56 protein-coding genes (1 of these 56 only partly in view) are annotated in these 56248 nt (G+C 67.2%); 41 read left to right on the top strand and 15 right to left on the bottom strand.

What is annotated here, in order from left to right:
* The first annotated feature begins 724 nt into the window (after positions 1-724).
* Entirely contained in the window at positions 725-3079 is a 2355-nt protein-coding gene (locus KTC28_RS15190) for a putative bifunctional diguanylate cyclase/phosphodiesterase (protein ID WP_216707974.1), read from the top strand.
* 7 nt (positions 3080-3086) lie between these two features.
* Here the strand turns inward: KTC28_RS15190 and nudC are convergent, their stop codons facing one another.
* Positions 3087-4001 (bottom strand): NAD(+) diphosphatase, encoded by a 915-nt coding sequence (gene nudC, locus KTC28_RS15185; RefSeq protein ID WP_216707973.1) that lies wholly within the window; start codon positions 3999-4001, stop codon positions 3087-3089.
* A complete protein-coding gene (locus tag KTC28_RS15180; protein WP_216707972.1) occupies positions 3998-5176 on the bottom strand; it encodes an A/G-specific adenine glycosylase in 1179 nt (392 codons plus the stop codon). Before KTC28_RS15180 ends, nudC begins: the two co-directional genes overlap by 4 nt.
* A 25-nt stretch (positions 5177-5201) precedes the next feature.
* Here KTC28_RS15180 and KTC28_RS15175 point away from each other — a divergent pair, with 25 nt between their 5' ends.
* Positions 5202-5702 carry a DUF721 domain-containing protein gene (locus tag KTC28_RS15175; RefSeq protein WP_216707971.1) on the top strand — a complete coding sequence of 167 codons (501 nt, stop codon included), beginning with the start codon at positions 5202-5204 and terminating at the stop codon, positions 5700-5702.
* Here KTC28_RS15175 and KTC28_RS15170 read toward each other — a convergent pair.
* A complete protein-coding gene (locus tag KTC28_RS15170) occupies positions 5699-6850 on the bottom strand; it encodes a TDT family transporter (protein WP_216707970.1) in 1152 nt (383 codons plus the stop codon). The two genes, KTC28_RS15175 and KTC28_RS15170, sit on opposite strands and share 4 nt — an antisense overlap.
* 197 nt (positions 6851-7047) lie before the next feature.
* On the opposite strand from KTC28_RS15170, the gene KTC28_RS15165 reads away from it, so the two are divergent.
* The 8 genes from KTC28_RS15165 (at position 7048) to KTC28_RS15130 (ending at position 14522) form a co-directional block, all read left to right on the top strand.
* Positions 7048-7719: a thioredoxin domain-containing protein gene (locus KTC28_RS15165; RefSeq protein WP_216707969.1), complete on the top strand. Its 672-nt coding sequence runs from the start codon at positions 7048-7050 to the stop codon at positions 7717-7719.
* Positions 7720-7811: 92 nt separating this feature from the next.
* The gene (locus KTC28_RS15160) at positions 7812-8567 is read left to right on the top strand and encodes a thioredoxin domain-containing protein (RefSeq protein WP_216707968.1); all 756 of its coding nucleotides are present in this window, start codon (positions 7812-7814) and stop codon (positions 8565-8567) included.
* Between the two features lie 24 nt (positions 8568-8591).
* Entirely contained in the window at positions 8592-11984 is a 3393-nt protein-coding gene (locus tag KTC28_RS15155) for a chromosome segregation SMC family protein (protein ID WP_216707967.1), read from the top strand.
* 127 nt (positions 11985-12111) lie between these two features.
* Positions 12112-12453, top strand: coding sequence for an AtpZ/AtpI family protein (locus KTC28_RS15150; protein ID WP_216707966.1), 342 nt, complete (start codon positions 12112-12114; stop codon positions 12451-12453).
* A complete protein-coding gene (locus KTC28_RS15145) occupies positions 12450-13205 on the top strand; it encodes a F0F1 ATP synthase subunit A (RefSeq protein ID WP_255602066.1) in 756 nt (251 codons plus the stop codon). The genes KTC28_RS15150 and KTC28_RS15145 overlap by 4 nt, the downstream gene beginning before the upstream one ends.
* A gap of 10 nt (positions 13206-13215) precedes the next feature.
* Positions 13216-13443, top strand: coding sequence for a F0F1 ATP synthase subunit C (locus tag KTC28_RS15140; protein WP_174272942.1), 228 nt, complete (start codon positions 13216-13218; stop codon positions 13441-13443).
* Positions 13444-13470: 27 nt separating this feature from the next.
* Positions 13471-13950: a F0F1 ATP synthase subunit B family protein gene (locus KTC28_RS15135; RefSeq protein ID WP_216707965.1), complete on the top strand. Its 480-nt coding sequence runs from the start codon at positions 13471-13473 to the stop codon at positions 13948-13950.
* An 11-nt stretch (positions 13951-13961) separates the two neighbouring features.
* Positions 13962-14522 (top strand): F0F1 ATP synthase subunit B family protein, encoded by a 561-nt coding sequence (locus KTC28_RS15130; RefSeq protein WP_216707964.1) that lies wholly within the window; start codon positions 13962-13964, stop codon positions 14520-14522.
* 568 nt (positions 14523-15090) lie between these two features.
* On the opposite strand, the gene KTC28_RS22895 is transcribed toward KTC28_RS15130, so the two are convergent.
* Positions 15091-15924, bottom strand: coding sequence for a PEPxxWA-CTERM sorting domain-containing protein (locus KTC28_RS22895; protein ID WP_255602065.1), 834 nt, complete (start codon positions 15922-15924; stop codon positions 15091-15093).
* Positions 15925-16040: 116 nt separating this feature from the next.
* Positions 16041-16679, bottom strand: coding sequence for a helix-turn-helix transcriptional regulator (locus KTC28_RS15120; RefSeq protein ID WP_216707963.1), 639 nt, complete (start codon positions 16677-16679; stop codon positions 16041-16043).
* A 320-nt stretch (positions 16680-16999) separates the two neighbouring features.
* On the opposite strand from KTC28_RS15120, the gene rpiB reads away from it, so the two are divergent.
* The 4 genes from rpiB to KTC28_RS15100 are packed head-to-tail and all read left to right on the top strand — an operon-like array spanning position 17000 to position 20054.
* Positions 17000-17461 carry a ribose 5-phosphate isomerase B gene (rpiB, locus tag KTC28_RS15115; RefSeq protein WP_216707962.1) on the top strand — a complete coding sequence of 154 codons (462 nt, stop codon included), beginning with the start codon at positions 17000-17002 and terminating at the stop codon, positions 17459-17461.
* Positions 17458-18780 (top strand): serine hydroxymethyltransferase, encoded by a 1323-nt coding sequence (gene glyA / locus KTC28_RS15110; RefSeq protein WP_216707961.1) that lies wholly within the window; start codon positions 17458-17460, stop codon positions 18778-18780. The genes rpiB and glyA overlap by 4 nt, the downstream gene beginning before the upstream one ends.
* Positions 18781-18786: 6 nt before the next feature.
* Positions 18787-19311, top strand: a complete 525-nt coding sequence (gene nrdR / locus KTC28_RS15105) for a transcriptional regulator NrdR (RefSeq protein ID WP_216707960.1) — start codon at positions 18787-18789, stop codon at positions 19309-19311.
* Positions 19308-20054: an RNA methyltransferase gene (locus KTC28_RS15100; RefSeq protein ID WP_216707959.1), complete on the top strand. Its 747-nt coding sequence runs from the start codon at positions 19308-19310 to the stop codon at positions 20052-20054. Before nrdR ends, KTC28_RS15100 begins: the two co-directional genes overlap by 4 nt.
* Positions 20055-20060: 6 nt before the next feature.
* Here KTC28_RS15100 and KTC28_RS15095 read toward each other — a convergent pair whose 3' ends face one another.
* The gene (locus KTC28_RS15095; RefSeq protein ID WP_216707958.1) at positions 20061-20771 is read right to left on the bottom strand and encodes a response regulator transcription factor; all 711 of its coding nucleotides are present in this window, start codon (positions 20769-20771) and stop codon (positions 20061-20063) included.
* Positions 20772-20932: 161 nt separating this feature from the next.
* Entirely contained in the window at positions 20933-21154 is a 222-nt protein-coding gene (locus KTC28_RS15090; protein ID WP_255602456.1) for a DUF1153 domain-containing protein, read from the bottom strand.
* A 159-nt stretch (positions 21155-21313) separates the two neighbouring features.
* Between KTC28_RS15090 and mnmA the strand changes: the two genes are divergently transcribed.
* The 17 genes from mnmA (at position 21314) to KTC28_RS15005 (ending at position 35192) form a co-directional block, all read left to right on the top strand.
* Complete coding sequence (gene mnmA, locus KTC28_RS15085) at positions 21314-22453, top strand: tRNA 2-thiouridine(34) synthase MnmA (RefSeq protein WP_216708172.1); 1140 nt, start codon at positions 21314-21316, stop codon at positions 22451-22453.
* A gap of 129 nt (positions 22454-22582) precedes the next feature.
* A complete protein-coding gene (locus KTC28_RS15080) occupies positions 22583-23806 on the top strand; it encodes a sigma-54 interaction domain-containing protein (protein WP_255602064.1) in 1224 nt (407 codons plus the stop codon).
* A gap of 8 nt (positions 23807-23814) precedes the next feature.
* The gene (gene fliE / locus KTC28_RS15075; protein ID WP_216708170.1) at positions 23815-24129 is read left to right on the top strand and encodes a flagellar hook-basal body complex protein FliE; all 315 of its coding nucleotides are present in this window, start codon (positions 23815-23817) and stop codon (positions 24127-24129) included.
* Positions 24126-25697 carry a flagellar basal-body MS-ring/collar protein FliF gene (fliF, locus tag KTC28_RS15070; protein WP_216707956.1) on the top strand — a complete coding sequence of 524 codons (1572 nt, stop codon included), beginning with the start codon at positions 24126-24128 and terminating at the stop codon, positions 25695-25697. The genes fliE and fliF overlap by 4 nt, the downstream gene beginning before the upstream one ends.
* Positions 25694-26689 (top strand): flagellar motor switch protein FliG, encoded by a 996-nt coding sequence (gene fliG / locus KTC28_RS15065; protein WP_216707955.1) that lies wholly within the window; start codon positions 25694-25696, stop codon positions 26687-26689. Before fliF ends, fliG begins: the two co-directional genes overlap by 4 nt.
* Complete coding sequence (locus KTC28_RS15060) at positions 26682-27227, top strand: FliH/SctL family protein (protein ID WP_216707954.1); 546 nt, start codon at positions 26682-26684, stop codon at positions 27225-27227. The genes fliG and KTC28_RS15060 overlap by 8 nt, the downstream gene beginning before the upstream one ends.
* A complete protein-coding gene (locus KTC28_RS15055) occupies positions 27224-28537 on the top strand; it encodes a FliI/YscN family ATPase (RefSeq protein WP_216707953.1) in 1314 nt (437 codons plus the stop codon). The genes KTC28_RS15060 and KTC28_RS15055 overlap by 4 nt, the downstream gene beginning before the upstream one ends.
* The gene (locus KTC28_RS15050) at positions 28534-28905 is read left to right on the top strand and encodes a hypothetical protein (protein ID WP_216707952.1); all 372 of its coding nucleotides are present in this window, start codon (positions 28534-28536) and stop codon (positions 28903-28905) included. The genes KTC28_RS15055 and KTC28_RS15050 overlap by 4 nt, the downstream gene beginning before the upstream one ends.
* A 1163-nt stretch (positions 28906-30068) precedes the next feature.
* Entirely contained in the window at positions 30069-30518 is a 450-nt protein-coding gene (locus tag KTC28_RS15045) for a hypothetical protein (protein ID WP_216707951.1), read from the top strand.
* 9 nt (positions 30519-30527) lie between these two features.
* Positions 30528-31028, top strand: coding sequence for a flagellar basal body-associated FliL family protein (locus tag KTC28_RS15040; RefSeq protein WP_223132253.1), 501 nt, complete (start codon positions 30528-30530; stop codon positions 31026-31028).
* Positions 31025-31828: a FliM/FliN family flagellar motor switch protein gene (locus tag KTC28_RS15035; RefSeq protein ID WP_216707949.1), complete on the top strand. Its 804-nt coding sequence runs from the start codon at positions 31025-31027 to the stop codon at positions 31826-31828. Before KTC28_RS15040 ends, KTC28_RS15035 begins: the two co-directional genes overlap by 4 nt.
* Positions 31825-32109 carry a FliM/FliN family flagellar motor switch protein gene (locus tag KTC28_RS15030; RefSeq protein ID WP_216707948.1) on the top strand — a complete coding sequence of 95 codons (285 nt, stop codon included), beginning with the start codon at positions 31825-31827 and terminating at the stop codon, positions 32107-32109. Before KTC28_RS15035 ends, KTC28_RS15030 begins: the two co-directional genes overlap by 4 nt.
* The gene (locus tag KTC28_RS15025; protein WP_216707947.1) at positions 32106-32363 is read left to right on the top strand and encodes a flagellar biosynthetic protein FliO; all 258 of its coding nucleotides are present in this window, start codon (positions 32106-32108) and stop codon (positions 32361-32363) included. The genes KTC28_RS15030 and KTC28_RS15025 overlap by 4 nt, the downstream gene beginning before the upstream one ends.
* The gene (gene fliP / locus KTC28_RS15020) at positions 32291-33040 is read left to right on the top strand and encodes a flagellar type III secretion system pore protein FliP (protein WP_439650126.1); all 750 of its coding nucleotides are present in this window, start codon (positions 32291-32293) and stop codon (positions 33038-33040) included. The genes KTC28_RS15025 and fliP overlap by 73 nt, the downstream gene beginning before the upstream one ends.
* A 1-nt stretch (position 33041) precedes the next feature.
* Complete coding sequence (gene fliQ / locus KTC28_RS15015) at positions 33042-33311, top strand: flagellar biosynthesis protein FliQ (RefSeq protein ID WP_216707945.1); 270 nt, start codon at positions 33042-33044, stop codon at positions 33309-33311.
* Positions 33308-34075 (top strand): flagellar biosynthetic protein FliR, encoded by a 768-nt coding sequence (locus tag KTC28_RS15010; protein ID WP_216707944.1) that lies wholly within the window; start codon positions 33308-33310, stop codon positions 34073-34075. Before fliQ ends, KTC28_RS15010 begins: the two co-directional genes overlap by 4 nt.
* A complete protein-coding gene (locus KTC28_RS15005) occupies positions 34068-35192 on the top strand; it encodes an EscU/YscU/HrcU family type III secretion system export apparatus switch protein (protein WP_216707943.1) in 1125 nt (374 codons plus the stop codon). Before KTC28_RS15010 ends, KTC28_RS15005 begins: the two co-directional genes overlap by 8 nt.
* On the opposite strand, the gene KTC28_RS15000 is transcribed toward KTC28_RS15005, so the two are convergent.
* Complete coding sequence (locus tag KTC28_RS15000; protein ID WP_216707942.1) at positions 35189-35365, bottom strand: hypothetical protein; 177 nt, start codon at positions 35363-35365, stop codon at positions 35189-35191. The genes KTC28_RS15005 and KTC28_RS15000 overlap by 4 nt on opposite strands.
* A 207-nt stretch (positions 35366-35572) precedes the next feature.
* Here KTC28_RS15000 and ettA point away from each other — a divergent pair, with 207 nt between their 5' ends.
* The gene (ettA, locus tag KTC28_RS14995) at positions 35573-37252 is read left to right on the top strand and encodes an energy-dependent translational throttle protein EttA (protein WP_216707941.1); all 1680 of its coding nucleotides are present in this window, start codon (positions 35573-35575) and stop codon (positions 37250-37252) included.
* A 43-nt stretch (positions 37253-37295) separates the two neighbouring features.
* Here ettA and KTC28_RS14990 read toward each other — a convergent pair whose 3' ends face one another.
* Positions 37296-38552, bottom strand: coding sequence for an MFS transporter (locus KTC28_RS14990; protein ID WP_216707940.1), 1257 nt, complete (start codon positions 38550-38552; stop codon positions 37296-37298).
* 139 nt (positions 38553-38691) lie between these two features.
* Here KTC28_RS14990 and KTC28_RS14985 point away from each other — a divergent pair, with 139 nt between their 5' ends.
* Both KTC28_RS14985 and KTC28_RS14980 read left to right on the top strand, forming a co-directional pair.
* The gene (locus KTC28_RS14985) at positions 38692-39390 is read left to right on the top strand and encodes a squalene/phytoene synthase family protein (RefSeq protein ID WP_216707939.1); all 699 of its coding nucleotides are present in this window, start codon (positions 38692-38694) and stop codon (positions 39388-39390) included.
* Positions 39391-39440: 50 nt separating this feature from the next.
* Positions 39441-39947, top strand: a complete 507-nt coding sequence (locus tag KTC28_RS14980; protein ID WP_255602062.1) for an EF-hand domain-containing protein — start codon at positions 39441-39443, stop codon at positions 39945-39947.
* Positions 39948-39950: 3 nt separating this feature from the next.
* On the opposite strand, the gene trmFO is transcribed toward KTC28_RS14980, so the two are convergent.
* The gene (trmFO, locus tag KTC28_RS14975; RefSeq protein WP_255602061.1) at positions 39951-41333 is read right to left on the bottom strand and encodes a methylenetetrahydrofolate--tRNA-(uracil(54)-C(5))-methyltransferase (FADH(2)-oxidizing) TrmFO; all 1383 of its coding nucleotides are present in this window, start codon (positions 41331-41333) and stop codon (positions 39951-39953) included.
* 885 nt (positions 41334-42218) lie between these two features.
* Between trmFO and KTC28_RS14970 the strand changes: the two genes are divergently transcribed.
* Positions 42219-42764 carry a hypothetical protein gene (locus tag KTC28_RS14970; RefSeq protein WP_216707937.1) on the top strand — a complete coding sequence of 182 codons (546 nt, stop codon included), beginning with the start codon at positions 42219-42221 and terminating at the stop codon, positions 42762-42764.
* On the top strand, positions 42761-43354 hold the full coding sequence (locus KTC28_RS14965; RefSeq protein WP_216707936.1) for a hypothetical protein: 594 nt from the start codon (positions 42761-42763) through the stop codon (positions 43352-43354). Before KTC28_RS14970 ends, KTC28_RS14965 begins: the two co-directional genes overlap by 4 nt.
* A gap of 3 nt (positions 43355-43357) precedes the next feature.
* Here the strand turns inward: KTC28_RS14965 and KTC28_RS14960 are convergent, their stop codons facing one another.
* Both KTC28_RS14960 and KTC28_RS14955 read right to left on the bottom strand, forming a co-directional pair.
* Positions 43358-44383, bottom strand: coding sequence for an SDR family oxidoreductase (locus KTC28_RS14960; protein WP_216707935.1), 1026 nt, complete (start codon positions 44381-44383; stop codon positions 43358-43360).
* A gap of 136 nt (positions 44384-44519) precedes the next feature.
* Positions 44520-45602, bottom strand: coding sequence for a hypothetical protein (locus tag KTC28_RS14955; protein WP_216707934.1), 1083 nt, complete (start codon positions 45600-45602; stop codon positions 44520-44522).
* A 301-nt stretch (positions 45603-45903) separates the two neighbouring features.
* Between KTC28_RS14955 and gyrA the strand changes: the two genes are divergently transcribed.
* Positions 45904-48588, top strand: coding sequence for a DNA gyrase subunit A (gyrA, locus tag KTC28_RS14950; protein ID WP_216707933.1), 2685 nt, complete (start codon positions 45904-45906; stop codon positions 48586-48588).
* Positions 48589-48757: 169 nt separating this feature from the next.
* On the opposite strand, the gene KTC28_RS14945 is transcribed toward gyrA, so the two are convergent.
* Positions 48758-49762, bottom strand: coding sequence for a CorA family divalent cation transporter (locus KTC28_RS14945; RefSeq protein ID WP_255602059.1), 1005 nt, complete (start codon positions 49760-49762; stop codon positions 48758-48760).
* A gap of 85 nt (positions 49763-49847) precedes the next feature.
* A complete protein-coding gene (locus KTC28_RS14940; protein WP_216707932.1) occupies positions 49848-51182 on the bottom strand; it encodes a chloride channel protein in 1335 nt (444 codons plus the stop codon).
* A gap of 123 nt (positions 51183-51305) precedes the next feature.
* On the opposite strand from KTC28_RS14940, the gene KTC28_RS14935 reads away from it, so the two are divergent.
* The 3 genes from KTC28_RS14935 to KTC28_RS14925 are packed head-to-tail and all read left to right on the top strand — an operon-like array spanning position 51306 to position 53649.
* Positions 51306-51761, top strand: coding sequence for a DcrB-related protein (locus KTC28_RS14935; protein WP_216707931.1), 456 nt, complete (start codon positions 51306-51308; stop codon positions 51759-51761).
* Entirely contained in the window at positions 51762-53039 is a 1278-nt protein-coding gene (locus tag KTC28_RS23175; protein ID WP_216707930.1) for a PAAR domain-containing protein, read from the top strand.
* A gap of 16 nt (positions 53040-53055) precedes the next feature.
* Positions 53056-53649, top strand: coding sequence for a hypothetical protein (locus tag KTC28_RS14925; RefSeq protein ID WP_216707929.1), 594 nt, complete (start codon positions 53056-53058; stop codon positions 53647-53649).
* Between the two features lie 15 nt (positions 53650-53664).
* On the opposite strand, the gene uvrB is transcribed toward KTC28_RS14925, so the two are convergent.
* The gene (gene uvrB, locus KTC28_RS14920; RefSeq protein ID WP_216707928.1) at positions 53665-55872 is read right to left on the bottom strand and encodes an excinuclease ABC subunit UvrB; all 2208 of its coding nucleotides are present in this window, start codon (positions 55870-55872) and stop codon (positions 53665-53667) included.
* A 148-nt stretch (positions 55873-56020) separates the two neighbouring features.
* Between uvrB and KTC28_RS14915 the strand changes: the two genes are divergently transcribed.
* Positions 56021-56248 carry the 5' end (the start) of an MBL fold metallo-hydrolase gene (locus tag KTC28_RS14915; RefSeq protein WP_216707927.1) on the top strand. The gene runs 846 nt beyond the window's last position, so the window shows 228 of its 1074 coding nt (coding positions 1-228); its start codon is at positions 56021-56023; its stop codon lies off the right edge, out of view.

Genomic DNA, 56248 nt, shown 5'->3' with positions numbered 1-56248 from the left:
AAGGGGGACGGCTGCTTCCGCCCTTAGTTGCGGTCGCTACGATCCCGTTCACTGTGCCTCTGTCTGCGTCCGTGCCTTCGCGGTCTGGTCATCAATGATGCCGACGATCTGCGACATGGGAATCGTGAAGACTCCACCGTCTGCCCTTCGCCATTCTGCAATACCTTCTCCAGAGCGATCGTCGGAAATTCCGGCTTCGCCGCAGATAGCTTGGTTACGCTCGCATCGAGCGTCTCGTCTGACACTGGAATATGCGGCAACACGCCAGCTATTCCAGGTGTGGAGAAATGAACGCCGATAACGCTGATGTGGTAAACCTTTGTCGATCCCAGCAATTCGACGCGCTGCACCTTGAGAAGCGATCCCGCGTCTTGCGGACGGGTGCGGTATTCCCACACCTGACCTGCTACGTATCTTGGGGGCAGCACTTGACCCGATAATCCAGCGGTTGCGAATAGAATGCCTACGAGACGAAAGCGCGACATAAACCCCCCTTTGCGTGACGTTACGGTGTCCGCGCTCTACGACCGGCCTCTGATGAAAGCAGACAGACAGCTCTCCAACCCATAGCAGACGCTCGCCTATGGTCCGCCAACGATCCAATGCGCTCTCCGCTTGTGGTCTTGACGCTCGGGTAGATCGCAAGCGCCATCCGTTCCGGCACTAAACCTTGACCCCACCCCGCCGTTTGAACCTGCAACGAAGATGCAAGGGGCGGTCCACCATGTCGGCGATGTTCCGGCCACCGACGGCGGTGGTCAAGGCGATCGGCTGGGCCGAGGTATTCGGTTTCGGTCACGGCAGCGACCCGTTCTGGGCGAGCGTCCGCGCGGCGCAGCTCGCGCTGGTCGGGCGCTATGTGCCGTTCAACGTTGCCTGCGTCGCGGTCAACCTCGCCGCGCTTGGTATCGTCCTGCGCCGGACCGGCGACCCGGCGGTGCTGGCATGCTTTGCGGCGGCGCTGATCGGGCTGATGGCGGTGTGGCTGGCGGGCTGGATCGAACAGCGCGAAGGCCCGGTGCCGATTGCCGCCAGTCGCGCCGACGTTGCCGCGTTCTGCGCGAAGATCCTCGCGTTCGGCGCGCTGTGGGCGTTGTTCATGGTCTATATCGTCCCGCGCGCGGCACCTCCCGAGCAGGTCTACCTGTCGTTGCTGTCGGTTGCAGTGATGGGCATGTGCGGCTTCGCGACCTCGGTGCTGCCGCTGCCGAGCGCGCTGCTGGTGACGCTGGTCGCGGGCAGCGCGATCTTCGGCGTCCCCGGCGGCACTGCGGCGTGGCCGGTCCAGCTCGGCATCGCGACCTTCGCCGTCGCGATCGTCCGCGGGGTGATGGTGACGAGCTTTTCGATGATGGCGCGGATGCGGACCGAGGCCGAGCACGCCGAGCAGGAGGCGGTGATCGGCATGCTGCTCAGCGAGTTCGAGGCGAACGGCAGCGACTGGCTGTTCGAGCTCGACGGCGACTTGCGGCTGACCCACGTCTCGCCCCGCTTCGCCCTCGTCGCGCAGCGCCCGCGCGAGGCGATGCTCGGGCAGGACCTGCTGCCGATGCTCGGCTGCAGCCGGCGCGGGGCCGAGGCGCGGCAGGCGATCCGGCTGCTCGGCGAGCATTTCGCGCATGCCCGGCCGTTTCGCGATATCGTCGCGCCGGTCAAGGTCGGCGGCGAGACGCGGTGGTGGCAGTTGTCGGGCACGCCGAAGCACGATGCGCGCGGGCGTTTCGCCGGTTATCGCGGGGTCGGGTCGGACATCACCGACATTCGGCTGAGCCACGACCGGATCGCGCATCTCGCACGGTTCGATCCGCTGACGGGCCTCGCCAACCGCTCGCTCCTCCGCGAGCGGCTCGACGAGGCTTTGATCCGCTCGACCCGGACGCGGACCGGTTGCGCGTTGCTGTTCGTCGACCTCGACCGGTTCAAGTCGGTCAACGACACGCTCGGGCATCTTGCCGGCGACCGGATGCTGCGCGAGGTCGCGGCGCGGCTGCGGCAGGCAATGGGGGCGGAGGCGCACATCGGACGGCTCGGCGGCGACGAATTCGCGGTCGTCCTGCCCGAAAGCTCGACCACGAGTGCCGAAGCCGCATCGCGCGCGATCGTCGCGGTGTTGTCGCAGCCATTCGATGTCGACGGCGTGCCCGTTACGATCGGCGCGAGTGTCGGCTTCGCTATTGGACCCGCCGACGGCGCGACGGTCGACGTGTTGCTGCGCTCGGCCGATCTCGCGCTGTACGAGGTCAAGGGGTCGGGCAGGGGGGCCGCGTGCCGGTTCGTCCCCGCGATCAAGGACAAGGCCGACGAGCGCCGCGCGATCGAGGCCGACCTGCGCGGCGCGCTCGCAGGCGGACAATTCCAGCTCGCCTACCAGCCCGTCGTCGATGCCGCCGACGAGGGCATCGTCGGCTTCGAGGCGCTGCTCCGCTGGCACCATCCGACGCTCGGGTTGATCCCCCCGGCGAAATTCATTCCGATCGCCGAGGAGACCGGGCTGATCGTCGAGATCGGCGCATGGGTCCTGCGCGAGGCGTGCGCGCAGGCGCGCGAATGGCCCGGACATGTCCGCGTCGCGGTCAACCTGTCGCCGGTCCAGTTCGACGATCCGCGCCTCGTCGAGCGCGTCGCCGCCGCGCTCGTCGACTTCGGCATCGCCCCCGACCGGCTCGAACTCGAGATCACCGAGAGCCTGTTCATGAACGAACGCGCGGCGACGGTGGCGATGCTCGCGGCGTTGAAAGCGCTCGGCATTCGCTTCGCGCTCGACGATTTCGGCACCGGCTATTCGTCGCTCGGCTACCTCCAGAAGGTCGCGTTCAGCCGCATCAAGATCGACCGCAGCTTCGTCATGCACGCGACCGAACCGGCGAGCGAGGCGGTCGCGATCATCCAGGCGATCGTCGCGCTGGCGACCAGCCTCGGGATGGAGACGACGGCGGAAGGGGCGGAGACGCGCGCGGAATTCGACGTCTGCCGTGAGCTAGGGTGCCTGCAGGTCCAGGGGTATCTGACGGGGCGGCCGATGGGGGCGGCGGAGGCGACCGCGCTGGTCGCGCCGGTGTTGTTGAGGGCGGTGGCGTAGGGAAGGGCTATTCGTCCACCCATGTTCGCAAAAGCGTATGCGCGATCGCCAGCGGGGGCGGCGCGAGCCACGGCCCAACCCCGTCGAGCGCGGCGCGGACTTCGCCTTTCGTCACCCACTTCGCTTCCTCGATCTCGTCGTCGTCGAGGTTGAGTTCGCGGGTCGTGGCCTCGGCGAAGGCTCCGACCATCAGGTTCGACGGGAATGGCCACGGCTGGCTGGCGATGTAGCGGACGCGGGCGACGCCGATCCCGGCCTCCTCGAACAATTCGCGCGCGACGGCTTCCTCGAGGGTTTCACCCGGCTCGACGAACCCCGCCAGCGCCGAGAAGAAGCGCTTGGGGAAGCGCGGCTGGCGGCCGACAAGGGCGTGCGGCTCGCCGAGATCGGGGGTGTCGAGGATCGCGAGCATGATCACCACCGGGTCGGTCCGGGGGAAATGATGCGCGCCGCAGACGTCGCACAATCGCTCGTACCCCGCCTTGAATACCCGCGTCGGGCTCGCGCAGTTGGCGCAGAATTTGTGGCGCGCGTGCCAGTCGAGCAGCGACCGCGCCTGCGCGAAGATCGCCGCGTCGCCGGGGTTCGGGCTTGCCGCGAGCTCTGCGCCGAACGCCCGTGGATCGCCGAGCGGCCCGAGATGCGCTCCGGGAGCGGCGACGGCGAAGCGCGGCGCGCCGTCGTCGAGGCCGAGGAATACCGTCGTCGCGTCGGCCGGAACCGCGTCGCGCTCGAGCCACATCAGCCCGCCGCCTTCGGGGAGCACCGGGCGCAGGTCGTCGAGGATGAGCCAGCGGGCGGCACGGTTCGACCGCGCCATGACCATCGCGCCCTCGTCCTTGCGCATCGCGTCGGCGCGGTCGAGCGGCGAGCCACTGAACCCGACGCGCGGGGTGGTCGGGCCGGCGAAGGGATCGGTCATGCAGTGGTCTCCAGGGCGAGCGGCGGCGACTGAACAGCATCGGCGCGCGCGCGCAAGACTGCTTCCGCACAACGGGCGAAAAGCGTGGGGAGTCCGGCGGTGGCGATCGTCGCGACGGGATGCCAGATGCCGTTGGTGTCGGGGCGGGTGGAGGGGTGGTTGACGACGACCGAAAGCCGCAGCTCGAAGTGGGTGAAGACGTGGCGGACGATCCCGATCACGGTGTCGCTGATCATGGTTTCATCAGCAGCTTCATTGCTGTCATTCCCGTAAAAGCGGGGACCCAAGGTCACCGAGGGTCGTGACATTGGGTTCCCGCCTTCGCGGGGATGACATAGTATCTTTGGCGGACACTCGCTCCACTCGCCCGTCGGCAAGCCGAGCATTCCGCCGAGCAACCCCGACCCCGGCCGCCGTTCGAGCAGCACCGCGCCGTCGTGCTCGATCCAGTAAGCGATGCCATAGCGGACCGGCTTCACCACTTTCGGCGGCTTGACCGGAAAACGCGCGGGATCTCCTCCTGCTAATGCAGCACAATCCTCGCTCAGCGGACATCGTTCGCACTTCGGCACCCGCGGGGTGCAGATCGTCGCACCGAGGTCCATCATCGCCTGCGCATGGTCCCCCGCCCGCGTATCCGGGGTCAGCCGGTCCGCCAGCGCATACAGCTCGCGCTTCGCCTTCGGCAGCGGCGTCGCCACCGCAAACAGCCGCGCGACGACCCGCTCGACATTGCCATCGACGACCACCGCGCGCCGCTCGAACGCGATCGCGGCGATCGCGGCGGCGGTGTAGCCGCCAACCCCCGGCAGCGCGCGCAGCCCCGCCTCGTCATCGGGCCAGCCGCCGCGCGCGACGACGGCGCGGGCGCAGGCGAGCAGGTTGCGTGCCCGGGCATAATAGCCGAGCCCCGCCCATTCGCGCATGACGTCGGCATCGTCCGCCGCCGCGAGCGCTTCGACGCTCGGCCACAATGCGAGAAACCGCGCATAATAAGGTGCGACCGCCGCCGTCGTCGTCTGCTGGAGCATAATTTCCGACAGCCAGACGCGGTACGGCGTCGGCGGCGGCGCGGCTCCCGGCGGGCTGCGCCACGGCAGCGTCCGGGCATTCGCATCGTACCACGCGAGCAGCTTCGCTGGCACCGGAGTGGCGCAATCTTCGTCGACGGGCATCGTCCGCCTATGGCATAGCGAGCGCATGGCCGAAACCGAATCGACACTGCCGCGCAAGGGCCGGTCCGCGCGCGCGGTCAGCGAACTCGTCCCCAAGGTCGGCGGGGCCGCGTTCCGCCGCTTCGGCTTCATGCAGAACGAGGTCGTCGCGCGCTGGGCCGAGATCGTCGGCGAGCAATACGCGCGCTATTCGACCCCCGAATCGATCGCCTTTCCGGTCGGCAAGAAGAGCGGCGGGACGCTCAAGGTCTGCGTCACCGGGGCGTTCGCGCCGATGCTCAAGCACGTCGAGCCACAGGTCATCGAGCGGGTCAACCGCTACTTCGGCTATGCTGCAGTGTCGCGCGTCGCGCTGCGCCACGGCGACCTGCCCGCGACGGTGCGACGCGCGACCGTTACCGAGCATCCACTGTCGGCCGAGACCACGACCACCCTCCGCGACATCGCCGACCCCGACCTTCGCGCCAGCCTCGAATCGCTGGCGCGCGCGCTGTCGTCGACCCGCGGGATCCCCAAGATCAGCTAGTCGACCTTGGCGATGCACGGCGAGACGAACAAATGGCCCTTCCAGCCGCCGTCGACCGTCCGCGCGGCGACGAGCACCCACAATAGTCCGACAACGACGGTCAGCAGCGCCCCGAAGATCGACAGGCCGCCGAGGTGGAGCGTCGCGCCGAGACGGATCGTCGCCAGCGCATAGACCCCGAGCGGGAAGATATAGCCCCACCAGCCGAGGTTGAACGGCACCCCCGACCGGGCATAGCGCGCGGTGATCAGCGTCCCGAGCAGCAGCCACCACAGGCCGAAGCCCCACAGCACCGTCGCGACGATCAATCCGCCCGAAGCGGCGACGTGCCCGGCCTCGGCGAACCCGGCCGCGCCAAGAATCGCCGGGGCGGCCTTCCCGAGGACGACCATGCCGAGCGCTCCCGTGCCGATCGGGCCGAGCGCGAGCCAACTCGACGATGCCATGCTCGACGGCGGCAATTTGTACAGCGCCATCCGCAGGATCAGGATCGCGAGGATGCCGAACGCGAGCGGCACCGAATATCCCCACAGGACATAGCTCGCGACGAGCGTCGGAAAGCGGTCGGCGGCGGCGAGGTGCGGTGCGAGCAATCCCCCGGTGACCGCGGCGACCTCGGCCGCGACGACCGGAAGCAGCCATACCGCCGTCATCTGGTCGACGCTGTGATCCTGCCGGGTGAACATCAAATACGGGATGCCGACGCCGATCACGACCGCGAGCGCGATGTCGAGCCACCACAACGCCTCGGCGACCGGGACGACGCCGGGCCCCCACAGCGGCAGTCCGAACGCCAGCAGGCCGTTGATGATCGTCGCCAATCCCATCGGGATCGTCCCGATGAACATCGACACGATCGAATGGCCGAAGATCCGCCGCGCCTCGCTGCCGAACATGATCCAGCGCGCGGCGTACAATCCGCTGAAAACGATGAACAGGACGATATCGAGCAGCCACAGTCCTTGCCCAATCCCGCGCAGGCCCGGCACCGCGAACGGAAATTGCGCGAGCATCAGCGCGAGGATACCGGTCCCCATTGTCGCAGCGAACCAGTTCGGCGTGAACTGGCGGATCATCTCGCGCGGATGGCTGAGGCTCGACAGCGGGCGCAGGCCGGCGAAGATTTCGGCGCGGTGATCGTGAAGCATGGCTCGGCCCTTACTGGAGCGACGTTAATAGGCATGCCTCGATGCCGCCGCCACCTTTGACGCCGCCTCGGCTTCGCCTGTATCGTGACCCGGCACGTTATCTGCCGAAAGTGCCCGTCCATGACCCCGCGTTTCCGTTCACTGCCGATCGTCCTCGCCGCGTCGCTGGCGCTTGCCGCATTTGGCGAGATGGCGAGATGGCGAGCGCCGCGCCCGCGAAACCGGCGGTGGTCAACACCGCGAAGCCCGCCGCGGCGAACTGGCTCGACGTCATCGTCGCGACGCCCGAGGGCGGGTTCCGCCAGGGCAATCCGAACGCCAAGGTCAAATTGCTCGAATTCGGCTCGTTGACCTGCCCGCATTGCGCCGCCTTCGCCCGCGTCAACGTTCCCACGTTGCGCAGCCAATATGTCGCGACCGGCAAGGTAAGCTACGAATACCGTCCGTTTCTGCTCAACGGCGTCGACCTCGCACCGGCGTTGCTCGTCCGTTGCGAGGCACCCGCCGCCGCGATCAAGCTGATCGACGCCTTTTACGAGCAGCAGCCGCAATGGACCCTGCCGTTCACCAAGCCGCTCCCCGACGACGTCCAGAAGCGGCTCAGCGCGCTGCCGCAGGAGCAGCAGATCAGCGCCTTTGCCGCGAATGGCGGCCTCGATACCTTCATGGCGAACCGGGGGATGCCGCGCGCGAAGTTCGATGCGTGCACCAGCGACAAGGCGGGGATCGCCAAGCTCGAGGACATCCGCACCGACGCCGACAAGAATTACGGGCTGACCGCGGTCCCGACCTTCGTCATCAACGGCAAGACGGTGCCCAATGCCTATGACTGGTCGAAGCTCAAGCCGGCGATCGACGCCGCGCTTTGAGCCATTCGCGAAGGTCGCGGATGGCGCTTTGACGCGGCGGTGCAGGTGCCGCTATTCTGACGGTCGCCCCGCGTCACAGGAACCCCGCGCTCATGCCATTTGCCGCCCGTAGCATCGCCGCCGCCGCCCTCGCTGCCCTGACCCTGACCGCGTGCGGCGACAAGGCGTCGAGCGCCGCGCCGACCAAGTCGACGACCGCCGCCAAGGCGACCCCGGCGACGCCCGCGACGAAGGACTGGCTCGATGTCGTCACGATGACCCCCGAGGGCGGGTTCAAGCAGGGTAACCCCGACGCCAAGGTCAAGCTGCTCGAATTCGGCTCGCTGACCTGCTCGCACTGCGGCGCGTTCGCGCATGAGGGCGTTCCCGAACTCCGCGCCAAATATATCGCCACCGGGAAGGTCAGCTACGAATACCGCACCTTCATCCTGAACGGCGTCGATTTCGCGCCGTCGCTCCTCGTCCGCTGCCAGCAGCCGGCGGCGGCGCTCAAGCTGATCGACGCGTTCTACGACCAGCAGGCGGTGTGGACAGTGCCGTTCACCAAGCCGCTGCCCGACGATGTGCAGAAGAAGCTCGCGACGCTGCCGCAGGAGCAGCAGATCACCGAATTCGCCGCGCAGGGCGGGCTTGACGCGTTCATGCGGACGCGCGGGATGACGCGTGCCAAGTTCGACCAGTGCACCAGCGACAAGGCCGGGATCGCCGCGCTGACCGCGATCCGCGACGAGGCGACGAACAAGTACAAGCTCCAGGGAACGCCGACCTTTGTCATCAACGGCGTCACCCAGACCGACACCGCGAATTGGGCGAAGCTCAAGCCGCTGCTCGACGCTGCGGTCAGCTAAGGCGGGGGGAGCGCCGGGGGGCGGGTGGAGTTTCAACGCCTTAGGCTGGCCGGGTTCAAGTCGTTCGTCGAAGCGTGCGAGCTGCGGATCGAGCCGGGGCTGACCGGGGTCGTCGGGCCGAACGGCTGCGGCAAGTCGAACCTGCTCGAAGCGATCCGCTGGGTGATGGGCGAGGGGTCGGCGAAGTCGCTGCGCGGCGGCGGCATGGACGACGTCATCTTCGCCGGCACCGGCGCGCGGCCCGGGCGCGACTTCGCCGAGGTGCTGCTGACCGTCGAGGACGACGGCGAAACCCACGAGGTCGTCCGCCGGATCGAGCGCGGCCTCGGCTCGGCGTACCGGCTCGACGGGCGCGATGTCCGCGCCCGCGACGTGCAACTGCTGTTCGCCGACGCCGCGACCGGCGCGCATTCGCCCGCGCTCGTCAGCCAGGGGCGGATCGGCGCGATCATCGCCGCCAAGCCCGCCGAGCGCCGCATTTTGCTCGAGGAGGCGGCGGGGATATCCGGGCTCCACGTTCGCCGCCGCGAGGCCGAGATCCGATTGAAGGCGACCGAGGCGAACCTGCTTCGCCTCGATGACGTCATCGCCGCACTCGACGCGCAGGCGGCGGCCCTCAAGCGGCAGGCGCGCACAGCCGAGCGCTATCGCGCGCTGTCGGATCGCATCCGTGCGGCCGAGGGCGCGCTGCTGTTCGCGCGGTGGAGTGCGGCGCGGGCGGCGGCGGCTGCTGCTCATGCCGCCGCCGCCGCCGCCGAGGCATCTGTCGTTGCCGCGACGCGCGAGGCAGCGCGACTGGCGACGGCGCAGGCCGAGACTGCGGTCACGCTCCCCGAACTGCGGATCGCCGAGGCGGCGGCGGCGGCCGGAGCGCAGGTGCTGGTACAAGCGCAAAGGACCTTGGCGGCGGAGGCCGAGGCGATCGCCCGCCGCGCGCGCGACCTTGCTGCGGCGGCGGTGACGCTCGCGCGCGACCGGGGGCGCGAGGACGGGCTGGCGCGCGATGCGGCGGGTGCGCTCGACCGGCTGGCGACGGAGGGGGCGGCGCTCGAGGCGACGGCAGCGACGGCGAAAGCGGCGTTGCCCGAAGCAGCAAAGGCGGTCGAACGCGCCGAACGGACCGCGACGACGACCGAAGGTGCATTGTCGACCGCGATCGAGGCGCATGCCCGGGCAGCGGCGTCGGCGCGCGCAGCCGAGGCGGCGCTTGCCAATGCCGAGGCGCGGCGGGCACGCGCGGCGGGCGAGGCCGACCGGCTCGACCGGGCGCGCGAAGGGATCGACTCCGCCGGGCTCGATGCGCGCTGCGTCGCGGCAGCGGGGGCGCTCGACGCGGCCGCCACGCGGGTGGCGCGTGCGATTGCCGCGATCGCCGAGGCCGACGAAGCCCGGCGGAATGCCGAGGCTGCGCGCGAAGCCGCCAACACCGCCGTCCTGACCGCACGCGGCGTCGCCGCCGGGCTGACCGCCGAGCGCGACGCGCTGGCGCGGGTGCTCGCGGGGGGAGGGGCATCGACCAGCCTGCTCGACCGGATCGGCGTTGCAGCGGGGGATGAACGCGCGCTTGCGGCGGCGCTCGGCGACGATCTCTCGGCAGGGCTGGGCGAAGCCGCGAGCGGTCGCTTCTGGACAATCGCTCCGGGTGACGATGCGCCGCTTCCCGAAGAAGCCGAGCCGCTCAACTGCACCGCGCCGCCCGAACTCGCACGGCGGCTGGCCGCGACCGGCATCGCCGCGCCTGAGGACGCACCGCGTCTAGCTGCGCTGCTGCTGCCCGGTCAGCGGCTCGTCACCCGCGACGGCAGAATGTGGCGCTGGGACGGGTTTCGCGCGTTCGGCGGGCAGGGGGTGGCGACCGCCGAGCGGCTGATCCAGCGCAACCGCCTTGCCGCCGTGTCGGCCGACTTGATCCCCGCCGAAGCTGCGCTCGCCGATGCGCGAACCGCGCTCGCCGCCGCCGAAGCCGCTGCCCGCGCGGCGGGCGAGGCCGAACGCGCCGCCCGCGCCGAACGCACTACCGCCGACCGCGCGCACGACGCCACCCGCGCTGCGTTCGCCGCGGCGACCACCGAACGCGACCGCGCAACCGCAAAGCGCGAGGCGAGCGACGCCGCGATCGCCCGGCTGCGCGACGATGCCGCAGGTTTCGCCCGCGAAGTCGAGGCCGCGCGCGCTGCCGCCGCCGAAATCACCGGGCTGCCCGGCCTCGCCGCAGCGGTGACTGCCGCCCGCGCCGCCGCAGAGACCGCGCGCGCAACACTTGCCCGCGCCCGCGCCGACCATGCGACACTCGCCCGCGACCTCGACGCCGCTGCCGCGCGCGTCGCCGCGATCGCCGCCGATCGCGCCGCCTGGACTCGCCGCGCTGCCGCGAGCGCTGCGCAGATCGCCGAGCTCGATACGCGCGTCGCCGCCGGGGATGCCGAGGCGGCAACCCTCGCCGCGCGCCCCGGCGAGATCGCCGCCGACCTCGCCGCACTGGCGACGCGCGGCCACGCCGCCGACGGCACCCGCCGCGCCGCCGCCGACGCGCTCGCCACCGCCGAGGCCGGGTCGCGCAGCCTCGACGCCGAGGCGCGCACCGTCGCGGAAACGCTGGCCACTGCGCGCGAGGCCCGCGCCCGCGCTGCTGCCGACGCTGATCACGCCGGAACACGGACGCGCGAGATCGAGGCGCAGTGCGGTGACCGTTTCGGCTGCTCGCCGCCGATGCTCGGGGTCGATGCCGCGGGCGATCCGGCGGCGCTCGCGCACGAGTTCGAGACGTTGACGATCGAGCGCGACCGGATCGGCCCGGTCAATCTTCGCGCCGACCTCGAACTCGCCGAGCTCGCCGCGACGAGCGAGGGGTCGGCAGCCGAGCGCGCCGAACTCGACACCGCCGTCGCCCGGCTGCGCGGCAGCATCGGCGCGCTCAACCGCGAGGGGCGGGTTCGGCTGGTCGCGGCGTTCGAGGCGGTCGACGGCCATTTCCGGACCCTGTTCGGGACGCTGTTCGCCGGCGGCGCGGCGCATCTCGCGCTGATCGAATCGGACGATCCGCTCGAAGCCGGGCTCGAGATCATGGCGCAACCGCCGGGCAAGAAGCTGCAATCGTTGACCTTGCTGTCGGGCGGCGAGCAGGCGTTGACCGCAACCGCGCTGATCTTCGCGCTATTCCTGACGACCCCGTCGCCGCTGTGCGTGCTCGACGAGGTCGATGCGCCGTTGGACGACGCCAACGTCGAGCGCTTCTGCGACCTGCTCGACCGCATGGCCGAGACGACGCGCACGCGCTTCCTCATCGTCACCCACAATGCCGTGACGATGAGCCGGATGCACCGGCTGTACGGCGTGACGATGGCCGAACCCGGGGTCAGCCAGCTCGTCTCGGTCGACCTGCGCGCCGCCGAGCACCTGCTGGCGGCGGCGGAGTGAGCGGCCGGGCTGGGGAAAAGGGCAAAAGGTTGACACTCCAACCCCCCATCCCTAGACGGACCGGGCTTCGGCGGGCAACCGGCGGGGCTGTGCGGGGCTATTCCCGCCATCCGTCAGAGGAAACCCGGTGAGCCGCCCGCGTCCGACCGACGAGCTCGAGTCTCTCGAAGCTCGCCTGGCCGAGGCCAAGGCGCGGCATAACCCGGTGGACCCGATGCGGGTGGCGAGTGGAGCCATGGGTCAGGGTTTCCGCTTTGCACTGGAAATCGTGATCACGACTGTCGTTGGCAGCGCCATCGGCTGGCAGCTCGACAAATGGTTGGGCACCAAGCCGTGGTTGTTGCTGTTGTTCATGCTGCTGGGGCTGGCAGCGGGGTTCATCAGTCTGTTTCGCGCGGTTGGTGCCGAGCAGAAACTGGTCGATGCACAACCGATCCCCCCATCGGTCCCAGATGAAGTCGAGGATTGAAGTTGGTCCGTCCGCAGCTCGAACAGTTTGAAATCCACCGGATGGTTCCGGCGACGACGCTCGGCTACGACGTGTCGTTCACCAACGCGTCGCTGTTCATGCTGATCACGCTGGTCGGCGTGTGGGCGTTCCTGACGCTCGGCATGCGCCGCGCGACGCTCGTTCCCGGGCGCTGGCAGTCGGCGGTCGAGATGGTCCACGAATTCGTCGTCGGCATGGTCGACGAGAATATCGGCAACAAGGGTCGCGCCTATGTGCCCTTCATCTTCGCGTTGTTCGTCTTCATCCTGTTTGCCAACATCCTCGGATTGTTGCCGTTCGCCTTTGCTGTCACCAGCCACATCTGGGTGACCTTCGCGTTCGCCGCGTTCATCTTCCTGCTGTGCGTCGGCATCGGCTTCGCCAAGCACGGGCTGCATTTCTTCGAGCTGTTCGTGCCGCCGCAGACCCCCGTCATCCTGCTGCCGCTGATCGTCCTGATCGAACTGATCTCGTTCGTGTCGCGGCCGCTGACGCTGTCGGTCCGCCTGTTCGCCAACATGACCGCGGGGCACATCCTGCTCCAGGTGTTCGCCGGCTTCATCGTCAGCCTCGGTCTAGCCGGCGGCGCTTTCTGGCTGCTCGGCATCCTGCCGCTGGTGATGAACGTCGCGCTGTATGCTCTCGAATTGCTCGTCGCGGTCGTGCAGGCGTATGTCTTCGCGCTGCTGACGTGTGTCTACCTCAACGACTCGATCAACCTCTCGCACTAAGGGACTGAATATGGACGCAACCGCAGCCAAGCTCATCGGAGCCGGCATCGCCACTTTCGGGATGGGTCTCGCCGCATTGGGCGTTGGCATCATCTTCGGCCTGTTCCTCCAGGGCGCGCTCCGTAACCCCGCCGCCGCTAACTCGCAGCGCCCGAACCTGCTGTTCGGCTTCGCCGTGACCGAAGCGCTCGGCATCTTCTCGTTCCTCGTCGCGCTGATCCTGCTGTTCGTCGTCTAAGACCAGCGATCACGAGGGGAGGGCGGAATGCCTCAATTTGATCCTTCGGTCGCGGTTCCGCAGATCGCGTGGCTGATCGCGGTGTTCGCAATCCTGTACCTGATCGTCCGCGCGTCGCTGCCCAAGGTCGAGCGCGTCGCGCTCAACCGCGCCGGGGTGATCGGCGACGATCTCAACCATGCCGAGATGGCGAAATCGAGCGCGGGCGCGGTGATCGCCGAATATGAGGCGACGCTGGCGACCGCGCGCGCAGCGGCGATGAAGCTCGCTGGTGACGCCAAGACGGCGACGTCGGGCGAGACTGCGGCGAAGCTCAAGGCGGTCGAGGCCGAGCTTGCAGCCAAGACCGCCGGTGCCGCCGCGCGCATCGAAGCCGCGAAGGGCGAGGCGCTCGCTAACCTCCGCGTCGTTGCCGAAGACGCGACCGCCGACATCGTCGAGCGTCTGACCGGACGCCGTCCGGCTGCCGACGAAGTCGCTGCTACCGTTGCTGCGGTCGCGGCGTAAGGATCACCAGAATGGCCGAACCCGTCCCCGAAATCGCCGGCGCCGCCACCACCGGCGGCACCGAACAGCCGCACGAGTTGAAGTGGCTCGGGCTCAATGCCGAGGGCTATATCGCGATCGCCTTCGTGATTTTCGTCGGCCTTTTGCTCTACGTCAAAGTTCCGAAGATGATCGCCGAGGCGCTCGACGGGCGCGCGACCAAGGTCCGCGCCGACCTCGACGAAGCCAAGCGTCTGCGCGCCGAGGCCGAGGCGCTGCTCGCCGGGTACAAGGCGAAGGCCGAAACCGTGAGCCACGACGCCGAGCATATCCTGTCGACCGCGAAGACCGAAGCCGCGGCGATCGTCGCCGACGCGCAGCGCCAGGCCGAAGCGGTGATCGCCCGCCGCACCGCGATGGCCGAGACCAAGATCGCCGCTGCCGAACGCGCCGCCGAAGCCTCGGTCCGCGCGCAGGCCGTCGACTTCGCCACTGCGGCGGCGCGGCGCATCATCGTCGCGCACGACGACCCGGCCGAAGCCGCGCGGTTGACCAGCGCCGCGATCAGCGAGCTCGACCGCCGCCTTCACTAGGCGGCTGAGCAGATAGTCCGCTGTACGCAAAGACAGACCGGCATCTCGGCGAACGTCAGGACTAACGTCGAGCCACGTATAGAATCCCGCGTTGCGCTCGAAGATGGGCTTCGGCCTTAGCCGGTATGACGATCTGTTCGCCCCGGTCCGCCCGCGCTTATGCCCGGATGATCAATTTACCGTCGCCGCGGGGCGCATCGCCACGACGTGCGCGGCCGTCCTTTGTTGCGACCACCACTATTCCGCAGAACGGCGCCCCTTCGCACAGATCTGCCCTCCGCAGAGTGCTGTCATTCCCGCGAAAACTGGACCAAAAGTCAATGAGACTGCAGGACTGAGGTCTCCGGTTTCGCGGGGACGACAGCGTAATGCAGGAGTGTCGGCTTGAGACACGGATGACGACTGTGTTCGAAGAAGTTGGTCGGCCCGTAAAGCCCAAATGACGTGCACGACAAACGGCGTCCGGGCGCGCGATCCCTATCCCCCAGGAATCGCGCGCCCGCCGCCCGCTCGCTTGCCCACCCGCTCGTTACCGCGACCGGTTATCCCGATCGCCGGATTCGTTACCTCACGCAGTGATGGCGGGGGCCGTCATCGTCCGCCGCCGCAGCACCGTTCCGATCGACCCGAAGCCGACCAGCATCATCGCCCATGACGCCGGCTCGGGCACGCCGCCGACCGGGGGCGGCGTCACGGGATCGTGGTTGATCGCGCCGACTTCGGCAGCGGTCAGGACGCCGTCGTAGAAGCGCGCCGAAGCGATGTTCGCAGTCGACCACTCGCCTTGGCCGCCGCCCATATTGTTGTCGATGAACAAGTTGATCAGCCCGCCCGGTAGCAAATCGAGTGTGTTCGTCGTCGTCGTGAACGATCCGATGCCGTCGATATAGCCGGTGACGTTGTTCGGGCCCGCGGGACCGACGGTCAGCGCGACGTTGCGATAGACGTCATTGGTGAAGGCGACGCTGCTGCCGCTGATTGGATAGACATCGAGTTGATTGCCCGGGTCGACGTAGAAACCTGCGTCCGAAGTCCGGTTGGTGACGTCGAGGATCCGTCGCCACGCGCTGGCGCGGTCGAAGAACTCGAAGGTCAGCGCGACCGAGTAGCTGTCGCTCGTCAGTAGGCCGGTGCTGTTGAACGCGAGGCCGCCCTGATCGGCGTTGGCGTTGGTCCCGCCGACATGAAACACCTGCCGCGAATTGCCGTAGACGGTGTCGGTGACGAAGCCGCTCGTCCCCGACGGGTCGATCGCGACGAGGTCGGGTGCGCCGGCGGTCGACGATGCGAGCGTGTTGTCGAAGAAGTAGCTCGCCTTGAGCGTCGCGGCACCGGCGTTCGCTGCGACGGTGAGGGCAAGGACCGAGAGACCGATGGCGAGCGACTTGCGGAGGCGAGACATCGGATAATTCCCTGGTGAGGCTGATCTTCGTCGACCCTATTGGCCCCGTCCGATAGCTGGAACCCTCCGATCAGAGGGTTAACGTTAATGTCATGTTTACCTTTTTGACTGACCTTTCAAATGTCGATGATGCCGAACGACGCCGCCGTCGCGACCATTTCAGCTCGCGTCCGCGCCTTCAGCCGTCGTTTTGCTTTCTCGACGAACTCGTGCGCGGTCGATACCGCGACGCCGAGCTCGCTCGCGATCGCGGCGTCCGATTTGCCCCGGGCGACAAGCCGCAAGCTGGCAATCTCCCGCTCGGTTAGGCCCATCGGCGGCATGGCGAAGCCGTGTTTCGCGACGAGTGTCCGGACGTAGCTTTGGAGGCAAGTCGCGATCAGGCAGAGGTAGGCGCGGAGGGCCGGGTCGGCGATCTCGCGGTGCCCGACCATGCTGACGAGCCCGGCGCGCGTTCCGACCGTCGGCAACGGCACGACGAGGCCGTCGACCCACCCCGCTGCCGCTGCCGCGTCGAGCGCCGCGCCGCCGGCACGCGCCAACGCCCGGTCGGCGCGAAGGTCTGTCCATGTAAACGGGTCGCGGCGGGTAGCGAGCGCGTCGACCAGCGGATCGCGGTCGATCATCCCGGTTCCGACATAGAAGCGCGTCCACGCATCGGGCCAGTCGATGATGTAGAAGACTGTACGGTCGCGATCGGCGAGGTCGACCTCGCCACAGGCGAAAGTGTCGAGGCCGTGCGGCTGGATCGCCACGCGAAACAGTGACGCGCACGCCGCAGGGGATCCGAGCCGACGCAGTTCCGTGTTAAAAGCAGAGGCGTCGTATTGGCTCAAGCCGCCCCTTAAATACTGGTGCATCGATCCTAACCGACCGACCGCGACGGTCAAGCTGGCCGCGCTCGTGATCGGCGACGGTGATTGCCTGGCGCGCCGACGCGGCGGCGTCGCGCGGCCGGTGTTACATCGATGTGCGGGCGATGTGCGCGCGGCGGTCAGGATAACCGAGTTTCACTTTGCCATTCGCCGCTCGATACTAGATATGGTAGGCTCCCTTTCAGCAACCGGGCGAAGACATGCCGCGTGAAATTATTGCCATCGGTGCCGATCATGCCGGCTTCGCGATGAAGGCGGTCCTCGCCGCCGACCTCGGCAAGATGGGTTACGACGTCCTCGACCTCGGTACCAACAGCGAGGTGTCGGTCGACTATCCCGACTTCGGTTTCGCGGTCGGTCGCGCGGTCACGCGCGGCGATGCGGCGCGCGGCATCCTCGTTTGCGGCACCGGCATCGGCATGACGATCGCCGCCAACCGCGACCCCGGCGTCCGCGCGGCCTTGTGCACGAGCGGGCTGATGGCGCGACTGGCGCGCGAGCATAACGACGCGAACGTCATGGCGCTCGGCAGCCGGATTGTCGGCATCGAGGTCGCGCGCGACTGCGTCCGCCAGTTTCTCAGCACGAGCTACGGCGGCGGGCGTCACGCCGACCGCGTCGCCAAACTGTCGCAGCCCGTCTATGAAGAGGCCGCCGAATGAGCCCCGCCGCCGTCCGCACCCCTGCCCAAGTTGCTCCGCAAGTCGCTGGTTACGAAGGATTCTTTAGCGATCCGGTCGAGGGCGAGATTGCCCGCGCGATCGCGATGGAGCTCGACCGGCAGCAGAATCAGATCGAGCTGATCGCGTCGGAGAACATCGTCAGCCGCGCCGTGCTCGATGCGCAAGGGTCGATTTTCACCAACAAGTACGCCGAGGGCTATCCGGGCAAGCGCTATTACCAGGGCTGCGCGCCATCGGATATTGTCGAGACGCTGGCGATCGACCGCGCCAAGGCGCTGTTCGATTGCGCCTATGCCAACGTCCAGCCGCATTCGGGCGCACAGGCGAACGGCGCGGTGATGCTCGCGCTGGTCAAGCCGGGCGAGACGATTCTCGGCATGTCGCTCGACGCCGGCGGGCACCTGACCCACGGCGCGGCGCCGTCGATGTCGGGCAAATGGTTCAACGCGGTCCAGTACGGCGTGCGCCGGGAAGACCATCTGATCGACTATGACGCGGTCGCAGAACTCGCCGAAAAGCATCGGCCGAAGCTGATCATCGCGGGCGGTTCGGCGTATCCGCGGGTGATCGATTTTGCTCGATTCCGCGCGATCGCCGATTCGGTCGGGGCACTACTAATGGTAGACATGGCGCACTTCGCCGGTCTCGTCGCCGCCGGCATCCACCCGAGCCCGTTGCCGCACGCCCATGTGGTTACAACGACAACCCACAAGACGTTGCGTGGGCCGCGTGGGGGGATGATCCTATCGAACGACGTCGACCTCGGCAAGAAGTTCAATTCGGCGGTGTTCCCGGGGATGCAGGGTGGTCCGCTGATGCATGTTATCGCCGCCAAGGCGGTTGCATTCGGAGAGGCTTTGCGCCCTGAATTCAAGGACTACGCCCGCGCCGTCGTGACCAACGCGCAGGTTCTCGCGGCGAAGCTCGTCGCGCGCGGCTGTGCCGTCGTCGCGGGGGGGACCGACACGCATCTGGCGCTGATCGATCTCAGCCCGAAGAACCTCACCGGTAAAGATGCCGACGAAGCACTCGAGCGCGCGGGCATAACGTGCAACAAGAACGGCATCCCGTTCGATCCGCTGCCACCGACCAAGACGAGCGGTATCCGCGTCGGCTCCCCCGCCGGCACAACCCGCGGCTTCGGCGTCGCAGAGTTCGGCGCGATCGGCGACATGATTGCCGATGTTTTAGACGGACTTGCGGCGAACGGCGAAGGCGGCAACCACGCGGTCGAGGCAGCGGTCAACGTCCGCGTCCGGGCGTTGTGCGCGCGCTTCCCGATCTATCCGGCGGCGTAACAGGTCGTGCGCTGCCCCTTCTGCGCCAACGACGACAGCCAGGTGAAGGATAGCCGTCCGACCGAGGACGGCGGCGCGATCCGACGGCGGCGCCAGTGCCCCGCGTGCGGGGCGCGCTTCACCACCTTCGAACGCATCCAGCTGCGCGAGATGATCGTCGTCAAGAAGTCGGGCAAGCGCGAGGTTTTCGATCGCGACAAACTCGCAAAGTCGATCGAGATCGCGTGCCGCAAACGTCCGATCGAGCCGCAGCGGATCGAACGCCTGGTCAACGGCGTCGTCCGGCGACTCGAATCATCGGGTGAGGCCGAGCTCGGCGTCGGGTTGGTCGGCGAGATGGTGATGGAGGGGCTACAGGCGCTCGATCCCGTCGCGTACATTCGATTCGCCAGTGTTTACCGCGACTTTCGCGAGGCGCGCGATTTCGAAACCTTCGCGGGCGCGCTCGGCGTCGGCAACACCACGCTCGACAAGGCAGCCCCCGACAAAATCGAACGCCCGCTGCCGCGTCTCGTCGGCGAGGCGGAGTGAATACAGCCGGATCGCCGCCGCCCGCCGTTATCCTCGTCCGCCCGCAACTCGGCGCGAACATCGGGGCATGCGCGCGGGCGATGCTCAACTTCGGGCTGACCGACCTACGCCTCGTCGCGCCGCGTGATGGCTGGCCGAACCCCGACGCTGGGCCGTCGGCGAGCGGCGCCGATCAACTGCTCGCCGACGCGCGGGTGTTCGAGACGGTCGCGGCGGCGGTCGCCGATCTCAACTTCGTCTATGCGACGACGCTGCGTAATCGCGCGCTGACGCGTCCGGTCGTGACCCCGGCGCAGGCGGCGAGCGAGACGCGCGATCGTCGCGAGCCGAGCGGGTTGATGTTCGGTCCCGAACGGTCGGGGCTCGAAACCGACGACCTTGCGCTGGCGCATTCGATTCTGACGATCCCGGTCAATCCGGATTTCGGTTCGCTCAACCTTGCGCAGGCGGTGTTGATCAACGCTTACGAGTGGTTTCGTGCGGGTGATGCCACACCGGCGACCGCTTTCGTCAACTATGAGGGGCCGGCGCTTCATGCCGACCTCGAGCGATTGATCGTTGCGGTCGATGCCGATCTCGAAGCGGCGGGCTATTACGGGACGACGACACGGGTCGCGATCGCGAAGCGCCTATTGCGCAATCTGCTGACGCGCCCGGCGTTCAGTGACAATGAAGTCAGGACGTTACGCGGTGTGTTCCGCGCATTGGCTTACCCGCGCCGGCCCTCCGACGCGGGTGAATAACCAGATTTACGCGACTTGCGCGACGACGGTATCGGTGCGTTCGGGATCGCGCAGCGCGTAGCCGCGGCCCCACACGGTTTCGATGCACGTCGCGGCATTGTCGCCCGCAGTTGCCAGCTTCTTGCGGAGCTTGCAGACGAAGACGTCGATGATCTTGAGCTCGGGCTCGTCGCGGCCACCATAGAGGTGCGTGAGGAACATCTCCTTGGTCAACGTCATGCCCTTGCGGAGCGAGAGCAGTTCGAGGATCGAATATTCCTTGCCGGTCAGCGCGACACGATGGTTGTCGACGGTGACGAGGCGAGCCGACAGGTCGATCGCCATCGCGCCGGTGCGGATGATCGATTCCGCATGCCCCTTCGAGCGGCGGACGAGCGCGTGGAGGCGGGCAACGAGTTCGTCGCGCTGGAACGGCTTGGTGACATAGTCGTCGGCACCGAAGCCGAAGCCGCTGACCTTGGTCGCTGTCTCGGCATCGCCCGACAGGATCATCACCGGCGTGGTGATCCGCGCCAGCCGCATCCGCCGCAGCACTTCGTAGCCATGGACATCGGGAAGGGTAAGATCGAGAAGGATCGCATCGTAATCGTACAGTCGAGCCAGCTCAATCGCTGCCTCTCCCTCGGATACAGTTTCGTGCTCGACGCCGACCCCGCTTAGCATCAGTGTCACGGCTCGCGCCATTAACTTGTCATCTTCGATCAGCAGTACGCGCATGACCACCCTTTCACTAGCCGGAGCATCCCACCGTGCCGCGGCGCACCATCAGCTAAACTCATTTTCCCGTCCGAGTAAAGAAGCTTAACTATGCCAAATACAGTATTTGCCAATGAAGACAGCTAAATCCTGAAAATATTGCCAATTATGGCCGATACGGCCTAATGTCGGCTTTCGAAAACTTCACGATATACCTGCACGCGCGTGACACGGAGGCCGGGCGTGCCGGCGGCGTCGATCGCGCGCTCCCACAACCGAAGTTCTTCGTCGCTCAAGCTGTAGCGGGTGCAGGCCTCGGTCCGGGTTACAACGCCTTCGCGAATCCCGCGAACGACATCGGCCTTGCGGCTCGCGACCCACCGTTTGGTATCGGATGGGGGCATCCGGTCGACTGCGGAAAGGCCATCGTCGGTAGCAATGCGTTGGGGCATTGGAAATTCCCGTTTAAGCTAATCTACACTATGTACGACACCGTACATCAATAAGCTACAGTTCATGTGAGATAAATATTAGACATGATTGACCCCTATTCAATCCTTTTTATGGTTGAGGAACAGTTAAGATTGCCGACTGCTAGAACTCGTATAGTCGTGGCGATGTCGGGAGGGGTCGACTCTTCGGTCGTTGCGGCGATGTGTGCGGAGGCCGGCCATGAAACAATTGGTATTACACTCCAACTTTACGACGACGGCGCAGCGCGCGCGCGTGCAGGAGCTTGTTGTGCCGGAGCGGATATCGCCGACGCCCGGCGCGTCGCCGACCAGCTCGGCATCGCGCATTATGTTCTCGACTATGAATCCAGGTTTCGTGACGCGGTGGTCGAGGAATTTGCCGATTCTTACCTGCGCGGCGAGACCCCGGTGCCGTGCATTCGCTGCAACCAGACGGTTAAATTCCGCGACCTGCTCGCAGTTGCCCGCGATCTTGGCGCCGAGTGTCTCGCAACTGGTCATTACGTCCGAAGGATCGAGGGACAGAACGGCGCCGAACTGCATCGCGGGATCGATCCGGCGAAGGACCAGAGCTATTTTCTTTACGCGACCACTCGCGAGCAGCTCGACTATCTGCGCTTTCCGCTCGGCGGTCTGACCAAGGCCGAGGTTCGGGCGCACGCCGTCCGGCTCGGACTGAGCGTCGCGGCCAAGCCCGATAGCCAGGACATCTGCTTTGTGCCCGGGGGAGACTATGCCTCGGTCGTGCGACGGGTCCGGCCCGAGGCCGATGCCCCGGGCGATATCGTCGACCGTGCCGGGCGGGTGCTTGGGCGGCATGCCGGGATCGTCGGCTATACGATCGGCCAGCGGCGCGGGCTCGAACTCGGCGGCTTGCCCGAGCCCCTGTATGTCGTCGGCATCGATGCGCCGCGCCGCGAGGTCATCGTCGGCCCGCGCGCCGCGCTCGCGGTTTCGGGCGTGACCCTTGCCGACTTCAACTGGCTGGGGGATCGAGCGGCGGACTACGCTTCGGACGAGCATGTCGCGGTCAAGGTCCGATCGATGGCAACGGCGGCCGGTGCGGTCCTGACCGGCGGCACAACGCCATTGCTGACATTCGACGACCCAGAATTCGGCGTCGCGCCGGGGCAGGCGGCGGTGATCTATGCGGGGTCGCGCGTCCTCGGCGGCGGCACGATCGCTGCAACGGTCCCGGCGGCGAAGACTGCAACAGTGTCAATCGCCTGACAGGTGTCAACGTCTTGACGCCTTTCGCGTCAATACTTTGACATTCAGCACGAATACACTGCCGCCCACGTCCTGATCTGACTTGGCACGAGCTTTGCTTGGTTCCCGGCATCACCGGGGGGCTTGAAGTTGTCGACTGCCACAATCACCGTCTCCGACGCCGCCGCGGCGATGTACCCGCTGCTGGCCCAAGCAATATACGACGCCGGCGGTCGATCGTTGCGCCACCGCGCGTTCAATGTCGTCGCTTATGGCGAGCCCTGCGACGGCACCGGGGCGGTCATGGTCGCACGGTCGAAGTGCCCGCGACTGTCGCACGACAGCCGCTTCATCGAGTTTGCCGACGCCGACCTGAAATTCGCTGCCGCGACGATCGTCGCGCTTGCCCAAGGAGACAAGGCCGCGCTCGCCGATCCGGCATCGATTGCGCTCGAAGCCCTCGCCGCGCGGGTCGCGGCGCGCGGCATTACCGTCCTGATCGAAGGCGCGACGGGGACCGGTAAAGAAGTCCTCGCCCGCTCGATCCATGCCGCCTCGCCGCGCCGCAACGCTGCCTTCGTCGCGGTCAACTGCGCCGCGCTCCCCGAGGCGATGCTCGAGGCGCTGCTGTTCGGTCACGAACGTGGGGCCTTCACCGGGGCGGGAACAAGCGCCAAGGGCCTGTTCCGCGCCGCCGATGGCGGGACGCTGCTGCTCGACGAGATTGCCGAACTTCCACTCGGGCTCCAGGCGAAGCTGCTGCGTGCGTTGCAGGAGAGCGAGGTGCTGCCGATCGGCGCGACCGCCCCGGTCAAGGTCGACGTCCGCATCATCGCCGCCGCGAACCGCGACCTTGCGAGCGAAGTCGCCGCCGGTCGCTTCCGCGCCGACCTGTATTACCGGATCGCGGTGTTCCCGCTGGCGACGACGCCGCTCGCCAGTCGCCGCGCCGATATCGTGCCGATCGCGGCGGCGCTGTGGCTGCGGCAGGGGACGACGGCGTGGCCGACGGCGGCGGCGCTGGCCCGGCTCGAGGCGCACGACTGGCCGGGGAATGTCCGCGAGCTCGGCAACGTCCTCGCGCGCGCCGCCGTGATCGCCAACGGCGAGCGGATCGAGGCGCGCGATATCGTCTTCGACACGTCCGCTGTCCAGCCGGTCGCGGCCTCGCTCGGCGGCGCGATCCGCGAGCGTGAATTCGACGTCATCAGCGCGACACTCGCCGACTGCGCCGGGCGCCGTGGTGAGACCGCGACGCGGCTCGGGATCAGCGAGCGGACGCTACGGTACAAGCTTGCGGCGATGTCGGCGGGCCGCTTGCCGGCGATGTCGTCGGGCCGCGTGGCGGCGGTGGCGCGGATGACGATGCAATGATCGCGCCGTTGAAAGGTATCGACACCAGCAGCGTCCTCGCCCTTCGCGCCCAGATCCTCGACCGCAACGCCGCGCTGTCGGGCAAGGCCGCCGAGCCCGCGAAGTCCGGGTTCGACAGCGCGATCACCGAGGCGTTGCGCGCAGTCAACGCGACCCAGTCCAAGGCGGGCGATGTCTCGGCGGCGTTCGAGCGCGGCGATACCGTCGATATCGCCTCAGTCATGCTCGCGCGGCAGAAGGCGTCGATCGCGTTCGAGGCCACGCTCCAGGTCCGCAACAAATTGCTGTCGGCATACCATGACGTGATGAGCATGCCGGTATGAGCGACCTCGCGGTGCTCGATCCGCGCGCGATGACGTCGTTCGCCGGGCTGCGGCTGCGCGGGCAGCGGCTGTTCGCGCAACCGGCGATCCGGCGGTCGCTCCCGGCGCTTGCGGTCCTGCTTGCGCTCGTCGTTACCGCCGGGCTGTGGCTGGCGTTGCGCGCGCCCGACTATCGCCCGGTGTTCGCGCAATTGGGGGAGGCCGACAAGGCGGCGGTGCTCGCCGCGCTCCAGACAGGCAATTTCAAGGCGCATGTCGACCCCGATACCGGCTCGGTCGAAGTCCCCGCGGGCGACGTCGCCGCGGCGCGGATCATGCTCGCGGGGCAGGGGCTGCCGAAAGCGGCGGTGAGCGGGCTCGATGTCCTCGGGACGATGCCGCTCGGCAGCAGCCGCGCGGTCGAGACGGCGCGGCTCAAGTCGGCGGCGGAGAGCGACCTCGCCGCGAGCATCATGGCGATCGACGGGGTCGACCACGCCACCGTCCACCTCGCCGCGGGCGAGCAGTCGGTCTTCATCCGCGACGCCGCCGCGCCGACCGCATCGGTCTTCGTCCGCCTCGCTTCTGGGCGCAGCCTCAACGACGCGCAGGTCCGCGCGATCGTCCACTTGATCGCGTCGTCGGTCGCGGGCCTGTCGCCCGACCGGGTCAGCGTCGTCGACCAGTCGGGAACATTGCTGTCGGGCGACGCGAGCGGCCCGCTCGGCGACAGCGCGCGGCAACTCGCGTATCAGAGCAGCGTCGAGGACGGGTTGCGACGCCGCGTCGTCGCTTTGCTGACGCCGATCCTTGGCGCGGGGAATTTCTCGACTCAGGTCGCCACCGACCTCGATTTCTCGGTCAACGAGGCGACGCGCGAAAGCTACGACAAGGACGGGGTCCTGCGCTCCGACCAGAACAGCAGCGCGACCGAAGCCGGGCAGCAACCCGCGCGCGGCATCCCGGGCGCCTTGTCGAACACCGTGCCACCCGCGGCGCAGGTGTCGGTGACGCCGCCGATCCCGGCGCTCCCGGCGGTCGTGCCGGGAACGCATAGCGAAAGCTACATTCGCGGCTATGAGATCGGCAAGGCGGTCTCGGTCACGCGCGCACCCGTCGGCGCGGTCCGGCGCGTGTCGGTTGCGGTCGTCGTCCGCGACTCCTCGCTTGGAGCGGCGAAGGAGCAGGCGGCGCAGGTCGCCTTGCTTACCGGACTGGTCCGCAGCGCGGTCGGCTACGACGCCCGCCGCGGCGACGTCGTCACCGTCGCCGGGCGGGCCTTCGTCGCGACGCCGGGCGAGGCGGTGGTGAAGTGGTGGGAGATCCCCCTCGTCGCCACGGGCGTGGAGGCGGTGACTGCGCTCGGCGGCGTTGCGCTCTTGGTGTTCGGGGTTGTGCGGCCCGCGGTGCGCGTGCCGGTTCCGGGCTCCGAAGACGAGCCGCAACGCTTTGAAGACGCGCCCGAAATCATCGAACTCGACCCGCTCGACTACGCGATTAAGCTCGCCGAGACCCGATTGCGCGTCGGCCAGGATGTCGACCGCGCCTCGGCGGTCGTGCGGCAGATGATGGCGGCGGACACCGAATGATCCACGATAATCTCACAGGGGCGCAGAAGTGCGCGGTACTGCTGCTGCTCCTCGACGAGGTGCAAGCTGCTGAATTACTGCGGCAAATGGCGTCGGAGGAGGTTCGCGCGGTCGGTCATGCGATGATCTCGGTCGCCGACATAGAGCCGCGCGCGATCGACACCGTGCTCGACGAATTCCTCGCCGCGAGCAAGACGACGGTCGCGCTTGGCGGCGGCGGCGTTCAGGTCCGCTCGGTCCTCGAACGCGCCCTCGGCCCGCAACGCGCCGGCGGCCTCCTCGGCGAACTCGGCCCCCCGGTCACCCCGCGCCCCTTCGCCGCGCTCGAATGGGTTACCCCCGCCGCGATTGCCGCGATGCTCGCCGCCGAGCACCCGCAGGCGGCGGCGGTCGTCCTCGCCCACCTCGAACCGCAGCGTGCGTCCGACGTGCTTGCCGCACTGCCCGAGGCGCTCCAGCCCGACATCCTCTACCGGCTGGCAACGATGGGGCCGGTTACCGGCACGGTCGTCGCCGGGCTCGACCGGGCTTTCGAGGTGCGGCTCGCGGCGACCCCGGTTGCTCCCCCGGCGGCGGTTGTTGCCGGTCCCGATCTCGCCGCCGCGCTGATCGCGATGGCTCCCGACCAGGCGCGTCTCCTCGCGGCACTGCGCGACCTCGACCCGGCGATGACCGAGTCGATCGCCGAGAGCCTGTTCGTATTCGACGACCTGCTCAAGATCGACTCGCGCGGGATGCAGGCACTCGTCCGCGAGGTCGAGACCGAACAGCTTGTGCTCGCGCTCAAGGGTGCCGGCGAGCCGCTGCGCGCCCATGTCTTTGCGGCGATGTCGGCGCGCGCGGCGGCGGGAATGCAGGACGAGCTCGCCGACCTCGGTCCGACCAAGCTCGCCGAGGTCCGCGTCGCGCAGGCGGGGATCGCGGCAGTTGTCCGTCGCCTTGCCGAGGCGGGCACGCTGATGATGCCGGGAAGCGCCGCCGGTTATGTCTAACGCGGCTGCCTCATATGCCGGTCTCGCGTCGCTCTATGCGGCGATGCTGCCGCCGCCGCCCGAGCCCGAATTCGAGCCCGAACCTGCGATCGATGTCGAGGCGATTGCCGATGAAGCTTACCAGTCGGGATTTGCGGCTGGACTCGCGCAGGCAGAGGCGACGTTCCAGCCTGAACGTGCCCTGCTCGCGACCGCGACAACTGAGCTGATCGCCGCGTCGGTCGTCGATCCCGACACCGTCCGGAGCGTTTTCCTCAACCTTGTCAGAGCGCTGGCGGAGGCCGCCGTGGCAGCCGAATTGATCGTCAACCCCGAGGTGATCTCGCGGCTCGTCGATACCGCGCTCGCGAGCGTCGAGACCCGCGATGGCATCGTCGTCCGCCTCCACCCCGACGATATTGGAGTTTTCGCGCTTGACCTCCCGGTCGTCGCCGACCCGACATTGACGCCCGGCACCGTGGTGATCGACGGTCCCGGCTTCGTCGTCCGCGACGGCCTCGACGCGCGGCTCGCGGTGATCATCGAGGGGCTGGCATGAGCATCTCGACCGTCCTCGCGGAGCTAGCGGCGAGCACGCCGGTCGTCCGGGCACCTGGGCCGGTCACCGGCGGCCGGATTGTCGCGTATGACGGGCTGACGCTCGAAGCTGCGGGCATCGACCTCGCGGTCGGAACGGTCTGCGCGGTCGGTCCTGCCGCCGTCGCCGCCGAGGTCATCGGCTTCCGCGATCGGCGCAGTGTGCTGATGGGCTTGGCCGCGCTCGGCCCGCTGCTCCCGGGCGGCGCCGTGATGCCATTGCGCGGCGAGGCGCGCGCGAGCGTCGGACCGGCCTTGCTCGGGCGGGTCATCGACGGCGGCGGACGCCTGCTCGATGGCGGACCCCCGCTGCCGCGGATGGCTAAGGTCCCGCTCGAACCGCCGGTCGGCAATCCGCTCGCGAAGACCGGGATCACCGCGGTCCTCGACGTCGGCGTCCGCGCGATCAACGCGCTGCTGACGCTTGGACGCGGCCAGCGGGTCGGGATCATGGCGGGGAGCGGGGTCGGCAAATCGGTGCTGCTCGGCCAGATCGCGCGCTTCACCGCCGCCGACATCGTCGTCGTCGCGTTGATCGGTGAACGCGGGCGCGAGATCGCCGACTTCCTCGAACGCCAGGTCGGCGACGCGGCGCGCGCGCGGACCGTCGTCGTCGCGGTCCCCGCCGATGATGCGCCCTTGCTCCGCGTGCGCGGCGTGATGCGCGCGCATTCGATCGCCGAATGGTTTCGCGGCCAGGGGAGGGATGTCGTCCTGATCGTCGACAGCCTGACCCGCGTCGCCCACGCCCAGCGCGAGATCGGCCTCGCGCTCGGGGAGGCCGCCGGCGCACGTGGCTATCCACCGTCGGCAATCGCGCTGCTGCCACGGCTGGTCGAGCGGGCGGGCAACGACGCCGTCAGCGGCGGATCGATCACCGCGATCTACACCGTCCTCGCCGATGGCGACGACATGAACGACCCCGTCGTCGATGCCGCGCGCGGGGTGCTCGACGGGCACATCGTCCTCTCACGCGCCGAGGCGCAAAGCGGGATCTACCCCGCGATCGATCTCGCGGCGTCGATCAGCCGGGTGATGACCGACATCGCCAGCCCCGCGCACCGCGCCGCGGCGACCCGCTTCCGCCGGGCGCATCGCCTCGTCGAAGACAATCGCGACCTCGTGCTGATGGGGGCCTATTCGCCCGGAGCCGACCGCGAGCTTGATGCAGCGATGGTCGCGCGCGGCGTGATGGACGCGTTCCGCTGCCAAGCGGCCGACGAGCGCGTCGACTTCGCGACGTCGGTCGCGCTACTCGGAGAAGTGCTGTGACGACGCGGCAGGACCGTCTTGCGCGGCTGCTGGCGATCCGGCGGGTCCGGTTGCGCGTCGCGGCGAGCAGCCTCGCGCGGGCAGCGACGGCAGTGGCGGCAACGGCAGCGACAGCGACGCGGCTCGGCGAACTCCGTGCCGAGTTTCGCGGGCAGTACGGCTTTGCGGCAGGCTATGCGATCAAGGCCGCCGCCGCGACGCGCGCCGCGCTGTATGCCGCCGAGGTAACTCAGGCGATCCGTCTCGTCGACGCCGAAGCGCGACGCGCCGTGTTGCAGGGCGACTTCCGCCATCGGCGTGCCGGGGTCGATGCGGTCGCTCGAGCCGTCGAACGCGCATCCGACGATCCGAAACTGGTCGGATCATGATCGCCGTGAGCCTCGACCGTGCCGATCTGCCGTCGATTGCCGTCGCCGTGGTCGCTAGTGCGCCCGGCAGCTTCACGATGCCACAGCCGGAATTGCTGGGAGAGCCGGTGCCGACCGTCGCGCCACCAACCGCTAAGGCCGTCACGCAAATCGACGTTAGTCACTTGATGGCACCGATAGACCTGTTTCCCCTTGCGCGAGCCGTCGAGTCGCCGGCTGCGGCCGGACCGCAGGCGGAGGCTAAGTTGCCGGCAGCGAAAGGAGCGGAGGTAGCGCCCGAGGCAGTGGCGGCACAGTCGGCAAACCCAGCGCCGCCGCGGGCGACCGCTCCGGCTGTCGCTTTTGCTGTCGTTGAGATAGCACCTCCTTCCACTCGGCGGCATGCCACCTTGGCAAGCGCACCGACCGCTCTTCGAAGGCAGAAGCCATCTGATCTTCCGATCATGGCGGTGGCCGCACTCAGCCAGTCGCTTCCGCCGCCGCCCGCTCCGCAATCGCCAGCCGTGTCAGATCAGGTAAGCTCAGTTACCGCGCAGTCGGCCGCAGCCGCTTCGACCGCACCAAAGACGGTCGCCGAGGCAAACGAACGCGAGGGCGTTATGCCCGTGATCGACCTTCCGCCCGGCACGGTAGACGAGCGTTCACCACCAACGCCAGCGCACCTGCTCACCGAGAATGCTGTCGTGCTAACGACTGTCGTTGCGGTCGCGCCGATCGCATCTCTCGGCAACTTTACGCGCGGAATCGAACCGCTCGTCCCCGTCGCTCCGCCCGTCATCGCGTCGGTCGTGGCTGCCGCCATGGGGATGTCTCAGCCGGTTCTGCCGCCAACCGTGGTTGAGCCGCGCGAGATTGAAGTGCGGGCGGCCTTGCTCGACTCTGCCTTAATCGCCCCAGCTTCGCCGCTGGTTGTGCCCGGCGCCCGGGATGCCCCACTGGCAGCTTCAAAGGAATTAGCTTCGGCAATAATCGCGACGATCCCAACCGCTGCCGCCTCGGTCACCGTCCCCGCCCCAATTCCAGCTACTTTTACCGTCGCCGTGACCCGGGCACCGATATCCTCAGCCTTGCGGCGTGGTCAGCCCCCTGCCCAATCGCTTGTAGTTCTGCACGAGCGAACCGATCCGCCGGTCTACACGCTCAGCGCTGCATCACAGCCGACGATGAGCCATGCCGGAGATACGCATTGGCCCACGCCGCTCGCATCGGCCCCTGTTCCAGCCAGGCCGCAAGGCTTTTCCATCGACACACCCGCGCTCGGCGGGGTCGGGGCCGAGGTAACGCGGCGCGACCATCCGGCGGGCGACGCGCTCCATGTCCATTTCGCGGTCGATCGCAGCGACACCGCCGCGCTGATCGCGGGGGCGAGCGAAGGCCTCGAGCGCGCGGTCGTCGCCACCGGACACCGGCTCGACGCAGTGACGATCGAGGTGCGCGGCGGCGCGACGGGCGTAGCGTCGGGCGGCTCGGACGCGGCAGGGGCAGGGGCGGCGGGACATCGCGGGGACGCGCGAGATCATCGACCGCCCGCGCCAGAGTTGCCCGGGCAAACACCATCGACGCGAGTCCGTTCGCCCGCAATCAAGCCGGTCGTACGCGACCGCTTCGCCTGAGGATTCGCCATGGCCGATACGATTCCCAAGCAGGCTAAATCGAGGAAGGGACTCGGGAGCGTCGTGATGGTCGCATTCGCGTTCCTCGGCGCAGCGGTTGGCAGCGGCGGCGCGTTGGTCGGCGTTGCGGCGCTGCGACCGGGCCTTCTGCTCGGGCGGGCTGCGGCGGCTCCGCCGGTGCTCCAGGCGGCAACCCCGATCGAATATATCGAGATCGATAACGCCTTCACATCGAACCTCGCCGATACCGGACGCTACCTCCAGTTGCGGATCGCAGTGTCGAATACCGCCGGTCCGCAAGTCACGGCGGCGTTGGCCCAGCACAAACTGGCGATCGTCTCTGCGGTGCTCGCGGTGCTCGGCGAGGTCGGTGAGGCCGATGTCGCCGACCGCGCGGCGAAGACCAAGCTGCGCTCGACGATCCGCACGGCGATCAACGACGTGCTCAGCCGCAACGCGCATGTCGGCGGGGTCGACGAGGTCTTCTTCACCACGCTGGTCGTCCAGTGAGCCCGGGCGCGCACAACAGGCGGTCTGCAGACGTTAGCGCGTGGCGCTTTCCGCCAGCTCTTCAGGCCCTTGTCGCCGTCCCCGCGGCGATCAATTTCACTGCCTTCGTCGATCTTCTCGGTGGCCACCTCGCTCCGGTTGTCGGCAAGCCGCTGGTGACGTCCTTCGACCAGACAGCGCCAGCGCCAGTACCGGCGACGGGCTTCTTTCGGGGCGATGGCTGGCGGGTGGCAGTCACGGTTCCGATGGATCTTGTCGGCGCACTGATCAGCGTGCGATGCGGCGGCCCGTTCTCGCGATCGACGATGGCGGGTGCCGGCGGCAGCGCGATCGTCGCGGAGCTGACTGCGGCGATCCTTGCTGCCGCCGACGAGGCGTGGCCCGGCGGAAGCGGTTGGCAATCCGACGCGAGCGATCCCGAAGCGGCGGCGTTTGCGGTCGACCTTACCGCCGGGGGCCTCGCGTTCAACCTCGGCTGCGCGGTGACCCCGGCGCCGATCGTCCCCGTCATTCCCGACATCGGCGACTGGTTCCCGCGCCTCCACGCCGCACTCGATGCGACCCCGTTCGCGGTTCGTGCGGTGCTGCATGACCGGGTCGTTCCGCTCGCCGCGGTGCTCGGGTTTGCCGTCGGCGATGTCCTGCCGATCGAGACGCGACGCGATGTCTCGCTGCGTCTCGGCGATCGCGCGCTCGCCCGCGGGACGATCACGCCCGACGACGACGGCGGGCATCGCGTGACGATCGTCGCCGTCGGCAGCGCCGGCATCATCCCCGCCAAAACCGAGGACCTGCCATGAACGCCCTGACCCCCGGAGCTTTCGACCGGATTGAAGCGATCCCCGCGCTTGCACTCGGGGCCCTGGGTGCGGTCGAGGTACGGCTGCGTGTTGAGGTCGGCGCAGCGCGGCTGACGCTGGCCGACCTGTCGCGGCTTGGACCCGGAGCGACCTTCGCGCTCGACCGCCGCAGCGACGAGCGCATCGACATCCTGATCAACGACCGGCTGCTGGCAAAGGGCGAGGTCGTGACGATCGGCGACCGCTTCGGGGTCCGCATCCTTGACATCGTCTCGGCATGACCGCGGCGGATTATTTGACGCGGCTCGCGGTTGCGCTGCCGCTGATGATCGCGGTGCTGGCCGGGCTTTGGTATGCGGCCAAGCGCGGCTGGATCCAGCCGCCGGGGATCGCCCCGTCGCCGCTGCTGCGGCCGATCGCGACGCTCGGTCTCGGCCCGGGGTCGCGCCTGGTCGTGATCGAATTCGACGGTCGGCGGCTGCTGATCGCGGCCTCACGGAGCGGGGTCTCCCTGCTCGACCACTCGGCCCGATGACCGCCACCGACGGCATCGCGGCGCTGGCGGGCGGCAAAAGCGGGCTCGCGCTGCCGCTCCAGATACTGCTGCTGATGACGCTGCTGACGGTGTTGCCGTCGGTGTTGCTGATGATGACCGGCTTTACCCGGATCATCATCGTGCTGGCGATCCTGCGGCAGGCGATCGGGCTGGGGCAGGCGCCGCCGAACCAGGTGCTCGTCGGCCTCGCGCTGTTCCTGACGCTGTTCGTGATGCAGCCGACCTTCGCCCATATCGACGCGCAGGCCTATGCGCCGTTCGCGGCCGGCACGCTGCCTGCGGAGAGCGCGATCGAGCGGGGAGGAGCGGCGCTCCACGATTTCATGATGGCGCAAACGCGCGAGAAGGACCTGCGCCTGTTCGCCAACCTCGCCCATACCGGACCGTTCGCGCGACCGGTCGACGTGCCGATGACGATATTATTGCCGGCATTTGCCACGAGCGAACTCAAGACCGCATTCCAGATCGGATTCCTGATCTATATGCCGTTCCTCGTCATCGACCTCGTCGTCGCCAGCATCCTGATGGCTCTCGGTATGATGATGGTGTCGCCGACATTGATCTCGCTGCCGTTCAAGTTGCTGCTGTTCGTCATGGTCGACGGCTGGGCGCTCGTGCTCGGCTCGCTCGCGTCGTCGTTCGTCGGAGTGAAATGAGATGGACAGCGGCATCGTCATGGACGCGCTGCGCGGCACGATGTGGGTCCTCGCCCAACTTATCGCTCCGGTCGTTCTTCCCGCGCTGATCGCCGGGTTCGTCGTCGGCCTGCTCCAGGCCGCGACCGGGATCAGCGAGTCGACTCTGAGCTTCGTTCCCAAGCTCATCGTGACGCTGGTGACACTCGCGATCCTCGGCTCGATGATGATGCGCGAGCTGTCGGATTTCACCGTCGAACTCTATGACCGCATCCCGGCGCTGCTGCGGTGATCGCGGTGTGGCTGGCGACGCCGGAGGTCGAGGCCGGGCGGTTGCTGTTTGCGAGCCTGCGTACCGCGTCGGCGCTGTCGTTGCTGCCGGGGATAGGCGCGATGCTGATGCCGCTGCGGGTCAGGATCGGGCTTGGCGGCGCGATCGGGGTGTTCGTCCTCGGGGTCACCCCGATCGCGGTTCCCGCCGATCTGTTCAGCGCGAGCGGGCTGATCGCGGTCGCCAGTGAAATCCTGATCGGCGCGATGGCGGGGGTGATGCTCCAGGCGGTATTCGCCGGAGCGTCGATCGCGGGCGAGGTGATTGCGCAGTCGATGGGACTCGGGTTCGCCACCATTCTTGATCCGGGCGGCATGACCAGCCCGGTGATCGCGACATTGCTCGGCCTCGTCGCGTGGCTCGTGTTCTTCGCGCTCGACGGTCACCTGCGACTGTTCGAGGTGCTCGTGACAAGCTATCGCGCGCTGCCGCCGGGGTGTGACCCGCTGGCACTTGCGGGCCGCGTTGCCGGGGTCGGTGCGCTGGCGTTCGCGTCAGGGCTGATGCTCGCGCTGCCAGTCGCGGCGGTCCTGTTCCTGATTAACCTGCTCCTCGCGGTCGCCGCGCGTAGCGCGCCGCAGCTCAACCTGTTCGCGATCGGTTTTCCTGTCCTGATGCTGTCTGGCGTCGTCCTGCTCGCGGTGGCGATGCCCGCGATCGTCGATACGATGGCAGCGGGCATGGCGACGATGCAGGACCGGCTCGAAGGCATCTTACTTGGCTGACGCCCCCGACAAGGACCAGAAAACCGAGGCGCCGACCGAGAAGCGCCGTCGCGAGGCGTCCAAAAAAGGCGAGACGCTGCAATCGCGCGAACTGGGCACGGTGCTTGTCATCGGGGCGGGGGTTATCTGGGCAATCGTCGCGGCGGGTGACCTTGTGGCGGCGTGCCGGCGAATGATGCGCGATGGCCTGTCGTTCGCTGACCCGGGACGGACCGACCTGCTCGCGTCGCCGTCGCTACTCGCGCAGGGCATGGTCCATCCTCTAGCCGTCTTCGCGGTGCTGATCGTCGCGGGGGCTGCGGCCGGGCCGATGATAACCGCGCCGCATTTTTCCGCCGGCGCGTTTGCGGTAAAGCTCGATCGCCTCAATCCAATCGCCGGGCTGCAGCGCGTCTTCGGTCTTCATGCGGTCGGCGAACTCGGCAAGGCTGTGCTCAAGGCGGCACTAATCTTCGGCGCGGGCGGCACAGTGCTCGTCGCACGGCTGCCGGGATTGCTCGACCTCGGGACGCTTGACCCTGCCGATGGTGCAGCGCGCATCGCGGCATCGACCTCGGCGCTGCTGGTCGCGCTGGCGGTCGCACTCGGGTTGATTGCCGCGATCGACCTGCCGCTGCAGCTCACCCGTCATCTCGCCAAGCTCCGGATGTCGAAGCAGGAAATTCGCGAGGAGAGCCGCGAAAGCGAGGGGTCGCCCGAGACGAAGGCGGCACAACGTCGGATGGCCCGTCAGGCGGCAAAACGCTCGCTGGCTCCGGCAATGGCGACGGCGACCGTGGTCGTGGTCAACCCAACGCACTTCGCGGTCGCGTTGCGTTATGTTCCGGGTCGAGATGCCGCGCCAATCGTTGTCGCGAAGGGGCGGGACGTTATCGCCGAGGCGATCCGCGAACTCGCCGCGTTGAACAAGGTGCCGATCCTGCGCTATCCACAACTTACGCGCGCGATCTATTTCACCGCGACGGTGGGCGTGCCGATCAATGACGAATTGTTCGGCGCGGTAGCCGCCATCCTCGCGTTCGTCCTCTACCTCGATCGGTCTTCGCGGGAGCAGCCGGATGTTACCATTCCCGACTCGCTGCGCTTCGACGGATCGGGGCTCCGGTCGCTCAGCTAGTGTCGCTGACAATCCTTGGGGCGGTGGAGCTCTTCGATCTTCCGGAACAGGTCCGTCAAACCGGCATCGATCGGTGCCGCCTTGCCATCGTCTAGCTGTGCAAACAACGCCGCGAAATCATCGACGTTGATGCGATCCTTGTCGTCGATCTCCCGGTACACCATCTTGTCCATCTCGATCCTGTACGCAATCACATAAGCAACGCGTTCCGACGCTTGATCGACGACAACCCGCAAACCTACTGGTAGTTCCGTCACCCCGCCCTTTGATACTATGGATAGTAGCCAAATCGTCTCACGTGCCGCCCGTTGCGGGGGCACCCGGCCATAGGCTAAAGGCGTTCGCGTCTTCCTTCCCGATTTCGAAAGCTCCGATCCGCCATGGCCGGTTACCAATACGCGTTCGTCATGAAGGGCCTGACGAAGGCCTATCCCGGCGGCAAGCCGGTGTTCAAGGACCTCTATCTAAGCTTCCTGCCCGGCGCGAAGATCGCGGTGATCGGGCCGAACGGCGCGGGCAAGTCGACGCTGATGAAGATCATCGCGCAGCAGGACAAGGACTTCCAGGGCGAGGCATGGCCCGCCGAGGGCGTTCGCGTCGGCTATCTCGCGCAGGAGCCGCACCTCGACCCGACCAAGACCGTTCGCGAGAACGTCATGGACGGCGTTCGCGAGGTCGCCGACATGGTCGCGCGATTCAATGCCGTCGCCGCCGAGATGGGCGAGCCGACTGATACGACCGACTTCGACGCGCTGATGGAGGAAATGGGCGTCCTCCAGGAAAAGATCGACACCGTCGACGGCTGGACGCTCGATAACCAGCTCGAAATCGCGATGGACGCGCTGCGCTGCCCGCCGGGCGAGTCGATGGTCGACAAATTATCGGGCGGCGAGAAGCGCCGGGTGGCCTTGTGCAAGCTGCTGCTCGAGAAGCCCGACATCCTGCTCCTCGACGAGCCGACCAACCACCTTGATGCCGAGAGCGTCCAGTGGCTCGAAAAGCACCTTCAGGATTACGCCGGCTGTGTCATCCTCGTCACCCACGACCGCTACTTCCTCGACAACGTCGTCAAGTGGGTGCTCGAACTCGACCGAGGTAAGGGCATCCCGTTCGAGGGCAATTACTCGGCTTGGCTCGAAGCCAAGGTCAAGCGGATGGCACAGGAAAGCCGCGAGGACGAGAGCCGCGAAAAGGCGATCCGCGACGAACTCCAGTGGATTCGCTCGAGCCCCAAGGCGCGCCAGACCAAGTCGAAGGCGCGTATCCAGGCGTTCGACGACCTCGTCGAGAAGCAGGCGAACCGCCGCCTCGGCTCGGCGCAGATTCTCATCCAGATCCCCGAGCGCCTCGGCAACACGGTGATCGAGGCGAAGAATCTGACCAAGAGCTTCGGCGACCGGGTGCTGATCGACAACCTCAGCTTCAGCCTGCCGCCGGGCGGCATCGTCGGCGTGATCGGGCCAAACGGCGCGGGCAAGACGACGCTGTTCCGCATGATCACCGGGCAGGAGCAGCCCGACGAGGGCAGCATCCGCATCGGCGAGACCGTCAAGCTCGGCTATGTCGACCAGTCGCGCGACGCGCTCGATCCCGGCCACAACGTCTGGGAGGAAGTCTCGGGCGGCGCGGAAAAGTTCTACTTCGGCAAGAATGAGGTGCTGACCCGCGCGTATGTCGGCGCGTTCAACTTCAAGGGCGCCGACCAGCAGAAGAAGGTCGGCCAGCTTTCGGGCGGTGAGCGCAACCGCGTGCACATGGCGAAGATGCTGGTGCAGGGCGGAAACGTCCTCCTGCTCGACGAGCCGACCAACGACCTCGACGTCGAGACGCTACGCGCGCTCGAGGAAGCGCTGGAAAGTTTCGCCGGGTGCGCCGTGGTCATCAGCCATGACCGCTTCTTCCTCGACCGGCTGGCGACGCACATCCTCGCCTTCGAGGGCGACAGCCACGTCGAATGGTTCGAGGGCAACTTCGAGGCGTACGAGGCGGACAAGCACGCGCGGATGGGCGATGCGGCGGACCGCCCGACCAAGCTGACGTACAAGCGGCTGACGCGCTAGGAAGCGGGCGTGGCGTCGATCGAACCTTGATGGCTCGACGGCGTCACGCCGCCAGTGCGGCACCGACCAGGCGTGGACGCCACAGCCACGCCATCATGCCGTAGAGCAGCGCCGATCCGACACCCAGAGCCGCCTCGGTCAGCATCATTCCATTCGCGCCGTACGGCACTGACACAGCGCCGAGCAAAAGCGTCGTCGCAACCACCGGGACGTTGCACAGGCTTCCGAGCAGCGATCCCATCGTGCCGCCGCTCGAGCCCTTGAGTCCGACGTAGATGACTGCGGCGACCGCCGCATAGGCGACGCCGAGCAGCAGGTTATTGGCGAGTGCAAAGACGAAAAAGGCTGCTGGCGTGCGCGGGCCGAATGCCATTGCCACCTCGCCGAGCGCGCAGGCGATCCCGCTCCACGCGAGGACGTGCTGCGGCGGGTAGCGGTCGCACAGATACCCGCCGATCAATGACCCAGGCACGCAGATCATCCCCGCGAGCAATCCCGTGGTCGACGCGGTGAGGTCGGCCGACGCGCCCCAGTCCTTGGCGACCGACGGCAGCAACCCGATAAAGGCCCCCTGACCCATCGGCAGTGAAATTGCGATAATCGTCAGCCAGCCCAGTCGGGTCGACACGAGCGCGACCGCATCGCGCCCCAGCGCCGCAACGACCGCCCTAAACGGCTGCGCTGCACCAGTACGTGGGGTCCGAATCAGGAGCATCGGCGAGGCGCAGACGAGGCACAGCGCCGCCAGCGTCAACGCCGCCGTCGTCATCCCGGCATGGGTCGCGAGCCAAAGCCCGAGGCCGCCGCCAACTCCAACGCCGCCGAGATTACCCGCCGTGACCCAGCCCGCGATGCGCCCGCGAACGGCGGTCTCGCTCGTGATGGCGATCGCAGCAGTCTGCGCGCCCGAGCCGAGCGCGTAGAACACGCCCAGCGCAAGAACCATGAAATCGATGAACTCGAGGTTGGCGGGATCGAGTCCCACGAAGGCAAATGGCGCGAGACCGACCGCAGCCCCGATTGCCGAAAGCAGGAACCAGTGTCGCGGAGTGAGGCTAAGATCGAACATCGGACCGATCAGCACACGCCACGTCAGCGGCAGTATGTTCAGCGCGACGAGTTCGGCAATCGCCGCGACCGAGAAGGCCCGGCTGACGAGCACATAACCGAGCGTTATGCTCACGAACCCGGCGGTTATCCCGCCGACGGCAGCCGTAAACATGTAGAGCGGCGGCGCGATGGAGCGGATAGCGGGCGGTTCTGCGACCGGCGATGTGACTCCGGCCGGCTTAATCGTCAACGCATCACGCCCGCCATGCCACCGCCCTCAACAGTTCCGAGACGCTTCCGTAACAACCCTGCCGCGGATTGCGAGCATTGCTTTCGCAGACCGAGAAGGGGATGGCCGCGCGCCCCGCGGCGAAGCTATAGCGTAGGCGATGGAGCAGGCCCTCGACCATTGCGCCGACCTTGTCCGGGCGCGCGACCGCGACCGCTGGCTCGCGACGCTTTATTCGCCCTCGGCCATCCGCCCGGCGCTGTTCGCGCTGCATGCACTCGATCTCGAACTCGCGCAGGTCGTGGCGACGACGACCGAGGCGATGCTCGGTGAGATCCGGCTGGAATGGTGGCGCGAGGCGTTGACCAAGCTCGATATTGCACCGCCGCCTGCGCAACCGGTGCTTGCCGCGCTGGGCGACTACGCGCTGCCGCTGGGGGTGAAGGGGCAGGCGCTCGAGCCGCTTGAGGACGCTTTCCTGTCGCTGCTGATCGAGGAGCGGCTCGCGGGCAGGGTGCTCGACGACCATCTCGACCGGCGCGGCGGGACATTGTTCGCGGCGTGCGCCACCGCGCTCGGGGTAGCGCAGCCGTCGGCGCGCGCGCTCGGCCGCGTCTGGGCGCTCGGGCAGCTCGTCCGTGAGGGCGTCAAGGCGCCCCCGGTCGACCCCGACGATGCCCGCCGGATCGCCGCGGAGGCTTTCCCCGCGCGGCTCGCCCCCGCGCTGCGCCCGCTCGCCGCGTTGGCCGGGTTCGCCGCTGCCGATGTCGCGCGGGCGCTGGGTGACCGCCCGGCCGGCGTTCCTGGCGGCATCGGGCGGCAGGTGCGCCTGCTCCGCTGGATCGCGACGGGACGCTGACACGCGCTCCTGCATGTGCGAGGAGGGCGCTGGGGTAGTCGGGGGCGACGATGATTGTACCGAAGTGGCTAGCAGCGACAGTTGTCGCGGCGTTGATGGTGTGCGCGGTGATGCTGTGGCGGCAGAGCGCGCCGCACGCGGCGGCGGTGCATTTCTCCGCGCCGACCGCTGCGGAAGCCGCCGAGATCACGCCCGCTGCCGCGGCCGCTGCGCTGGTCGCCCCGGTGTCCGACGTTACCCCCGCCGACCGCGAGGCGAAGCGCTTTTCGCGCTACGACAAGGATAAGGACGGGGCGATCACCCGCGACGAGTATTTCGTCAGCCGCAAGAAGGCGTTCGCCAAGCTCGACGTCAATCACGACGGCAAGCTCAGCTTCGAGGAATATTCGGTCAAGGCGATCGCAAAATTCGACGCCGCCGACACCAAGCATGACGGCCGGCTGACGCCGGAGGAGTTTGCGACGACGGCGGTCAAGCACAAGCCGCGGACCAAGGCCGTCTGCCCCCCGGGGGGCGCAGTCGCCGCTGCCCCCGAGGAGCCGGCGGAGGCGCAGTAGCCGCTACGCCGCCGCCTGCTCCACCTGTTCCGCCGGTTCGCCGAGCCACGCGGCGAGGTCGGCGCGCGCCCGCGCCGCCATCGCCGGCTTGCGCAGGCTTTTGTGGACCGGCGGCTCCATCGGCGGAAACAGGCCGAAGTTGACGTTCATCGGCTGGAAGCTGTCCGCCTCGGCACCCTCGGTGATGTGGCTCAGCAGCGCGCCGATCGCAGTCGTCGGCGGCGGCGCTTCGAGGTATTTCCCGCGCGCTTCGGCCGCTGCCATGCGCCCGGCGATCAGCCCGACCGCGGCGCTCTCGACATAGCCCTCGCAGCCGGTGATCTGCCCGGCGAAGCGCAGCCGCGGCTCGGCGCGGAGGCGGAGCTGGTCGTCGAGGAGGATCGGCGACTTGATGAAGGTGTTGCGGTGGAGCCCGCCGAGCCGCGCGAACTCGGCCTTCTCCAGCCCCGGAATCGTGCGGAAAACGCGGACCTGTTCAGCGTGCTTGAGCTTGGTCTGGAAGCCGACGATGTTCCACAGCGTTCCCAGCGCATTGTCCTGCCGCAGCTGGACCACCGCCCAGGCCCGTCGCCCGGTTGCGGGATTGGTCAGCCCGACCGGCTTCATCGGCCCGAAGCGCGGCGTGTTGACCCCGCGCTCGGCCATCACCTCGATCGGCATGCAGCCGTCGAAGTACGGCGTGCCTTCCCATTGTTTGTATTCGGTTTTCTCGCCGTTCAGCATCGCTTCTACGAAGGCCTCGTACTGCGCCTTGTCCATTGGGCAGTTGATGTAGTCCTTGCTGTCGCCCTTGTCCCAGCGCGACTGGAACCACGCCGTGTCCATGTCGATCGAGTCGAAATGGACGATCGGGGCGATCGCGTCGAAGAAGGCGAGGGCGTCCTCGCCGGTGCGTTCGGCAATCCACGCGGCGAGCGGTCCGGCGGTCAGCGGGCCGGTGGCGATGATCACCTGGCCCCATTCGGGCGGCGGCGCGGCGACGAGTTCGCGGCGCAGTTCGATCAGCGGTTCGGCTTCGATCGCAGCGGTGACGGCATCGGCGAAGGCGTCGCGGTCGACCGCGAGCGCCGACCCGGCGGGGACGCGCGCGGCATCGGCGCAGCGCAAGATCAGCGACCCCATCGTTCGCATTTCCGCGTGGATTAGCCCGACCGCATTATGCTCGGGATCGTCGGAGCGAAAGCTGTTCGAGCAGACCAGTTCGGCAAGCGCGTCCGTATGATGCGCGTCGGTCTTGTGCGGTCCGCGCATCTCGTGGAGGACGACCGGCACTCCGGCGCGGGCGATCTGCCACGCGGCTTCGGACCCGGCGAGGCCGCCGCCAATGATGTGGATGGCGTCTGGAGCGGAATGAGAAATCGAAAGGCCTTTCGATGCTGCTGGCAATACGCGGCTTAGCTTAGGCCCGACGCCCCCGCTTTTCCCGCAAAAATTGGCGGTTCGCGCATCTGCTAAGGTGTAAACCGGTGAAGCCACTGTAATTAATAGCAATAGTGCCGCACAAACACGCGCACACAGTCCGCACATCGACGGTCACTTGCGGGCATGGCGTGAGCCGCGGGTTTCGGTGCGACTGGTGATCACCTCGGCAGCTCAGCGCGAGATCAATACGCTAAAACCGTGCGTCGAGTCGCAATTCGCTGGCAAGGCGTACGAAGCCGTCTAAGTACTCTGTACCAGCCTGTGCCCGTTTCCGTACAGTTCGCCAATATCGCTGCCAATATCGTGCGAAAGACATGTACGATGATGCTGGAAAATCCACACTGAGTAAAGACAATTGCATTCAAGCCGACGCCATATTGTCGCATGGCGGCATTCCCGGACGAATGCCTTGCCGCTCCACCACAATGACAGATAACACGCTAGCAGATTCGGTAAACGAGACTTTTAGTATCCCGTGTGTAGCGTATTGATTTTTGGTCTATCTTCTATGCGCGCGAAGGGATGCAGCATTGTCAGGTCGCGTGGGGTGGCTATTGGTGGCCGCGTTATCTGTGCTGTTGGTGATGTGTTGGGTAATGTTCGGCGAGACGCCAGTCACGGGCGGCGAGCGTGACCCGATGATCGAGTTTCGGCAGTAAGCAATGAACCGAGGATCGCCCTGGCTTGCACGTGATTAAGGGCGTCTTAATTTCTGTGATTCGACCCGACGCTTCTGCGAGCAAGCCAGAGGCGCAGCAGTAATTGCAAATACATGGCGGCCCATCTGCACCGTCCTAGTTGGCGACTTCTCCTGACGATGGTATAACCGGCCAGCGGGAGTGGTCGGGGATGCGGTTCGCGCTGTTCATCGGATTGATCGTCGTGTGGGCGACGTCGGCGTCTGCCGAGACCGTCGGCACGTCGCAGCAGGCCCAGACCGTCGCGCCGAGCGTCGCGCTCGACCGCCCGCAGGCACTGACCTGCGGCGCGGCACCGGCCGCCGACCAGATCAACCGATTGGTCGCGGTCGTCCGGCAGATGTTTCCCGACCCGCATGGCTTCAACGCCGGGCTGGCGGCCGAGGTCGGCCAGCCTTGCCAGCGCAACCGCGCCGCGGCGTATCTCATCAACGTGATCGCAGGGAATAATTGGGCATTTACGCCCCGCCCGGGGATGGCGATGGCGTCCGCCCCGCTCGGCCCGATCGCCTGCGGCCCGTCAGCGCACAGTGCCGCGCTCAACGCCGTCATCGCCAAGATCCGCCCGCTGTTCGCCGATCCGGGTTCCTTCAACGCCAACATCGGATACCTTTCGAAGCAGCCGTGTGTCGACGGTCGCGCCACGCTGTTTGTATTCAGACTGATGGCCGACAATAATCTGGCCTTCCACCGTTGAGGCGTTGCGCCGCTGCTCTGGCGCTGCTCGCCGCCGTTGTCGCGGCCCCCGTTCCGGCGCGTCACGCGCCACCGGCCGTCACGACGACCATCGCAACCCCAGCAGCGACGACCGACACCGTGCCGCTGCTCACCGACGATCAGGCCGACCCGACCGCCGGCGATCCCGAGGTCAAGCAGCTGTCGGTCGAACTCGCACGCGGTCAGCTAAGGGCGTTGATCGGCCGCGTGCGGTTCGCTGCAGCGCTCGACGACTATCAGGCGGAGATGTATCGGCACCACCAGTTCTGGACCGATGCCGCCGCAATCGCGGTCTATGCCATCACCTTCTTCGGGCTGATCTGCGCGGGCGTCCAGTTCCGCCTGTTCGCGCGATTGCGCGGGACCGAGGTCCACGACGACGCCGCGAGCGCAGGCTCGGTCGAATTGCCGGGAGGAGCCAAGATCAACTCGCCGTTCCTCGGCGTGATCGTCCTGTTCCTGTCGCTCGGCTTTTTCTACCTCTATCTGACCAACGTTTACCCGATCCTCAGCGTCGCCGAGATCGAGGCCAAGCGCACCGCCGCGAGCAGCCAGCCCGCCGACAAATAAGCTCTAGTTACCGACGCTCCGCTTGCGGCCAGCGATCCGTGCCACCGCCAGCCCGGCGACTGCTGCCGCTCCCGCCAATCCAACCGCAAGCCACGGCCTCAGCTGGGCTTCCAGCCAAAGGCTCTGGGTGCGGACATACACGTCCTGCTTGCTGTCGATCGCGCTCGCTCGCGTCTCCCACAGATTGTCGGCGCGGTCGGCGGGAGGGTCCTTGTCGAAGGTCTGAAGTGCTTCGCCGAAGCGCTCGAGCGCAAGGTCGGTCAGCCGCGGAAAGTGCTGCGCCAGCGCGGTGCCGAGGACGCCCGTCCCGCCGATGCTCAGGCCGCGGCGCGGATTTGCGGCGGCGAAGACGATTGCGCGCGCCACCAGCCGCGGGTCGTAGATCACCGGCGGCAGCGTGATCGGATGGCCGGTGAAATTGCGCGCGTGTTCGGGGAAGGGCGTGTGGATTGCAGCCGGACGGATCAGCGTGACCGACACCGGCAGGCCGTCGGCCTCGACCTCGGTGCGGAACTCGTCGGTGAATCCCTTCACCGCGTGCTTCATCGCGCTATACGTCGCCTGCAGGATCACGGCGCGATCGGATTCGATGCTGCCAACATTGATGATCGCACCGCCGCGCTGCTTCATATGCGATAACGCCGCCAGCGAGCCGCGGACCGTGCCCCAATAGCCGACGTCGAACACCCGCCGCTGGTCGTCGACCGGCGTATCGACGACGCGTCCGATAGGAGCCGCCGCCGCGTTGTTGACCCACGTATCGATCCTGCCGAAGCGGGCGATCGCGGCGGCGCCGATGCGCTCGGCGGCATCGGGGTCGGCGATGTCGGCGGCGACGGTCTCGATCAGTGCGCCGCTGGCGGTCAGCCGCGCCTGCGCATCGGCGAGCGCTTCGCGGTTGCGGGCGGTCATCACTACTTTCGCGCCAGCCTGAGCAGCGGCTTCACAGGTGGCGAGGCCGATCCCACTCGACGCGCCTGTGACGACGATGACCTGATCGGACACGGGCTTGAGACGGACGGCGGGCATGGTAATTCCTCGGGCTGACGTCGATCAACCCCAGCCGGACGACCCCGGTTCCAGCCCTTCAAACTGGCGTTTTGCCGCGCCCGCGTCGACGTATGCTCCGGCGACGGGAGGCACGACAGGTCGACATCGATGGTTGCTAGGTCGTGGCTATTGTCGGCCTCTCGCCGCTCAGCATATTAAATGCCGCCTCGAAGGCCTTGGGTTCCTTCTTGCGGAATGAGCGGCGCATATAAATCGGCGAGAGCGGCGTGCCCCAGGGGTCCGTCTTGCGAAACCCGACGATGTCTGCGGCGACGATCGGCCCCCATTGCGCGATCTCCTGTTCCATTGTTCCCCACTTCTCGCCACTGGCCGGCACGACGTAGCCGCCGTGAACCAGCGTCACGTAGACCCACGCAGGGACTTTATTGAAGCGGCTGCCGAAGTATGACGCGAGATGCGGGTTGCGGCTCGTCGAGATATATCCCTTCAAGCATTCCTGTGAGAGCATGTTGCCAAGATGGAATTGCTCCCCTTGGGTTATTTTGCGCCACATAAGATAGTCGACAAGCAGTTTCTTGGCGTTGCCGCTCGTAATCGTTTGATCGATCGAAGCAAGAAAATCAGCCTTGGTGACGGTTCGCTTGTAACGCCGTTGCATGTAGTCGATAAAAAAGCCCGAAATTACGTTTTCGAGGTAATAGCGATCGGTTCGGCTTGACGGCGGCGAGAAGCCGCCGCTGGCGGTCAAGACCTGCGCCGGTCCGCGCGAGTCGCCGCGGAAGGTGATGGCATTCGTTCGCGGAATTTGTTTCATATAAGCCCAGTCCTCTGGGAATCCGCTTTTGGAATGTGGGTTCGTTACATTTACATGGGGATTATAAGCGGTCGTATCGCGCACCGCTGGCTGTTCTCGTCGGCCGATCGCAAGGCTGTCGGGCGCCGCTGGTTTTTCCCGTCGGCCGATCTGGACGCCGCCGCGTACCGCCCCTGCTGCGGGCTCGGCCCGTTTCCACATCGAATCGATCAACTGCTGGGTCATCATGTCGATCGGCGTATATTCGTGGGGGGTAATCGGCGTGATCTGCGGATAGGGGTGATGCTTCCCGCCACTGAGTTCGTATTTGAGCTTGGGGTTCATCGCGAAGACTTCGAACTGGGTGATCGCCCAGCCGATCTCGTTGCTGTGCTCGTCACCCGAAGTCGACTTTGGTTTATAGGCGCTGCTGAAAAAGCTCATCCTGTCATCCCCATTTGCCCCGGCCGCCGTCTGCCATGCGCGCGTTACGATATCGTAACGATAGCGACGGCTCCTTAATAGGGCGATCTTTCGGCAACCACGTCGCGCGACGGTCAGAGCGCCGGATCTCGCTTCCTCTCGCGAAAAGTCGCCGCAACACTGGTAAGGGCAACATCGCGCAGCCGAGCATGGCGCGTGGATTGGGTTGCCGCTCAAGACAGCCGGAAAAACTGGCCTTTTGCGCCCGCATCGCCTAGATATGACACCTCCGCGACAGTCGTCGCACGACAGGTAGAACCCCTTGGCCGACCCGACCACGCTTCCCCCCGGCGAACCCGATATCAAGCCGGTCTCGATCGTCACCGAGATGCGGACGAGCTTCCTCGATTACGCGATGTCCGTCATCGTCGCGCGCGCGTTGCCCGATGTCCGCGATGGCCTCAAGCCCGTCCACCGCCGCATCCTGTGGGGCGCGCACGAGAGCGGCTTCGTCGCGGGCAAGCCGTACCGCAAGTCTGCGCGCATCGTCGGCGACGTCATGGGTAAGTACCACCCGCACGGCGACAGCTCGATCTACGACGCGCTCGCGCGGATGACGCAGGACTGGTCGATGCGGCTGCCGCTGATCGACGGGCAGGGCAATTTCGGCTCGATGGACCCCGATGCCCCGGCGGCGATGCGCTATACCGAGGCGCGGCTGGCGCGGGTGGCCGACGAGCTCCTCGCCGACATCGACAAGGACACCGTCGACTTCATCGCCAACTACGACGGGTCGGAGCACGAGCCCGCTGTTCTCCCGGCGCGCTTCCCGAACCTGCTGGTCAACGGCGCGGGCGGCATCGCGGTCGGCATGGCGACCAATATCCCGCCGCACAACCTCGGCGAAGTGATCGACGCGACCCGCGCGTATATCGACAATCCGGCGATCACGATCGACGAGCTGATGGGGTTCATTCCGGGCCCCGACTTCCCGACCGCCGGGCTGCTGCTCGGCACCTCGGGCATTCGCCAGGCGTATCACGCCGGGCGCGGCAGCGTGATCATGCGCGCGCGCGCGATCGTCGAGGAGGGCAGGGGCGAGCGCCGCTCGATCGTCCTGACGGAAATCCCGTACCAGCTCGGCAAGAACGGGCTGGTCGAGAAGATCGCCGAGGCGGTCAAGGACAAGCGGATCGAGGGCGTCTCCGACCTGCGCGACGAGAGCAGCCGCGAGGGTGTTCGCGTCGTCATGGACCTCAAGCGCGACGCGGTGCCGGAGGTCGTGCTCAACCAGCTTTATCGCCACACCCCGGCGCAGTCGTCGTTCGCGATCAACATGCTCGCGATCCGCGGCGGGCGTCCCGAACTGCTCAATTTGAAGGACGTCATCGAGGCGTTCGTCAAATTCCGCGAAGAGGTCATCACCCGGCGCTCGAAGTTCGAATTGAACAAGGCGCGCGATCGGGCGCATGTGTTGATCGGGCTCGTCGTCGCGGTCGCCAACCTCGACCGCGTCGTCGTCATCATCCGCAGCAGCGCCTCGCCCGCCGAGGCCCGCGCTACGCTGATGGCCGAGCCGTTCGCGCGTGACGAGATCGCGCCATACCTGTCGCTTATCGAGGACGGCGAGACCGAGGCGACGCCGGTCGTCGACGGCCCGTACCATCTCGACGACATCCAGGTCCGCGCGATCCTCGAACTCCGCCTCGCCAAGCTGACCGCGCTCGGCCGCGACGAGATCGGCACCGAACTCAAGGAAATTTCGGTCAGCATCGCCGAGCTGCTCGAGATCCTCCGCGACCGCGCCAAGCTGTACGCCGTCCTCCGTGGGGAGCTGAACGGCTCCGATCCGTTCATCGACAAGCGTCGGACCGAGATCGTCACCGCCGGCGACGACATCGATGACGAGGACTTGATCACCCGCGAGGAGATGGTCGTGACGGTGACCATGACCGGCTACATCAAGCGCGTGCCGCTGTCCGACTATCGCGCACAAAAGCGCGGCGGCAAGGGCCGGTCGGGGATGTCGACCAAGGACGAGGACGTCGTCACCAACCTGTTCGTCACCTCGACGCACACGCCCGTCCTGTTCTTCAGCAGCGCGGGCAAGGTCTATCGCCTCAAGGTGTGGAAACTGCCGCTTGGCGGGCCGAACGCCAAGGGCCGCCCGATGGTCCACATGCTGCCGCTCGACAAGGACGAGACGATCACCACCGTCCTGCCGCTGCCCGAGGACGAGGCGGCGTGGGAACGGCTCCACGTCATGTTCGCGACCGCAAAGGGTTCGGTGCGGCGCAATTCGATGGATGCGTTCACCAACATCAATGCGAACGGCAAACTCGCGATCCGCTTCGACGACGGCGACGACGACCGGCTGATCGGGGTCGCCTTGTGCGATGCCGCCGACGACGTTCTGCTGGTGACGAAGAACCGCAAGGCGATCCGCTTCGCCGTCGAGGACGTCCGCGAATTCGTCAGCCGCACGTCGACCGGCGTGCGCGGGATCGCGCTCAACGGCGACGACGCGGTGATGTCGATGTCTGTGCTCAAGCCCTTCGATGCGACGCCGCAGGAGCGTGAGGACTATCTCCGCGCCGCCGCGTGGAAGCCCGAGCCCGGCGAACGCGCGCTGTCCGAAACCCGCATGGCGCAGTTCGCGGCGGCGGAGGAGTTCATCCTCACGGTCACCTCGAACGGCTTCGGCAAGCGGACGTCGGCGTTCGAATACCGCCAGTCGGGGCGCGGCGGGCAGGGTATCGCGACGATCGCCGACTCCGAACGCAACGGCACCGTCGTCGCGAGCTTCCCCGCGACCGACGCCGACGAAATCATGCTCGTCACCGACCAGGGCAAATTGATCCGCACCGAGGCGAAGCAGATTCGCATCATGGGTCGCGGCGCGCAGGGGGTCATGTTGTTCCGGGTCGATGGCAGCGAGCATGTCGTCTCGGCGGCGAAGATCGGCGACGAGGTGGTTGGCGAGGCTGCGGACGACACGGCTGGCTGAGGCGCTGGAACGAGCGAAACGATCGCATCCTAAATTGTCATCCCCGCGAAAGCGGGGACCCAAGGTCTCCACCTGTTGTGACTTTGGGTCCCCGCTTTCGCGGGGATGACAGCAGTTTGATACAAGAGCTACCCACCCCAGCGCTAAGCTATTGGCGAAAATACCCCCGCTACTGCCGGAAAAACCCCCGCGCCCGGAGCCACAGGAACACCGCCGCCGCCGACCCGGCGACGAGCGCCATCGCCAACGCCGTCCCATGTGCCGCCGTCGTCCACGGCAGCCCCCCGGTGTTCATTCCGAAGATCCCCGTCACCAGCGTCGCCGGCAGCAGCAGCGCGCTGAGGATCGACAGCAGATACAGGTTGTCGCTAGTCCGCGTCGCGGTCTGCATCTCCATCTCCTCGCGGAGCAGCCGGACATTGCCCTGGATCGCGAGCATGTCGCCTTCGACCGCCGCCGTCCGCTGGGCATGCTTGGCGACCGCCGGGAGCAGTTCGCGCGGCACCGCGTCGTCGTCCTCGAGCCTGGCGAGAATTGCACGCAGCCCGCTCATCTGCCGCGACACCTGGATCGACCGCTTGCGGACCACGAGCAACGCGCGCGCATCGGGCTCGTGCCCATCGTCGAGCAACGCGTCCTCCGCCGCCTGCACCGTTGCGGTCAGGTCGGCGGAGACCTCGCTCGCGACCTGCGTCACCCCCGACAGCAGCAGGTCGAGCGCCGCCGCCGTCGTCGCCGGGACCGCGCCTGCCTGGATGCGGCGATGGACGACATCGATCGCGCACAAGGGATGGAGCCGCGCGGTGACGACGCAGCCGGGCAGCAGCAGCACCGTCAGTGCGCCCATCTGCGCCGTCGCGGGCGTGTCGAAATCGCGTTCGAAATCGTGGACGATGAACGCAATCGCGTCGCCGTCGACGAGCGCTCGCTGGTGGCGATCGACCGACAGCAGCAGCTCGCGAACATCGGCGGGCAGCGCGCTATCGTCGAACCAGCGCCGCGTCCATTGGTCGGCGAGGCTGACATGGAGCCAGCGCAGCATTCCCGGCGGCGCGGCGAAGGTAATGTCGGGCAGCGCGGTTTCGATGGGCTCGGCTCCGGCCGCCGAAATGTCGAACCCCCAGATCAGCCCCCGCCGCGCGCCGACGGTCGCAGGCTCGATAGCAGCGTTCATCGATCTTCCCTCCGCTGCCCTTGCGCCGAGCGATACGCGGCGGCGGCGTTGCGGTCGAGCCGCGATGCCCCGACATCCGCCACGCTCAGCCCGAGTGCGCGGCTCCGGCCGGCGCGGGGACGCCGAACGCGCGCGACAGGCCGTGGTACAGCCGCTCGCGGCAAACGATCGTGCTCGCGACCTCGGCGATCAGCGCGGTGAAGAACAGCGGCAGGATCATGCCGCGGCTCGCCGTCGTCTCGGTGATGATGATCACCGCGGTCAGCGGCGCGCGGACGACGCCGACGAAATATCCGGTCATGCCGAGCAGGACGATCGCACCCGCCGGATCGTCGGGGAACAGCGGCGTCAGCAGGTTGCCGACGCCGGCGCCAACCGCGAGCGACGGCGCAAACACCCCGCCCGGAGCCCCCGACAGCGTCGTCGCGAGCGATGCACCGAACTTGGCGACGCCGAACCACAACGGCTGGCCGTGCCCCTCCACGAGCATCTTGGTCGCGTCATAGCCGGTGCCCCATGTCAGCCCGCCGCTGACGATCCCGAGCACCGCCACCGCCAGCCCGCACAGCGCTGCGAAGACCACCGGGCGCGACGTCAGCCGCCGCTGCCACCGCTTGTGGCCCGTGGCGAAGCCGAGGACGAGGCGGCTGAACAGCCCCCCGGCGATCCCGCCGACGATCCCCGCCGCCGGAGCCGCGAGCAGCACCGCACGCAGTGCCAACGTCTTATGCATCTCGCCGAAATAGACATAATCCCCGGCGACGCCGAGGCTGACCATCCCGGCGATCATCACCGCGCCCATGACGAGGATCGCGACGCGCTGTTCGTAGGCGGCGGCGAGCTCCTCGATCGCGAAGGCGACCCCCGCCAGCGGCGTGTTGAACGCCGCCGCGACCCCCGCCGCGCCGCCGGCGATATAGACCCCGGCGCTCAGCGGCACGCGCAACACCCGGTGGACCGCGACCATCACCGCTGCGCTCAACTGGACCGTCGGGCCCTCGCGCCCGGCCGACCCGCCCGCGAGCAAAATGCCGAGCGTCAACCCGATCTTCGCTGCCGCCGCGCGGACCGACACGAGCTTCTGGCTCTCGGGCGCATCGGGAACCCGCGCCGCGGCCATCACCTGCGGGATCCCCGACCCCCGCGCCTCGGGCACATACCGCCGCGTCAGCCAGACTACGCCTGCGAACATCGCCGGGGTCAGGAGCAGCGGCGCATACGGCGCGGCGTGGACGATCTGCACGAACCCCGCGCGAGCGAGATCGCCGCCCTTGGCAAAGGCGAGCGCGACCAGCCCGAGCACCACCGCCCCGATGCCAGTCGCCACCCGCCGCCGGACAGTGTCGACGGTGCCGGGCTCGACGGCGAAGGTACGCGTGATGCGGTCACCGAGGCGGGTGAGGAAAAGGGGAGGGGTCATTGCCGCGCGCTTGTCGTCGCGACAAGCGGGGGATGCAAGCGACGGGGTGTGCCATGATGGTGTACGCTGGTCCGCTAGCGGCTTGTCGATTGCATGCGACAGTCGGAGCGGCGATAATCGCGCATGGCCTTGTATAGAATCGATGTCGCCGCCTTCGATGTCCCAGCCGACTGGCGCGACCAGTCGATTACGGCGTTCAGGCTGCCGGCGGCACCAGATGGCGGTGATGCCAGCTTCGTCGTGACCCGCGACGACGGGAAGGGAGTCGACCCGTTTGTCGCTTATTATGACAAGCAGCGGAAAATCTGTGCCGATAGCCTGCCGGATTTCGTCGAATTGAAATCCGAGATGATCAACGTTCAGGAGCGCGACGCGGCGTGGTTCGAGTTTACGTGGTCGAAGGAGACGACGACGCTGAAGCTCAGGCAGATTTACGTCGATTGCGGCCTTTTCGTCCTGATCTTCACACTGACATGCACGCCCCGCGATCAACCGCTGTTCGAACGTCCGTGGCATGCGCTGATGAGCACGATCGTGTTCGATCGCCTCGACACGACTCCCACTTTCCCAGTTCGCTGAATGACGGCGACTGCTCAGGCGGCAGCGCGGATCGAAGATGAGATCGCGCATGGTTTCGGCCTCGCGGCGATGGTCGCGGGGGCGCTCGTTGGTGTCCTGGCGGGTGCCGCGGTCGTCGCGGCGACCGCGGCAACGGGCGGACTGGCGGCGGTCGTTATCGCCGGAGCGGTGGCGGGGGGTGGACTTGCCGGCGGGCAGATAATGTCCGGGCTGTCGACGATCTTCAATTTGCCGGAGCCGACGACCGGCAAGATCGCAACGGGGTCCCCTAACGTCAAAACCAACAAGCGATTTGCCGTTCGCGTGACCGACGATGTTGCCGATGGCTGTAGCGGTGCGCCGATCAATCACCCGCCATGGCCATTTACAATCGCGGTTCAGGAGGGCTCCGCGACCGTCAAGATCAACGGTCTGCCGGCCGCCCGGCTGACATCGAAGCTGACGTGCGGCGCTCATATCAAGACCGGGTCGCCCAATGTCGTGATCGGCGGGGAAACAAAGCGTGCCGGTTTCGTGTTCGATCTCGAAGCCTGGACCAAGACCGGGCTCGAGGTGCTCGGTATGGGTGCCGCCATCGGTGGTGCCCTGTTTGCGGCGGCGGTTGGTGCCGCGGCGTTCGGCGGCTACCTCGCAATCGGCGCCCTCGGCTATGGCGGGATGGAGGGACTCGGCAAGATCGGCGATGCCCTCGGGCCGGGATATCGCGATCTGCTGCAAGGCGTCGCCGGAATGGGCCTCATCGTCGCCAGCCCGAAGCTGGCGGGCGAGGGACAGACGATCGGCGACCGTGCGAGAATCACCAAGCTATCGAATGAGGGCAAGATCGACGAGGCGCGCGCCATCCTACAACGCCATGTCGATGCCGGGAATTCGAAAGCGGTCGTCGACCGGCTCGATGTTTCGTCACCGCGCGACGGCGGCCATCTTTGGTCGGGAAATGGTGACGCGGCCAAAGCATATGCGACCGCTCACGGCGGGGTTACGTTGGAGGGAACACCGGGCGGTCGTGTAATCGACGGCTGGTCAGACCTGAACACCAAGATGCCTTGGACGAGCGGCGGCAAGGAAGTCTGGGGCGGCGTCTCGGAAAATTATGCGAAGGGATTGTCGGGCGACGTCACCGCGGTGCAGACCCCGACCAAGGCGGCGGTAGGCGGCGGCGATATTTTCAAGGAATACGAATGGCCCGAGGTCCAAAAGGGGTTGGCGAGCGGCAGGATCACCGACTTTAAGGTCGATCCCACTCTCCCCGAACCGCCGCCGCGGACCGGTCCATGAGAAAGGCGATACAGCGATGACCATGGACCGGTTTCAGCGCCAATATGCGGCGCAGGGGCGCGAAAAAGCCGACGGCTATTCCCCCGCCGATTTCGCCGAGATGACGGATGCGGAGCGCGTGACTGCGCGCGACATGATGTTGAAACGCTCCCTTGCCGGGGACACGGTCGACCTGATGGGCCTCCGCTACGTTGGCGATGCCGGCACGGTCGCTGCCCTGCGGCAGGCCGCGTCGCGGGTCGCCTCGTTCGACTGGCGGTGGGATGTGATCCGGCACGAGGTCTTGTTCGATCTGACGCAGGACAAGGCCTATCTTTTCGACCTTGCGACGTATCTCGACGGACGTGATGGGCGTGCGCAGGAAGGGGCGGCCAACGCCCTGGCATGGCGGGTCCTGCCGCGCGACGCCGAGCCGTTCCTCGTCGATCGGATGTGCGATGGTCGTCACGAGGGCGCGATGCTCGGGTTGATGCAGGCATGGCTGGGTTTGCGCGCCGCAGCAGTCTGCGATCCGATGTGCTTTCAGCGACATCTTCCGCTGATCCGGGCGGTAACCGGCGCCGCACCGGCCCGCCGCCGTCAACTGCTCGCGGCTGAACTCACAGTCTGACGGCCTGGCCGTGCGCTAACGCCCGCCCTGCCGCCGCGCACCTCGCGCAGCCTTCGCCTTCGCAAACCGCGTCGTCCGTGTCCCCGGCGCTCCTCCCACCGCGCGGCCCTTCACCGGAGCGACCTTCGCCCCGGTGCTCGGCAGCCCGAGGTCGTCCGCTTCCAGTCGTCGGATCTGATCGCGCACGGCAGCGGCGATCTCGAAGTCGAGGTTGGCGGCGGCGGTTTGCATCTGCTTTTCGAGGTCGGCGATGTACGCCTTGAGGTTGTGGCCGACGAGGTTCGGGGTCTCGTCGTCGCCGGTGTCGACCACCACGCCGTCGCGCATCGACACGTCGGCGAGGACGTCGGAGATGTTGCGCTTGATCGTCGTCGGGGTGATGCCGTGTTCGAGGTTGTAGCTTTCCTGGCGTGACCGGCGGCGGTCGGTTTCGGCCATCGCGCGCTCCATGCTGCCGGTGATCCGGTCGGCGTAGAGGATGACGCGGCCCTCGACGTTGCGCGCGGCGCGGCCGATCGTCTGGATCAGCGAAGTCTCCGAGCGGAGGAACCCTTCCTTGTCGGCGTCGAGGATCGCGACGAGGCCGCACTCAGGAATATCAAGGCCTTCGCGCAACAGGTTGATGCCGACCAGCACGTCATAGACCCCGAGGCGCAGATCGCGGATCAGCTCGATGCGCTCCAGCGTCTCGACGTCGCTGTGCATGTAGCGGACGCGCAGGCCGGCTTCGTGCATGAACTCGGTGAGGTCTTCGGCCATCCGCTTGGTCAGCGTCGTGACGAGGGTGCGGTAGCCGTTCGCCGCGACCTTGCGCGCCTCCGATATGCAGTCCTCGACCTGGTCCTCGACCGGCTTGATCTCGATCGGCGGGTCGATCAGCCCGGTCGGGCGGATGACCTGCTCGACGAAGACGCCGCCGGTCGCCTCCATCTCCCACTTGCCGGGGGTCGCCGAGACGAACACCGTCTGCGGGCGCATCGCCTCCCATTCCTCGAAGCGCAAGGGTCGGTTGTCGATGCACGACGGCAGGCGGAAGCCGTATTCGGCGAGGGTCAGCTTCCGCCGATGGTCGCCGCGCGACATGCCGCCGATCTGCGGCACGGTGACGTGGCTCTCGTCGACGAACAGCAGGGCGTTTTCGGGGAGATATTCGAACAAGGTCGGGGGCGGCTCGCCGGGGAGGCGGCCCGTCAGGAAGCGGCTGTAGTTCTCGATGCCGGCGCAGCTGCCGGTCGCGGCGATCATCTCGAGATCGAAGTTCGTCCGTTGCTCCAAGCGCTGCGCCTCGAGCAACTTGCCCTCGATGTGCATCTCCTTGAGGCGCTCGGTGAGCTCGTGCTTGATCGCCTCTGACGCTTGCTTGAGCGTCGGGCCGGGCGTGACGTAATGCGAGTTGGCGTAGACCTTGATCGAAATCAGGTCAGCGACCTTCTGCCCCGTCAGCGGGTCGAATTCGGTGATCGTCTCGATCTCGTCGCCGAAGAAGACGATCCGCCATGCGCTGTCCTCATAGTGCGACGGGAACAGCTCGACCGTGTCCCCCCGCACGCGAAAATTGCCGCGCGCGAACGCCTGGTCGTTGCGCTTGTACTGGAGCGCGACGAGTTTGCGGATGATCTCTCCGCGGTCGGCGGTCATGCCCTTTTTCAGGCTGAAGGTCATCGCCGAGTACGTCTCGACCGAGCCGATGCCGTACAGGCACGACACCGAGGCGACGATGATGACGTCGTCGCGTTCGAGCAGCGACCGCGTCGCCGAGTGGCGCATCCGGTCGATCGCCTCGTTCACCGAGGACTCCTTCTCGATGTACGTGTCGGAGCGCGGGACATACGCCTCGGGCTGGTAATAGTCATAGTAACTGACGAAATATTCGACGGCATTGTCCGGGAAGAACGATTTGAATTCGCCGTACAGCTGCGCCGCGAGGATCTTGTTCGGCGCGAGGACGAGGGCCGGGCGCTGGACCGCCTCGATCACCTTCGCCGCGGTGAAGGTCTTGCCCGATCCGGTGACGCCGAGCAGCACCTGGTCGCGGTCGCCGGCGTTGGCCTGGGTGACGAGCTCCGCGATCGCCGCCGGCTGGTCGCCTGCTGCCATGTAATCGGTGACGAGGCGGAACGCCTTGCCACCCTCCGACTTCTCGGGCCGCGCCGGGCGGTGGGGGACGAACGCGCCGTTGCTTTCGGGTTCGGCGAGCGAGGTGCGGATCTGGATGGCAGCCATGTCGGGCAATATGGGGCAGGGTCGCGTTTCGTTCCAGTGGGTGCGGCAGTGACTTGCCGAGGTTGTTGATCGGCCCCGGGCAGGTCGAGACGCTTTCCCGACGCGCAGCGATCTGGCAGCGTGGCGTTCCGTGATATTGGAGGCCGTCGTGGATCTGGATCGCCGCTCACTCCTCGCTATCGGTGGAGCCTTTCTGGCGTTGCCGGGCGCGGCGCTCTCGGCTGCACCGCTCCTCGCCGTCCCGTCGGTCGACCGGCTCAAGCTGACGGTCCTGATCGACAGCACGACCAGCGTCTTCGGCGCAGCGTTCTCGCGGCCCGATATCGACGTCGTCCCGCCGCCGATCACCAAGGACTATCACACCGCCTTTGCCGGG

Source organism: Polymorphobacter megasporae (assembly GCF_018982885.2).
In the GTDB taxonomy this organism is placed as follows: Bacteria; Pseudomonadota; Alphaproteobacteria; order Sphingomonadales; family Sphingomonadaceae; genus Polymorphobacter_B; species Polymorphobacter_B megasporae.
This window is presented reverse-complemented; position numbering and strand designations above follow the sequence as displayed.

Excerpts from the sequence above, each read along its gene's own strand:
- fliF (WP_216707956.1), top strand. The coding sequence starts at position 24,126 with ATGAGCGACCTCGCGGTGCTCGATCCGCGCGCGATGACGTCGTTCGCC.
- KTC28_RS14940 (WP_216707932.1), bottom strand. The coding sequence starts at position 51,182 with ATGACCCCTCCCCTTTTCCTCACCCGCCTCGGTGACCGCATCACGCGT.
- KTC28_RS15030 (WP_216707948.1), top strand. The coding sequence starts at position 31,825 with ATGAACGCCCTGACCCCCGGAGCTTTCGACCGGATTGAAGCGATCCCC.
- KTC28_RS15040 (WP_223132253.1), top strand. The coding sequence starts at position 30,528 with ATGGCCGATACGATTCCCAAGCAGGCTAAATCGAGGAAGGGACTCGGG.
- KTC28_RS15090 (WP_255602456.1), bottom strand. The coding sequence starts at position 21,154 with ATGCCCCCATCCGATACCAAACGGTGGGTCGCGAGCCGCAAGGCCGAT.
- KTC28_RS15175 (WP_216707971.1), top strand. The coding sequence starts at position 5,202 with ATGGCCGAAACCGAATCGACACTGCCGCGCAAGGGCCGGTCCGCGCGC.
- nudC (WP_216707973.1), bottom strand. The coding sequence starts at position 4,001 with ATGACCGATCCCTTCGCCGGCCCGACCACCCCGCGCGTCGGGTTCAGT.
- KTC28_RS23175 (WP_216707930.1), top strand. The coding sequence starts at position 51,762 with ATGACGGCGACTGCTCAGGCGGCAGCGCGGATCGAAGATGAGATCGCG.
- KTC28_RS15060 (WP_216707954.1), top strand. The coding sequence starts at position 26,682 with ATGTCTAACGCGGCTGCCTCATATGCCGGTCTCGCGTCGCTCTATGCG.
- KTC28_RS14970 (WP_216707937.1), top strand. The coding sequence starts at position 42,219 with ATGCGGTTCGCGCTGTTCATCGGATTGATCGTCGTGTGGGCGACGTCG.
- KTC28_RS15165 (WP_216707969.1), top strand. The coding sequence starts at position 7,048 with ATGGCGAGCGCCGCGCCCGCGAAACCGGCGGTGGTCAACACCGCGAAG.
- KTC28_RS15140 (WP_174272942.1), top strand. The coding sequence starts at position 13,216 with ATGGACGCAACCGCAGCCAAGCTCATCGGAGCCGGCATCGCCACTTTC.
- KTC28_RS15190 (WP_216707974.1), top strand. The coding sequence starts at position 725 with ATGTCGGCGATGTTCCGGCCACCGACGGCGGTGGTCAAGGCGATCGGC.
- mnmA (WP_216708172.1), top strand. The coding sequence starts at position 21,314 with ATGGTTGAGGAACAGTTAAGATTGCCGACTGCTAGAACTCGTATAGTC.
- KTC28_RS14980 (WP_255602062.1), top strand. The coding sequence starts at position 39,441 with ATGATTGTACCGAAGTGGCTAGCAGCGACAGTTGTCGCGGCGTTGATG.
- ettA (WP_216707941.1), top strand. The coding sequence starts at position 35,573 with ATGGCCGGTTACCAATACGCGTTCGTCATGAAGGGCCTGACGAAGGCC.
- fliQ (WP_216707945.1), top strand. The coding sequence starts at position 33,042 with ATGGACAGCGGCATCGTCATGGACGCGCTGCGCGGCACGATGTGGGTC.
- KTC28_RS15170 (WP_216707970.1), bottom strand. The coding sequence starts at position 6,850 with ATGCTTCACGATCACCGCGCCGAAATCTTCGCCGGCCTGCGCCCGCTG.
- KTC28_RS15160 (WP_216707968.1), top strand. The coding sequence starts at position 7,812 with ATGCCATTTGCCGCCCGTAGCATCGCCGCCGCCGCCCTCGCTGCCCTG.
- KTC28_RS15180 (WP_216707972.1), bottom strand. The coding sequence starts at position 5,176 with ATGCCCGTCGACGAAGATTGCGCCACTCCGGTGCCAGCGAAGCTGCTC.
- KTC28_RS14945 (WP_255602059.1), bottom strand. The coding sequence starts at position 49,762 with ATGAACGCTGCTATCGAGCCTGCGACCGTCGGCGCGCGGCGGGGGCTG.
- KTC28_RS14935 (WP_216707931.1), top strand. The coding sequence starts at position 51,306 with ATGGCCTTGTATAGAATCGATGTCGCCGCCTTCGATGTCCCAGCCGAC.
- KTC28_RS14960 (WP_216707935.1), bottom strand. The coding sequence starts at position 44,383 with ATGCCCGCCGTCCGTCTCAAGCCCGTGTCCGATCAGGTCATCGTCGTC.
- KTC28_RS15130 (WP_216707964.1), top strand. The coding sequence starts at position 13,962 with ATGGCCGAACCCGTCCCCGAAATCGCCGGCGCCGCCACCACCGGCGGC.
- KTC28_RS14955 (WP_216707934.1), bottom strand. The coding sequence starts at position 45,602 with ATGAGCTTTTTCAGCAGCGCCTATAAACCAAAGTCGACTTCGGGTGAC.
- KTC28_RS15135 (WP_216707965.1), top strand. The coding sequence starts at position 13,471 with ATGCCTCAATTTGATCCTTCGGTCGCGGTTCCGCAGATCGCGTGGCTG.
- KTC28_RS22895 (WP_255602065.1), bottom strand. The coding sequence starts at position 15,924 with ATGTCTCGCCTCCGCAAGTCGCTCGCCATCGGTCTCTCGGTCCTTGCC.
- KTC28_RS15095 (WP_216707958.1), bottom strand. The coding sequence starts at position 20,771 with ATGCGCGTACTGCTGATCGAAGATGACAAGTTAATGGCGCGAGCCGTG.
- KTC28_RS14925 (WP_216707929.1), top strand. The coding sequence starts at position 53,056 with ATGACCATGGACCGGTTTCAGCGCCAATATGCGGCGCAGGGGCGCGAA.
- fliG (WP_216707955.1), top strand. The coding sequence starts at position 25,694 with ATGATCCACGATAATCTCACAGGGGCGCAGAAGTGCGCGGTACTGCTG.
- uvrB (WP_216707928.1), bottom strand. The coding sequence starts at position 55,872 with ATGGCTGCCATCCAGATCCGCACCTCGCTCGCCGAACCCGAAAGCAAC.
- KTC28_RS15000 (WP_216707942.1), bottom strand. The coding sequence starts at position 35,365 with ATGGACAAGATGGTGTACCGGGAGATCGACGACAAGGATCGCATCAAC.
- KTC28_RS14985 (WP_216707939.1), top strand. The coding sequence starts at position 38,692 with ATGGAGCAGGCCCTCGACCATTGCGCCGACCTTGTCCGGGCGCGCGAC.
- glyA (WP_216707961.1), top strand. The coding sequence starts at position 17,458 with ATGAGCCCCGCCGCCGTCCGCACCCCTGCCCAAGTTGCTCCGCAAGTC.
- KTC28_RS15045 (WP_216707951.1), top strand. The coding sequence starts at position 30,069 with ATGAGCCATGCCGGAGATACGCATTGGCCCACGCCGCTCGCATCGGCC.
- rpiB (WP_216707962.1), top strand. The coding sequence starts at position 17,000 with ATGCCGCGTGAAATTATTGCCATCGGTGCCGATCATGCCGGCTTCGCG.
- KTC28_RS15055 (WP_216707953.1), top strand. The coding sequence starts at position 27,224 with ATGAGCATCTCGACCGTCCTCGCGGAGCTAGCGGCGAGCACGCCGGTC.
- KTC28_RS15025 (WP_216707947.1), top strand. The coding sequence starts at position 32,106 with ATGACCGCGGCGGATTATTTGACGCGGCTCGCGGTTGCGCTGCCGCTG.